Annotated in this window: 53 protein-coding genes and 3 pseudogenes; 35 read left to right on the top strand and 21 right to left on the bottom strand. The window is 57.2% G+C overall.

From position 1 onward, the window contains the following. A pseudogene (locus EKK30_RS17180) lies at nt 1–203 on the bottom strand (hypothetical protein); the annotation flags it as partial. Here EKK30_RS17180 and EKK30_RS18195 point away from each other — a divergent pair. Next, entirely contained in the window at nt 120–497 is a 378-nt protein-coding gene (locus EKK30_RS18195) for a linear amide C-N hydrolase (RefSeq protein WP_366927365.1), read from the top strand. The pseudogene EKK30_RS17180 and the gene EKK30_RS18195 sit on opposite strands and share 84 nt — an antisense overlap. Before the next feature lie 376 nt (nt 498–873). Next, complete coding sequence (locus EKK30_RS17175) at nt 874–2490, top strand: HAD family hydrolase (protein ID WP_290986842.1); 1617 nt, start codon at nt 874–876, stop codon at nt 2488–2490. Between the two features lie 205 nt (nt 2491–2695). On the opposite strand, the gene EKK30_RS17170 is transcribed toward EKK30_RS17175, so the two are convergent. From EKK30_RS17170 to EKK30_RS17155, 4 genes are all read right to left on the bottom strand, one after another. Further along, entirely contained in the window at nt 2696–4177 is a 1482-nt protein-coding gene (locus tag EKK30_RS17170) for an arylsulfatase (protein ID WP_290986840.1), read from the bottom strand. Nucleotides 4178–4255: 78 nt separating this feature from the next. Next, nucleotides 4256–5857 carry an arylsulfatase gene (locus tag EKK30_RS17165; protein ID WP_290986838.1) on the bottom strand — a complete coding sequence of 534 codons (1602 nt, stop codon included), beginning with the start codon at nt 5855–5857 and terminating at the stop codon, nt 4256–4258. A gap of 25 nt (nt 5858–5882) precedes the next feature. Beyond that, nucleotides 5883–8243, bottom strand: a complete 2361-nt coding sequence (locus EKK30_RS17160) for an arylsulfatase (RefSeq protein WP_290986835.1) — start codon at nt 8241–8243, stop codon at nt 5883–5885. Between the two features lie 68 nt (nt 8244–8311). Next, nucleotides 8312–8488 carry a hypothetical protein gene (locus tag EKK30_RS17155; RefSeq protein ID WP_290986834.1) on the bottom strand — a complete coding sequence of 59 codons (177 nt, stop codon included), beginning with the start codon at nt 8486–8488 and terminating at the stop codon, nt 8312–8314. 1033 nt (nt 8489–9521) lie between these two features. Between EKK30_RS17155 and EKK30_RS17150 the strand changes: the two genes are divergently transcribed. Further along, entirely contained in the window at nt 9522–10487 is a 966-nt protein-coding gene (locus EKK30_RS17150) for a transporter (protein ID WP_290986833.1), read from the top strand. Nucleotides 10488–10593: 106 nt separating this feature from the next. Here EKK30_RS17150 and EKK30_RS17145 read toward each other — a convergent pair whose 3' ends face one another. Further along, a complete protein-coding gene (locus EKK30_RS17145; protein ID WP_290986832.1) occupies nt 10594–11655 on the bottom strand; it encodes a hypothetical protein in 1062 nt (353 codons plus the stop codon). A 1175-nt stretch (nt 11656–12830) separates the two neighbouring features. Here EKK30_RS17145 and EKK30_RS17140 point away from each other — a divergent pair. Then, nucleotides 12831–12917: pseudogene (locus tag EKK30_RS17140) on the top strand (AraC family transcriptional regulator); the annotation flags it as partial. Nucleotides 12918–14079: 1162 nt separating this feature from the next. Next, a complete protein-coding gene (locus EKK30_RS17135) occupies nt 14080–14940 on the top strand; it encodes a DMT family transporter (protein ID WP_366927362.1) in 861 nt (286 codons plus the stop codon). Nucleotides 14941–15351: 411 nt separating this feature from the next. Here the strand turns inward: EKK30_RS17135 and EKK30_RS17130 are convergent, their stop codons facing one another. Then, nucleotides 15352–16446, bottom strand: coding sequence for a nickel/cobalt efflux transporter (locus EKK30_RS17130; protein WP_290986829.1), 1095 nt, complete (start codon nt 16444–16446; stop codon nt 15352–15354). Between the two features lie 113 nt (nt 16447–16559). Continuing rightward, nucleotides 16560–16832 carry a metal/formaldehyde-sensitive transcriptional repressor gene (locus tag EKK30_RS17125; protein ID WP_290986828.1) on the bottom strand — a complete coding sequence of 91 codons (273 nt, stop codon included), beginning with the start codon at nt 16830–16832 and terminating at the stop codon, nt 16560–16562. Nucleotides 16833–17074: 242 nt separating this feature from the next. Here EKK30_RS17125 and EKK30_RS17120 point away from each other — a divergent pair, with 242 nt between their 5' ends. The 6 genes from EKK30_RS17120 to EKK30_RS17095 all read left to right on the top strand — a co-directional run bounded on the left by EKK30_RS17120 (nt 17075) and on the right by EKK30_RS17095 (nt 22434). Then, a complete protein-coding gene (locus tag EKK30_RS17120; RefSeq protein ID WP_290986827.1) occupies nt 17075–17740 on the top strand; it encodes a Crp/Fnr family transcriptional regulator in 666 nt (221 codons plus the stop codon). Between the two features lie 146 nt (nt 17741–17886). Then, the gene (locus EKK30_RS17115; RefSeq protein WP_366927361.1) at nt 17887–18078 is read left to right on the top strand and encodes a DUF2892 domain-containing protein; all 192 of its coding nucleotides are present in this window, start codon (nt 17887–17889) and stop codon (nt 18076–18078) included. Nucleotides 18079–18185: 107 nt separating this feature from the next. After that, entirely contained in the window at nt 18186–19079 is an 894-nt protein-coding gene (locus EKK30_RS17110) for an MBL fold metallo-hydrolase (protein ID WP_290986825.1), read from the top strand. A gap of 31 nt (nt 19080–19110) precedes the next feature. Continuing rightward, nucleotides 19111–20778, top strand: coding sequence for a bifunctional protein tyrosine phosphatase family protein/NAD(P)/FAD-dependent oxidoreductase (locus EKK30_RS17105; protein WP_290986823.1), 1668 nt, complete (start codon nt 19111–19113; stop codon nt 20776–20778). Next, complete coding sequence (locus tag EKK30_RS17100; RefSeq protein WP_290986897.1) at nt 20778–21569, top strand: sulfite exporter TauE/SafE family protein; 792 nt, start codon at nt 20778–20780, stop codon at nt 21567–21569. Before EKK30_RS17105 ends, EKK30_RS17100 begins: the two co-directional genes overlap by 1 nt. A gap of 64 nt (nt 21570–21633) precedes the next feature. Continuing rightward, the gene (locus EKK30_RS17095; protein ID WP_290986821.1) at nt 21634–22434 is read left to right on the top strand and encodes a pentapeptide repeat-containing protein; all 801 of its coding nucleotides are present in this window, start codon (nt 21634–21636) and stop codon (nt 22432–22434) included. A 65-nt stretch (nt 22435–22499) separates the two neighbouring features. Here the strand turns inward: EKK30_RS17095 and EKK30_RS17090 are convergent, their stop codons facing one another. Then, nucleotides 22500–23342 (bottom strand): sterol desaturase family protein, encoded by an 843-nt coding sequence (locus tag EKK30_RS17090; protein WP_290986819.1) that lies wholly within the window; start codon nt 23340–23342, stop codon nt 22500–22502. Between the two features lie 923 nt (nt 23343–24265). Here EKK30_RS17090 and EKK30_RS17085 point away from each other — a divergent pair. Both EKK30_RS17085 and EKK30_RS17080 read left to right on the top strand, forming a co-directional pair. Then, nucleotides 24266–24967 (top strand): response regulator, encoded by a 702-nt coding sequence (locus EKK30_RS17085; protein ID WP_290986816.1) that lies wholly within the window; start codon nt 24266–24268, stop codon nt 24965–24967. A 2-nt stretch (nt 24968–24969) separates the two neighbouring features. Next, the gene (locus tag EKK30_RS17080) at nt 24970–26310 is read left to right on the top strand and encodes an ATP-binding protein (protein WP_290986815.1); all 1341 of its coding nucleotides are present in this window, start codon (nt 24970–24972) and stop codon (nt 26308–26310) included. Nucleotides 26311–26680: 370 nt separating this feature from the next. On the opposite strand, the gene EKK30_RS17075 is transcribed toward EKK30_RS17080, so the two are convergent. The 3 genes from EKK30_RS17075 to EKK30_RS17065 all read right to left on the bottom strand — a co-directional run bounded on the left by EKK30_RS17075 (nt 26681) and on the right by EKK30_RS17065 (nt 28028). Continuing rightward, a complete protein-coding gene (locus tag EKK30_RS17075; protein ID WP_290986813.1) occupies nt 26681–26848 on the bottom strand; it encodes a hypothetical protein in 168 nt (55 codons plus the stop codon). 20 nt (nt 26849–26868) lie between these two features. Then, complete coding sequence (locus EKK30_RS17070; RefSeq protein WP_290986812.1) at nt 26869–27216, bottom strand: tyrosine-type recombinase/integrase; 348 nt, start codon at nt 27214–27216, stop codon at nt 26869–26871. Nucleotides 27217–27719: 503 nt separating this feature from the next. Further along, nucleotides 27720–28028 (bottom strand): glycosyl hydrolase family 5, encoded by a 309-nt coding sequence (locus EKK30_RS17065; protein WP_290986811.1) that lies wholly within the window; start codon nt 28026–28028, stop codon nt 27720–27722. A gap of 544 nt (nt 28029–28572) precedes the next feature. On the opposite strand from EKK30_RS17065, the gene EKK30_RS17060 reads away from it, so the two are divergent. From EKK30_RS17060 to EKK30_RS16975, 18 genes are all read left to right on the top strand, one after another. Further along, nucleotides 28573–30027: a sigma-54 dependent transcriptional regulator gene (locus EKK30_RS17060; protein ID WP_290986809.1), complete on the top strand. Its 1455-nt coding sequence runs from the start codon at nt 28573–28575 to the stop codon at nt 30025–30027. Nucleotides 30028–30472: 445 nt separating this feature from the next. After that, complete coding sequence (locus EKK30_RS17055; RefSeq protein ID WP_290986807.1) at nt 30473–31435, top strand: hydrogenase; 963 nt, start codon at nt 30473–30475, stop codon at nt 31433–31435. A 50-nt stretch (nt 31436–31485) separates the two neighbouring features. Beyond that, on the top strand, nt 31486–33084 hold the full coding sequence (locus tag EKK30_RS17050; RefSeq protein WP_290986806.1) for a nickel-dependent hydrogenase large subunit: 1599 nt from the start codon (nt 31486–31488) through the stop codon (nt 33082–33084). Between the two features lie 94 nt (nt 33085–33178). Continuing rightward, nucleotides 33179–33496: a hypothetical protein gene (locus tag EKK30_RS17045; protein WP_290986804.1), complete on the top strand. Its 318-nt coding sequence runs from the start codon at nt 33179–33181 to the stop codon at nt 33494–33496. A 27-nt stretch (nt 33497–33523) separates the two neighbouring features. Then, nucleotides 33524–33853, top strand: a complete 330-nt coding sequence (locus EKK30_RS17040; protein WP_290986802.1) for a hypothetical protein — start codon at nt 33524–33526, stop codon at nt 33851–33853. Nucleotide 33854: 1 nt separating this feature from the next. Continuing rightward, nucleotides 33855–34346 (top strand): hydrogenase maturation protease, encoded by a 492-nt coding sequence (locus tag EKK30_RS17035; RefSeq protein ID WP_290986801.1) that lies wholly within the window; start codon nt 33855–33857, stop codon nt 34344–34346. Further along, nucleotides 34343–34681 (top strand): hypothetical protein, encoded by a 339-nt coding sequence (locus EKK30_RS17030; protein WP_290986800.1) that lies wholly within the window; start codon nt 34343–34345, stop codon nt 34679–34681. The genes EKK30_RS17035 and EKK30_RS17030 overlap by 4 nt, the downstream gene beginning before the upstream one ends. 95 nt (nt 34682–34776) lie before the next feature. Continuing rightward, entirely contained in the window at nt 34777–35787 is a 1011-nt protein-coding gene (locus EKK30_RS17025) for a hypothetical protein (protein WP_290986799.1), read from the top strand. A 32-nt stretch (nt 35788–35819) separates the two neighbouring features. After that, a complete protein-coding gene (locus EKK30_RS17020; RefSeq protein WP_290986797.1) occupies nt 35820–36029 on the top strand; it encodes a hypothetical protein in 210 nt (69 codons plus the stop codon). A 7-nt stretch (nt 36030–36036) separates the two neighbouring features. Continuing rightward, a complete protein-coding gene (locus tag EKK30_RS17015) occupies nt 36037–36264 on the top strand; it encodes a hypothetical protein (protein WP_290986795.1) in 228 nt (75 codons plus the stop codon). A 5-nt stretch (nt 36265–36269) separates the two neighbouring features. Continuing rightward, nucleotides 36270–37142 (top strand): NifU family protein, encoded by an 873-nt coding sequence (locus tag EKK30_RS17010; protein ID WP_290986794.1) that lies wholly within the window; start codon nt 36270–36272, stop codon nt 37140–37142. A gap of 2 nt (nt 37143–37144) precedes the next feature. After that, nucleotides 37145–38332 carry an NHL repeat-containing protein gene (locus EKK30_RS17005; protein WP_290986792.1) on the top strand — a complete coding sequence of 396 codons (1188 nt, stop codon included), beginning with the start codon at nt 37145–37147 and terminating at the stop codon, nt 38330–38332. After that, entirely contained in the window at nt 38329–40785 is a 2457-nt protein-coding gene (gene hypF / locus EKK30_RS17000) for a carbamoyltransferase HypF (protein ID WP_290986790.1), read from the top strand. The genes EKK30_RS17005 and hypF overlap by 4 nt, the downstream gene beginning before the upstream one ends. After that, complete coding sequence (locus EKK30_RS16995) at nt 40755–41036, top strand: HypC/HybG/HupF family hydrogenase formation chaperone (protein ID WP_290986789.1); 282 nt, start codon at nt 40755–40757, stop codon at nt 41034–41036. Before hypF ends, EKK30_RS16995 begins: the two co-directional genes overlap by 31 nt. A gap of 33 nt (nt 41037–41069) precedes the next feature. Continuing rightward, nucleotides 41070–42200 (top strand): hydrogenase formation protein HypD, encoded by a 1131-nt coding sequence (gene hypD / locus EKK30_RS16990; protein ID WP_290986788.1) that lies wholly within the window; start codon nt 41070–41072, stop codon nt 42198–42200. Continuing rightward, nucleotides 42197–43267 (top strand): hydrogenase expression/formation protein HypE, encoded by a 1071-nt coding sequence (hypE, locus tag EKK30_RS16985; RefSeq protein ID WP_290986787.1) that lies wholly within the window; start codon nt 42197–42199, stop codon nt 43265–43267. The genes hypD and hypE overlap by 4 nt, the downstream gene beginning before the upstream one ends. 32 nt (nt 43268–43299) lie before the next feature. Continuing rightward, a complete protein-coding gene (locus tag EKK30_RS16980; RefSeq protein ID WP_290986786.1) occupies nt 43300–43905 on the top strand; it encodes a HupE/UreJ family protein in 606 nt (201 codons plus the stop codon). 60 nt (nt 43906–43965) lie between these two features. Beyond that, entirely contained in the window at nt 43966–44304 is a 339-nt protein-coding gene (locus EKK30_RS16975; RefSeq protein ID WP_290986785.1) for a hydrogenase maturation nickel metallochaperone HypA, read from the top strand. Here the strand turns inward: EKK30_RS16975 and EKK30_RS18190 are convergent. Continuing rightward, on the bottom strand, nt 44301–44519 hold the full coding sequence (locus tag EKK30_RS18190; protein WP_366927366.1) for a hypothetical protein: 219 nt from the start codon (nt 44517–44519) through the stop codon (nt 44301–44303). The two genes, EKK30_RS16975 and EKK30_RS18190, sit on opposite strands and share 4 nt — an antisense overlap. A gap of 33 nt (nt 44520–44552) precedes the next feature. Here EKK30_RS18190 and hypB point away from each other — a divergent pair, with 33 nt between their 5' ends. Next, complete coding sequence (gene hypB / locus EKK30_RS16970; RefSeq protein ID WP_366927364.1) at nt 44553–45248, top strand: hydrogenase nickel incorporation protein HypB; 696 nt, start codon at nt 44553–44555, stop codon at nt 45246–45248. Nucleotides 45249–46092: 844 nt separating this feature from the next. Here the strand turns inward: hypB and EKK30_RS16965 are convergent. The 7 genes and pseudogenes from EKK30_RS16965 to EKK30_RS16935 form a co-directional block, all read right to left on the bottom strand. Then, nucleotides 46093–48147, bottom strand: a pseudogene (locus tag EKK30_RS16965) (catalase); the annotation flags it as partial. A 315-nt stretch (nt 48148–48462) separates the two neighbouring features. After that, nucleotides 48463–48966 (bottom strand): ferritin-like domain-containing protein, encoded by a 504-nt coding sequence (locus tag EKK30_RS16960; protein WP_290986781.1) that lies wholly within the window; start codon nt 48964–48966, stop codon nt 48463–48465. Nucleotides 48967–49132: 166 nt separating this feature from the next. Further along, on the bottom strand, nt 49133–49396 hold the full coding sequence (locus EKK30_RS16955) for a hypothetical protein (RefSeq protein ID WP_290986780.1): 264 nt from the start codon (nt 49394–49396) through the stop codon (nt 49133–49135). Between the two features lie 50 nt (nt 49397–49446). Next, the gene (locus tag EKK30_RS16950; protein WP_290986779.1) at nt 49447–49647 is read right to left on the bottom strand and encodes a KGG domain-containing protein; all 201 of its coding nucleotides are present in this window, start codon (nt 49645–49647) and stop codon (nt 49447–49449) included. A gap of 247 nt (nt 49648–49894) precedes the next feature. Beyond that, a complete protein-coding gene (locus EKK30_RS16945; RefSeq protein WP_290986777.1) occupies nt 49895–50083 on the bottom strand; it encodes a hypothetical protein in 189 nt (62 codons plus the stop codon). Nucleotides 50084–50099: 16 nt separating this feature from the next. Further along, nucleotides 50100–50345, bottom strand: coding sequence for a hypothetical protein (locus tag EKK30_RS16940; RefSeq protein ID WP_290986776.1), 246 nt, complete (start codon nt 50343–50345; stop codon nt 50100–50102). A 95-nt stretch (nt 50346–50440) separates the two neighbouring features. Continuing rightward, the gene (locus tag EKK30_RS16935; RefSeq protein WP_290986774.1) at nt 50441–50725 is read right to left on the bottom strand and encodes a hypothetical protein; all 285 of its coding nucleotides are present in this window, start codon (nt 50723–50725) and stop codon (nt 50441–50443) included. Between the two features lie 140 nt (nt 50726–50865). Here EKK30_RS16935 and EKK30_RS16930 point away from each other — a divergent pair, with 140 nt between their 5' ends. Then, nucleotides 50866–51126 carry a hypothetical protein gene (locus EKK30_RS16930; RefSeq protein WP_290986772.1) on the top strand — a complete coding sequence of 87 codons (261 nt, stop codon included), beginning with the start codon at nt 50866–50868 and terminating at the stop codon, nt 51124–51126. Between the two features lie 43 nt (nt 51127–51169). Here EKK30_RS16930 and EKK30_RS16925 read toward each other — a convergent pair whose 3' ends face one another. Then, entirely contained in the window at nt 51170–51676 is a 507-nt protein-coding gene (locus EKK30_RS16925; protein WP_290986769.1) for a DUF4142 domain-containing protein, read from the bottom strand. Between the two features lie 143 nt (nt 51677–51819). On the opposite strand from EKK30_RS16925, the gene EKK30_RS16920 reads away from it, so the two are divergent. Both EKK30_RS16920 and EKK30_RS16915 read left to right on the top strand, forming a co-directional pair. After that, nucleotides 51820–52056 carry a hypothetical protein gene (locus EKK30_RS16920; RefSeq protein ID WP_290986768.1) on the top strand — a complete coding sequence of 79 codons (237 nt, stop codon included), beginning with the start codon at nt 51820–51822 and terminating at the stop codon, nt 52054–52056. 228 nt (nt 52057–52284) lie between these two features. Beyond that, a partial coding sequence (locus tag EKK30_RS16915; RefSeq protein ID WP_290986895.1) for a chromate transporter occupies nt 52285–52492 on the top strand: 208 nt, incomplete at its 3' end.

Here is a 52492-nt window from a genome sequence, read left to right as displayed (position 1 = left end):
ACAATTGAGACGCGAATGTTGAAGGCGCGGACCTCGTGATCCAGCGACTCCGAATAGCCTTCCAGCGCATGTTTGGTCGCAGAATAATAAGCAGAGAGGATGCAACTGGCGACAGCGCCATCATTGAATACGTCGCCGGCGGGAAGAAGACGGTTTATCACAGCCGCGAATATCGCATCATGACGAACGACCCATCCTACCACCAGCAGCTCGCCTACCGTGCCACGTTCAACTTTGATAACGCGACGCGCCAAACCCCCATTCCCGGCAACACGGACGCGAAGGATCGCTTCATACGGGCCGATTACTATCGCGAGTGGCTCCCGGAGCCAAAGAACACGCGAGAGGCCATTGCCGCCATCCTTGCGATCGTCCGCAACGTCTCTGTCCCGTTCGGTGCGCCGAACAGGCCCCGGGAAGCCTCTATAATACTCAGTTCGCACGGCCATCGACCTCACGAACCACGCCTATTATTTCGAGCTGACGACCAGCCCTAACGTCATTTGGATGGAACTCTCCAAATTCGATCTGATGCCTGCGGCGCCGTCCTCATTCTCGCCCCGACGACATCAACCTGACAGGCGACGTGACGAAAAACTTCGAGCCCCGCAAAGTGATCTTCTAAAAGTGGTGTTTCTAGTGCATTGGGGGGAGGTGGGACGCGGCCGCCGGCATCCACCGCCAACTTTGATGCTTCTGATTCCGACACGACGCTGACGAAAGGTGTTCGCTTTCCCAAGTCCAGAATGTCAGGCTGGCTGTCGTTTTGAACGAGTAGACTTGGGACCGTCCTTTTGTAGCGGTCCCTTGCAGCGCTGCCAGATTGCGGAAGGGCGAAGAGGAGACGATCTTCGTCGCAGGCTAAGGAAGATCATGAAACGATTGCTCATAGAGTCGCTGCTTTTCCTGCTCGCGCTCACCAGCGCCGCCTGCGCCGCCGACCCGCTTCCATCTTGGAACGACACCGCGCCGAAGGCAGCTATCAAAGCATTCGTTGAAAGGGTTACTCAGGAAGGTTCGGCTGATTTTGTGCCGCCCGCCGAGCGCATCGCCGTCTTTGACAACGATGGTACGTTGTGGCCCGAAAATCCTGTACCGTTTCAAATGGCGTACGTCTTTGATGAGCTGAAGCGCCGCTCGCCGAACGAGCCCAAGCTGGCTGCCGATCCCATGGTGCAGGCGGCCCTTGCGGGCGACATAGGCAAACTCCTCGCAGGCGAGCATCACGACGGCCTGCTACGTATCGTGGCGCTCACTCATGCCGGTATTACGACCGACGACTTCCGCGCTCGGGTGGAGGCGTGGCTTGCCTCTGCTAAACACCCGCGCTTCGGCAGGCCCTACGATCAGCTCACCTATCAGCCGATGCAGGAACTCCTGCGTTACCTGCGGGCGAATGGCTTCAAGACATTCATCGTCTCGGGTGGCGGCGCGGATTTCATGCGCGTCTGGTCGGAGCGCGTTTACGGCATTCCGCCCGATCAGGTCGTCGGCTCCACGGGGCGCACGGTGTTCGAACTGCGCGACAGTGGACCCGTGCTAGTAAAAACGCTGGACTACTTGTTCGTCGACGACAAGACAGGCAAGCCGGTGGGAATTTGGGAATTTATCGGCCGCCGCCCCATCGCCTGTTTTGGTAACAGCGATGGCGACCAAGCCATGCTGGAATACACCACCATCAACAACCCGCGCCCGAGCTTCGGCCTCATCGTCCACCACACTGACAGCGAGCGGGAATACGCCTATGACGTCAATCCAAAGAGCAGCGGCAAGCTTGTCGAAGCTCTGAAGGAAGCGCCGCAGCGCGGCTGGACCATTGTCGACATGAAGAACGACTGGAATACGGTCTTTGCTTCTGACGATTCGTCGGTCACGGCCATCGACATCTTGCTGGAACCGGATGCAACGATGCTTCAACATGCCGAAGCCAACAACACCCGGCTCCTCCAGATTTACCCGCAAGGATTCGCTCTGGATGCCGCGCACCGTCCGCACATTACGATGCTTCAGTGCTTCGTCCGCACTGCGGACTTGGACAAATTATATGCTGCCGTGGAAAAGGTACTCTCGACCTCCAACGTGAACACGATGAAACTGGAGGCGTTCAAATTCTACTATGCTCCCACCGGCGCGACTGGCGTCGCCGGCATCAGAGCGAAGCCAACGCCGGTAATATTGAAACTACAGGCCGAGATCATTGACGCAGCGAAGCCGTTTATGCTGCAAACCGGCCCCATTGGCGCATTTACCGCGTCGCACGCGGATTCCGCTATCGATGCAGCCATTATCGATTATGTGTCAACGTTCGTACCGAAATTGTCTGGAGAGAACTTCAATCCGCATGTCAGCACGGGCGTCGCCCCGCGCACTTACCTCGATAAGATGATAGCCGAACCGTTCCAACCGTTCACGTTCTCGCCAGCTGGCGCGGCCGTATACCAGTTAGGCGCGTTTGGCACGGCTGCAAAGAAGCTCAAGCAATGGAATTGAAGCTTGTGGCTTGGCTATAAGCCGCCGGCATCGAAAGTATGCGTGCCAACGCTAGCTGCTTGGCCTCACTCGCGGGCTACTGCCGTGTGTCGCCACTCGACTGGGGCAGGTCACCGTCACTTCCGTACGTCGGACAGACCCCGAACTTCAAGTCACGCTCTTTTTCTAATGCTGCCCTTGGACCCCAAGCGTCCACGAAAGGCCTTCACTTACTGTCTGGAAGCCTCATCTTTTCTTTGGGTAGCCCGCTATCGTCGATATCAAAGTCAGGGTCTAGGATTGTTTTCCCCTGGACGCCGACAAATGCAGGCTGCGCTTTGATCCACAAGCTGGGCTTCTGCTGCTTGGCATAGGCAAGGAGCCGAGCATCGAGATCACGGACGATCTCGGGGTTCTGGTCTGCTACGTTAGTCGTCTCCCCGGGGTCTGTGGCGATATTAAACAACAAAGTCTTACCCGGCAGAAGAGCAATTCTGAGAAGTTTCCAGTCGCCTTTGCGGACGGCCCCTCGGAATGCTTCAACGTTGATCAGAATGTCCTCATTCGGGGACGGCACTCCGTCGGAAAGAGTTTGCCACATGTCCTTTCCATCAAAGGGATGATCGGCGCTGCCTTTGCCGCCCGCGAGCGCCAGCAGCGTCGGCATCACGTCGACCATGTGCAGCGGCTCGCTGACAACACGAGGTTTGAGCTTGGCTGGCCAATTGACGAATGCGGGTACGCGCACTCCGCCTTCGCGGAGGCTCCCTTTGCCGCCGCTGAACGGGGCGTTGGAGGCCGGCGCTTTCTCACCTTGCCCGATGCCACCCTCCTCCGTTCTCCTCTCCTCGTTGCTTTTAGCTCCTTGCGCGAAGAGACCACTCGTTGCTCCGCCATTATCGCTGGCGAAAAGGATGATCGTGTTGTCGCGCAATCCCTTCCTGTCGAGTTCGGCCACAACTCGTCCGACCTGCGTATCAAGAACGGTGATCATAGCCATGTAGGTTCGTCGGAGTTTGTCAGGCACGTTCTTGTATTGATCGATGACGCTCTGAGGCGCCTGATACGGCGCGTGAGGCGCCAAAGAGGCGAAATAGAGAAAGAACGGCGCCTTGCCGTCCTGTTGATCGATAAGTTTGACGGCATCGTCTCCAATAAGGTCCGTGTAGTAGCCGTGCTCTTTCAGGAACGTGCCGTTTCGTTGCCAGTCGATCAGGCCGCCACGCTCGCGGGTAAAATATTCAACTTCTCCGACGACGTTGCCGTAGAAATAGTCGAAGCCCCGGTTCTGCGGCCAGTATTTCCTATCGGCATGTCCGAGGTGCCACTTTCCGACCATGAGAGTCTTGTAGCCGGCATCCTTCAAAGCTTGCGGCAACGTGCGCTCGTCCATTGGCAATCCGTAGGTGTGACTGGGAAAGATAACCAACGTTTGCAGGCCATAGCGCATGGGATAGCGGCCAGTCATGAGCGCTGCACGTGACGGGGTACAGACCGGCTCGCCATAATACGACTCCAGTCGAACTCCTTCATTGGCGAGCTTGTCGATATTGGGGGTTTTAACTTCGCCGCCTCGGTAGCCAAGGTCAGCGTTGCCGAGATCGTCCGCCATGATGAAGATGATGTTCGGTCGGCTCTCTTGCGCATTGACCGGCGCAGTGAATAGAAGCCCCGAAACGGCCGCCAATGTAATGAGCCTAAAATTCATTGCGGAGATCTCCAACCGACTGCACGCGTTAGAGATGGCTGGGCGCTTTCGGTCGAAGCGCCCTCGCCAATAGAAGGTTTACTTTTCGATCGGTGTTTCCTTCAGCTTTGCAAAGACTTCATCCATGTTGAAGCTCGCCGACTTCTGCCGTTGGGGAAAGTCCTTAAACGTCGACAGGAATTGTCCCACGTAGCCCTGCGCTGGCACTAACGCGAATGCATGGTCCAGCAGCCAATCGTAGTAGGTATTAGAGGTAATGTCGGCGCGTTCGTAGGGATCCGTTCTAAGATTGAAGATTTTTGGAACGCGAAGGTTGGTAAATGGCTCCGCCCAAACGCGCAACGTACCTGGTGCGCGTTGCTCCATGAAGACAAACTTCCAGTTATCGTATCGAAGGCCCGTCAACTGCTGATCGTCGTTGACGTACAAGAACGACTCTCTCGGACTCTTCGCGGTCTGTCCCGATAAGTACGGCACCAGATTGTCGCCGTCGAGATGAACCTTGTACGTCATATCGCCGACTTTGTATCCAGTGATTAGCTTGTCCTTGACCTGCGTGTCGCCAGCGATAGCTAGGATTGTCGGTAGCATGTCGAGGTGCGCGGCGAGGTCGTTGGACACTTCTCCCGGCTTGATCTTGCCTGGCCACCGGCACATCGCCGGGATTCGATAGGCGCCTTCCCAATTCGAATTTTTCTCGTTGCGGAACGGCGTCATTGCGGCGTCGGGCCAACTGTTGATGTGCGGGCCATTGTCGGTCGAGTACATCACGAACGTATTGTCGGCGATGCCTAGATCATCCAACGCCTTCAGGATCTGTCCGACGTTCCTATCGTGGTCGATCATCGTATCGTGATAGGGACTTTGCCAACGCCCAGCCTGTCCGACGCTCTCGGGCTTGGTGTGAGTACGGAAGTGCATGTGGGTGGTGTTGATCCAAACGAAGAACGGTTTGCCCGCGTTCTTTTGGCGCTGCATGAAGTCTACGGCGCGATTGGTGATGTCGTCATCGATCGTTACCATCCGCGCCCGCGTCAAGGGGCCGGTATCGACACAGACTTGCTTGCCGACCTTGCCGAAACGAGGATCGACTGTTTCGTCGTCCTTATCGGACGCTTTGCAGTCCATGACTCCGCGCGGACCGAACCTCGCTCGAAACTGCGGGTCCGTCGGGTAGTCGGGTAATTCAGGTTCTTCCTCAGCGTTGAGGTGATAGAGGTTGCCGTAGAATTCATCGAAGCCATGCACGGTTGGCAGAAATTCGTTGCGATCGCCGAGGTGATTTTTTCCGAATTGGCCAGTCGCGTAGCCAAGCGGCTTGAGCAATTCGGCGATCGTCGGATCTTCTTTCTGAAGCCCCAGTGTGGCGCCCGGCAAGCCCACCTTGGTCATGCCCGTTCGCAGGCCAGATTGTCCGGTGATGAAAGAAGCGCGGCCGGCGGTGCAACTCTGTTCGCCGTAGTAATCGGTGAAGATGACGCCCTCTTTCGCGACGCGATCGATGTTGGGCGTCTTGAAACCCATCAACCCGTGCGAGTAGGCGCTGATGTCTGAAATTCCGATATCATCGCCCCAGATTATAACGACGTTGGGTTTCGGAGATTGAGCGTGTGCAGGCGCCGCTAATGAAAGACCTACAATGGCAAGCGCGGGTAAGCCTAGAAGTCCTCTGATATCCATATTGTTTACTCCATGCGACCCTTACTTATTGAAGCTCAACGTGAACGCGGTTGATCGTGCCATTGAATGGAAATGGCCGTTTATCGAAATATTTGAGAGAAACAGGCGATCCGAGATCGACGCCTACGTCGAACGTTTCGCTGGCGGTGAATGCGGCAGGAACGGTGCGCTTGACGTCGGCGCGCGCGACCTCATGTCCATCAACATTTAGAACAACGAGTGCAGGCGCTCCCGGCTTGGCGATGCTGGTGCCGACTTCGATCCGGTGTTTGCCGGGGGATAGCTTTTGCGCGGAGCGCGCGGTGTACCGCTCGATTATCATCATGTTGTATTCGTAGACGAGGTGGCCGTCGTCCATGTAGAGCGTGAGGCCGCCGCTCGCGCCGCCGAGAGCATAGAGAACGCCGGACGCATTCTCACCGAATACAGCGTCGATCGTGACGCGATTGCTTTCTCGACCTACGCCAGGAGCGGCAAACTCGGGCATCCGCGTCGTCGTCGCATCGAAATCCCAGCTCCTATAGGGTGTCTTTGCCCGATCTTCGGGATGAATGCGCAGCCAAATTCCCGCGCCGATGGGGAATGCATTGTTAGTCTCTGCTTCCTTTAGAAACAAAGACTTCATCTCGCTTAAGCGCTGCGGTTCCTTGCCGGCGAGATCTTCTGCCTGCGAAAAATCGGAATTGAGCTTGTAGAGCTCCCACTTGTCTTTTGCTGAATCCCAGGCTGCGAGACCTGGCGAAATGGTGAGCCACGGCGTCAACGGGCCGAACGTCGAAGCAAACCAACCGTCGTGGTAGATGCCGCGACTGCCGTTATTATCAAAATATTGTGTAACCTTGCGAGTCGGCGCCGTTGCGTCGGCGAATGTATACACCATGCTGACGCCATCGATCGGGTCTTGCTGGAAACCATCGACGACTCTTGGCGGCTTGATACCCAGGATGTCATAAATCGTGGGCACAATGTCATTGACGTGGTGAAATTGGGAGCGCGGCGTCTTATCCGGCTTGATGCGGGCGGGCCATGAAATAGCCATGGGATTCCGAGTGCCGCCGAAGTGCGACGCAATCAACTTCGTGTATTTAAATGGTGTATCGCCCGCCCACGCCCAGCCGGCGTGATACATGTTATCCATCTTCGGGCCACCGAGGGCGTCTAAACCACCCAATTGGTTCATTGCATCGATTTGCTGCTCTATGGTGTTCGGAATCTGGTTCTGCGCCAACAGCTCGCTGATGCTGCCGTTTTGTCCCTCGGCACTCGCACCATTGTCCCCGAAAATATAGAAGACGATCGTGTTGTCCCGGATATTTAGGCGATCCAATTCGTCGATGACTTTGCCGGCCTGAACATCAATGTGCTCCACAAAGCCTGCGAATACTTCCATCAACCGCCGTTGGAACGCGCGCTGATTTTCCGGAACGCTGTTCCACGCCGCCATCGTCTCGGGACGTGGCGTCAACTTGGTATCTGCGGGAATCCAGCCAAGTTGCTTTTGTCGCTCGAATGTACGCTCGCGGAGCGCATCCCATCCGTCATCGAATTGACCTTTGTATTTGTCAGCCCATTCTTTGAAGATGTGGTGGGGACCGTGCGCTGCGCCTGGAGCCCAGTACATGAGGAACGGTTTATCGGGCGAATACGCACGTTGCTTGCGCATCCACGTGATCGCTTTATCCGCCAAGTCCTCGCTCAGATGATACTTCTCAACCTGCGGGGGCTCGATCGGATTGAAATTCTCGAAGAGACGCGGCTCCCATTGCGAAGTTTCGCCCGCCAAGAAGCCATAGAAGTAGTCAAAGCCGATGCCTTCACCGGTCGGCCATAGCGTGAACGGTCCCATCGGCGTGGTTTCGGTGGCGGGTGTGTTGTGCCACTTGCCGAGGGCCGCAGTTTTGTAGCCGTAATCACCAAGGACTTTGGCGATGCTCGCCGATGTTCTTGGAATAACGCCCGTATAGCCGTCCCAATCGACGGCACGTTCGGCGATGGTTCCCGAACCCACGCGCTGGTGATTACGCCCTGTCAAAAGAGCGGCGCGCGTTGGCGAGCAGATCGAAGTCGTGTGAAAAGCGTTGTAGCTGATGCCGTCGTTTGCAATCCGAGAGAGCGTCGGCGTATGGATTGGTCCGCCATATGTATCAGGAAGTCCGAAGCCGACGTCGTCCAATAGTATGATCAGGATATTCGGTGCGTCTTTAGGTAGGTGGTCCTGCTCTACCCGCCTCTGATGTTTGGAATCTTGGAGCCTCGGGGCCGCAATGCTCGCTGATGGTGTCGGCGGGAACGGCAGTACGGATCCGTCGTTCGAAGCTGCCTTCGCAGAGCATGTGAACAGCAAAATTGGGGTCAGGACGACGATGCTCTTTACATAAAAGGCCACTGCCAAGCGCCGCGAACTCGGTGCTTTTCGCTCAGGCAATCTCGACCTGAGCTGCCCTGTCAAAGCAATCAACTGCAGGTCCAGACGTAACCGATGGGCGTGAGCAACCAGCACGCACCGACACCATAGTCGTACCAGCGGCCATGCCAGTATCGCCGCCCTGTGCCGTACCAGACGCCGCCATGGTAACGATGGCCGACTACAAGACTATTCGTCCCGACATGCACGTTCTTATTGACACGCACGTTTCTGTCGACATGGACATTTCTGTTAACACGCGCATTTCTGCCAACGTGTGCATTGGTTCGGCCATGCACATGAGCCGCGTACGCCGACAAAGGTGACAGCAATCCAGCAGATAGCCCACATATTATTGTTATTTTTTTAGCATACGCTCCGCTCCCGGTATGGACGCAACACGAAGGACGATTTCGTGGCGCGCGTCTGCCAAGTACGTCAGCATACTGATAAATCACGAGTGTTGATCTAGAACAAGCGGCGATTGCTTGCCTGGATAGAATTCAGCAATTGCCAGGTCATTGCCGGAAAGTCGCTTCGCAATGCGATTTCAACGCTGGGCCCATCTCGCCGATTGGCCAAGATCGTTTGGAACCATGAGCGCGTAACCCAGTCAATATCCGCCGCAAGGTCTGGAATGGGTTACAAAAAGACTGGGCTCAGACCGCCTCAACGTCCGTTTCTGAACCGAAAGTAGGAATCGGCTAACACGCGCAGAGTTCCGCTCCGTGTTAGGCTCAAATGTCGGCAAGTGGGATCAAACGGACATTTCGCAAGAGTAGCTTTGGAGAGAAAGCATTCGTCCACCGCTCGATCTCATTGCGGATCATTCCGGTGCGATGTGCGTCAGCTGCTCTCACGAAAGCGGACAATGATGGTTTGTCGACTGAGGGCCATCAAGTGACGTGTTCCATCGGATTTCTTCGCTCGAATGATACCTCCGCCGCAGACTGGAATTCTTAGCGCTGTCGGACACTGATCGCGTTTGATCGCTCCCTCCTAAACGGCCTTTTCATCGCCCGCTGAAAGACCGGAGCCTGTCAGTGGCACCCGACGATTGAACGGCTCTGACGTGTCATCTGCCTACTGAGATAGATCAGAGAATCACGTTCACATGCCCCGATGTATCTCGGGGAACACGTTATTTCACGTCAACATCCGTTAGCCTAAGAGTTGGAGTCGTTTGGTTCCCAAATCGTGAGCGCAGCTTTCGGAGTTCAAAATCAACAGATGTGGGTCCCGTCAGCGAGCTGAATAGCTATGAAACAAACAACGGCATTTTTGTTGGCGGGCCTCACTTTACAGTTCGTTGCGGGCTCACAAGAGACGCAAGCAGCAGAGGGAGGATTGGGTTTCTATCTTCTGGGCTCAAAGACAAGCCTTGCAGGCTTTGTTCCGCCGCCCGGAACCTACGTTGCGGACTACAACTACTTTTACAGCGGCAGCGCCCCAATCAATTTCAATATCGGTGGCGTTGATGTCACCGGTGGCGTTGACGCGAACGCATACATCAAATTGTTTACCGGGCTCTGGACCGCGCCCGACAAGGTACTGAGTGGCAACATCGCCTTCAGCGTTTCGGTCCCGATCGGCTGGAAAGATGTCTCGGCTGGCGCGGCCGTGGATGTGTTGGGCCACGTTTTACAGCCAAAATTCGAGGATGATGGCGCTCATATCGGCGATCCTGTCCTAGGGGCGTCGTTAGGATGGCACGAGGGCAGCTGGCACTGGAGTGTCGGTACGCTCCTCAATGTCCCGGTTGGATACTGGAAGAAGGGAGATGTCACCAACATCGGCTTCAATCGTTGGGCAGGAGATCTGACCGGTGCCGTCACCTACCTCGATATGAAGACCGGTATCGAATTGTCTAGCGCTGCTGGGTTCACGTTCAACGGTACGAACGAAGCTACCGACTACACAACCGGCACGGAGTTCCATCTTGAGGGCGCTGCAATGCAGCACTTCTCGAAGACGCTCTCCTTCGGTCTCCAAGGCTACTACTACCAGCAAGTGACGGGGGACAGTGGCCCCGGAACGAAGTTCCTCGGTGATTTTAAAGGCAGAGTCGTTGCGCTCGGTCCCGCGCTGGATTTCTCGTTCGCATTGGGCAAGACCCCGGTCAGCGGCAATGTGAAATACTTTCACGAATTCGCCGTTGAAAACCGTCTCGAAGGTGATGCTGGCTACCTGAATTTCACGATCCCGCTCTCCGGCGGGGGACACTGAGCCGCTTACTGTGCTTCTTCAAAGACGCGTCAGCAATGGTTGCACGGCCGCATAGATTGCCGTGTCAAAGTTGATAAACTCCACACAAGTGCGGGGTTTGTTACCGTCATTTCGGTGGCAGCTTCACGCTCGCAAGGTCTGTTCCCACGATGACATCTCCGGTAAAGCCACCATCTTGGGCAGCCTTCTTGTAATCCTGCGCTGTTAGCGGTCCGCCTTGAACCTTCACGGTCCCTTGCATCGTGGCACCGATAGGCGGCGCTAGATGAGTGAGCATAAGGTACTTGGCTCCGTCTCTTTGCGCCATTGCGCCAAGATCAGTGGCGTTGCTTTGGCGGTAGTAGACCGGTGGCGGCGTGGTGGCGCCTCTCTCTGGAGAGAGAACGGGATGAATAGTCGTGTTCACGATGACGTCTGCGCCCTTTGCCAGCTTTTCGAATTCGTCCGATGTTGACGTCTTGCGCGGCGGTTCCTGAACGTCGTTAGAAGAGTCTCCACCGATCGCGATGCTGCCCGCCGGCGTGTCGACGCGGAAGGCCACATACCCTGGGATGTGAGTTGTTCGGACCGCGCTGACCTTCACGTCACCCGACGTCCACACGGCCTGAGAATCGTCCTTGGGATCGAACGTAATGACATTCAACCCTGCGACGGGTCCGGCCGCATCGATTAGACCTTTCATTTCGGCGTTGCGGTAGGCGGTTTCACCTGACTGCTCATAGGCGTCGTTGATGTGCGCGACGAATTTGCTGCAGCTCAAAGCGAACCCCAGCTGCGTTTTTGCATCCGTGCTGCAGACGACGTCGAGTTTTTGATGACCGCCAAAAATCCAGCGCATCTGAACGATATCGGAAAATCCTTCCATATGGTCGGAGTGCATGTGGGTAAAGAAGACAGCGTTGAGCTGCGAAGCTTGGACACCCACTTGCGATAGCCGCATAAGCGTGCCGCGCCCGGCGTCGAATTGCATCAGGACGGACCGACAGTCGTTGGCGTCGTCGCCATACCGTACCAGCGTCCCGGGCCCAGCGAGGCCGTTAAAAGGCGGTGGGCCGCTTGTGCCGGTCAAAGTGACCACAAGACAGGGCGCGGCTTGCGTACCATACGCAGCGGGTAGCCCTCCCAAAATCGCGAGCAGGTAAGCAGTTATGCGCATGAGCTTAGTCATGGACTTGGCCTCTTCGAGCTTTCATGTTTGCAGGCATTCTCACAAACGAAGAGCTGCAGCGTGCGAGCAAATAACAGAATGCAAACAGAGAGGTGTAATTCATGCGGATCGCACGTGACGTGTCTTGATCGTCCCGGCAACCGTCTTTGGGTCGTGCGATGTCCGAGCGCATCGCACGCGTTTTCCTGCAGGTCGCAGCTATTCTGGTGCGACCTCAGAAACAGACCCAAACGTAATAACCATCAGGGGTCATTCGCCAGCATGAGCCAACGCCGTAGGCCCACCACCGGCCGTGCCAGTAACGCCGACCGTGTCCGTAATATACGCCACCGTAGTACGACGGCCGACAACCACGTTTCGGCTTACGTTTACGTTTCGGTGAACGTTGACATTACGATTGACTCCAACATTCCTGTTCACATGAACGTTTCCGCTGCGGTGGACAGCTTGGCCGCGGTGTCCGCCGCCTCCGCGCCGCGCGTCGGCCTGGGACAATGCTGCAGCGACTCCGAAGATTAGAGCTGCTCCGAATACGAGGGCGCGGTTAATGGGCTGTTTCATAGCTTCACCTCTCTTCTTTTTATTATGGCTCTTTCGAGATAGGACGCCGACGGATACGGCGGTTTAGAGCAGCCATCTCTACCGGGAAGTTGGGCTCCGTTTCAGTCCCAGTAGCCTTTTGATCAACGTCTCCCGCGCCGAGTCTTTTTTAGGACAATCCCTGCACGGATCGGATTTGAGCAACCTATGTTGACACAATGGACCGGCATCATCGCAAGCTATGCTGAGAACAGCGGCTTGCAACGCGTCATTCCAAACGCGGCAATCGCCTGCTAACTGGCTCGCCAATGGATCGATGATCTTGGGCGAATTCATACTCATCTTCCTTTGTTGAACTCGGCATCAAGCCGGGAGAAGCTTGACGACGCTTGGGCATTGCTTCGATAAGTCCGAAGTCTCGCCGCCGGGATCAACGAGAGCAACCCAACGCCAACCAGAAGGGAACCGGACGGCTCAACTATCAGCAGTGCAGTTCATTGAACTCGATGACGCACGTCAAACGTCTCACTTCTGTGAGATTCAAAAAGCACGAGAGCCCGACTTCAACGACTATGTGGCTGCACCGGCCATCGTTTCGAATTATAATCCAATATTCGGGGGTAAGGACGAATTAGAGCGGGCGGAGCCCTGCGTCGCCGGCCGATTATAGCGTGGACCTCTGTGTTGGGACCGATCAACCGATCGAGGCGAACGGCGAGCAGGTTATTGGTTTAGGCGACACGTTTCGCAACAAGAGATGATCCAACATGGGTGTACCCGCTGAAAGCCGATTGCGCGGAGGTGGCATGAAGCCCAAGGCGATGTTGTTCGCGAGCGCGGTCGAGACTACTTTCGCCGGGTTACTTAAGCAGAATATGTGCGAGTGCTAAGTTTTTGCTCGAGTAACGGCCAACACTGCTAACGGCACACCGATTAAATTCGCGGGTTGTGCCGCTTGCGCCACTTTCGTGTACCGACTGGGCGCGCGTGATACGCCCGGAGAATCGTGTCCTGCAAAAAGCAAAGCGGTCTTAGCATTCGCTATTTACGCCAGTGGGCACGCAGCATAGCTGATGAGAGTTCTAGTCTTGGAGAACTCTCATGAAATCCTATTCGGACCAAATCGACGATCGCTATTACAGTATCCTGGAAGAAGAATTCGATTTGGCCTCTGAACTCCAGCGGTTAGGCGATGCAAGAAATACGCGCTTGCCGATACGCTCCGGGTGTTCATGGCCGCTTTGACGGCCTTGCCACCTCGCTGGAGTGAAGCAATCGCCTTTGGTACAGAACTCGCTGATATTGCGTATGACGGCAGCGAACGGGAATTTGAGCCCTTCCGCAATGCGCTCATTCGAGCGCTGTCGCTTCTGATGTTTTGGGCACACCAACGATCGCTGCACGACTTCCGCTTCCTCGGCTGTTCGACCGTACGGTGCAAAGTCGCGTTAGCGAGCGATGGAATGGTGGGCCCAATTATGGACCAATGACGGGCAGCTCAGGCGAAGGCGAGAACGCTAAAGTCATGATTGGCGCGCCGGGCAGGATGAAAGTGCGAACACTTATGTGATTGAAGTGGCGTACTAACTTCTCGGGCTCATCCCAGAAGCAGTCTTCGGCGTTCAGTAGTCAATCAGAGGCGTTCCTGATGACATCAATAACCGCGTTTGACCCACTGGAGACATTTCGGTCGCCCCAGAAGCCACAACGGACCGTCTTTTAACGCTAGCTTTCCCCCTGAAATCGAGCAGGAACTCCTCCATCCAGCGAGCGAGCACACCAGTACACTTCGGGGCAAAATCCAAATCCAGGTCGTCTTTGGGATGGTGTCAAATTGCTGCTTGAGCAAATTGGACCGAGACAAACCGCGTATCACCCGAGGACATGATGGCGAGCAGGACCTATGGGATTATTCTCGTCACCTTGTCGGCTCTTTTTTGGAGCACGGCAGGGCCGTTCGTCCGGATGGCCAATCTTGAATCTTGGACACTGATTGGTTGGCGATCCTTGTTCGCCTTTCTAACGCTGGCAGGCGTCGCGGCTTACCAACACCGGACCCGCTTGCCGATAGCCGTATTGGACATGGGGTCTGCGGGTATTGTGGCGGTTGCAATCTCAGTTCTGTCCACGATCGCCTACATCTTCGCGTTGAACTTGACGACTGTTGCCAACGTCATGATTGTCTATGCGACGTTGCCATTCATCGCCGCGCTTATCAGTTATGTCTGGATCGAGGAACGGGTCACGTTGCGCTTGCTCGGCGCAGGGCTTGCGGCCCTTACCGGCATTTTCATCATGGCTGGAGCGGCGGCGACCGCGCACGATGTCGTCGGCATCTTCTGGGCCTTCGTTATGACGGCGACTTTCGCGGCTCAGATTGTGCACACCAAGGTTCATCCCAAGCTTGACTTGAACGTAGCGATGGCTTTGGCGGCGGGGGCTTGCGGTTTGATTGCGATTCCCTTCATGGAGCCCGGACTTCCGCCGCCAGAGTCACTTCTGGCCTGCGCACTGTATGGTGGATTGACGTCTGGTTTTGCCTATGTACTAGCCCTCAACGGCGGTCGCTACATTGCCGCAGGCGAAGCTGGGTTTATCCAAATGCTCGACGTCGTGCTCGGCCCGCTTCTGGTGTGGATATTCTTCGGAGAACAACCCGGCGTGACCGTTTTGGCTGGGGGTGCTATCGTGCTGATCGCGGTTTTTTGGTATCTCGTGCCCACCGTTCGCATGCCGGCTGCGTAGGTTCACGAGCGTAGTAACTGCAGTACAGACGGATCGTTGAATTTTTGGTTTTGACCTCGCTTTTTTGCCTAGCATAGCCGTAAGATTCCATTAGCAGACACTGACCGTGCTGGTCCGGCGGCGCGCATGCGCGTCTATAGACACGTCTGCTTTTGTATGAAGAGTGGAAGGAAATTCGGCCATGCGAGCGCTAGCATATAATCCAAAGCTAACATTGGCGGTTCCGCCGTTAGGTAATCACTGAAACTCAGCTAAGCAGAGGAACCCGACATCTGCATCACGTGCGCTGAGCAGTCTGGCGGTCGCATCACAACCATGTGGCCGGGGCCGCCCATCATGCCTTGAGTCTCGTAGCCTGTTCCGGGCGTTTGGGGCTGTTGGAACGTGCAAGCAACGCAAGAACAAGTAAGCCTAAAAATGGGTCACTCCGATTCCCCTCGCGCCGAGATATGCCGTGTATAGACCCACCAGAAAGATCAGCACGCTGGAAAAGTAGGGAGCACGGCGCGCGACTTCCCCCAATCCTGACCAACGCTTGGAGGCGTGCTGGACGCTCAATGCGGCTGCTGCCCCTACAGCCACCATTGTCGCCGCCAACCCGATGCTAAAGCATAGAACCAATGCCAAACCCAGTGTGAACTTCTTCAGCTGCAGGCACAGCAAGAGCACCGTTATCGAGGCGGGGCAGGGGATCAGTCCACCGGTCAGGCCGAACATGACAATCTGCCCGGTCGTCGCATGCTGATTGGCGAAACGCCGGCGGATGTCCTCGGCATGCTCACGCTCATGAGCATCCGCATACTCCCCATCGCTTACGTCGAGGCCGTCGCTATCAGCTTGATGGTGGTCGTGCTCATGAAACTCAACGACATAGCTGTGCGCATGATTGCCATGGCTCAACCTGAGAGTTGCATTGAACTCATGCGGTTCAGGGATCTCTTCAATGGATTCAAGGTAATCCCCTCGCGAAATGAATTTGAAAATCTGCTGGGCGCCATCGTTCCTTTTGGTTTCGACCGTGAGGTCGGCCGCCACAATCTCAGTGCCGGAGAGGAAACGGATGCGCCAGCGAGGCGGGACACCGTTCTCGAACACTTCGAGACTCAGCACGCCGTGGCCCGTGTTTATCTCCCGTACCTCCTCGCCGTGATGATGACTGTGGGCCACGACCTCGCGACGGGTGCGCCACACCATCCATAGCGCCACACCGATGATCAGCATTGCGGAGACCAGCTGCAGGTAAGGCTCGGTCGCTTCGGTATTAAATTTCGCACCAAAATGAAGCCCAGCCAGCGCGATCGCCCACACCACGGCTGTGTGGGACAGGGTGGCCGCCAGTCCGAGCAGCACGGCCTGGCCAACGGTGCCGCGAATCGCAACGATAAAAGCCGCCATCATCGTCTTGGAGTGTCCAGGCTCGAGGCCATGAAGCGCGCCAAGGAGGATCGCGCTCGGGATGAATAGCCAAGCGTTGCCGGATTGGAGGAGAGAGGAGAAATCGGTCATCACTTTGACAGACGTTTTAAGCCTAACCCATCAAAACACCCCTGCGCCAGGGCGGGGGACAGCTCGTCAATGGGCAAACGTTGGGTTTTGCGTCGACTTCACGGCAAATACTTTCACTTCAGATACGACCTCACGACGTCGATGAGTTCATCGGCACCCGCCGAGCGCTCCTCGTTGTTCTTGGCCGCGACGACATGATTTCGAATGTGGTCTTCGATCAGCTCGACGGTTAATCCGTTGAAAGCACCACGGACGGAAGCGACGAGTTGCAGAATGTCTGCACAGCCGACCTCAGCTTCCAGGCCCCGTTCAATCGCTTCGATCTGACCCTTTAGACGCCGCACCCGGGCCATGAGCCTCGATTTTTCCTTGATCATGTGCGCCATCACCGCGTCTCCCGACAATAATATAGGGCGGTACCCTATATCCACCGGGCAGGCTCGTCACGATTTTTGCGGGCCGCGGCAGTCCACACGTTGTCCAGCCACGGTGATGCGAACTCCGATTGGAAAGCGGGCATCACCAACGCGTGCGAAGCTGTAGCTCTGCTTTCGGCTAAAATGTCTGCAAGTTGGCGCGGGCCCTACGTCGTGCTAGTGCACTCCGGCTGGCGCTGAGAGTGCATCACATGACCACTGCGGACTGGATCTCTGCGTTCCCTGGACTCAACAAGCTCGACCCTGAGATCACCAAATCGCTCATCGAGGCCAGCAAGGTGGTGCATCTCCCGGCAGGCACGCGGATCTTCGGACCTGGTCAGGCGCCTCAAGCCTATCTGCTCGTCACGGCAGGACGTGTTCGAATCCAGCAAACATCCGACAGCGGACGGGAGATCGTGCTCTATCGCGTGTCGCCCGGCGAGAGCTGCGCGCTGACGACGGCGTGTCTGATGGGTTTTGAGGACTATCAGGCCGAAGGGATCGCCGAAACCGACGTCGAAGCCGTCACGATTCCGCGCGCGACGTTTGACGATCTCATCACTAGATCGCCGGAATTCAGAAAATTCGTTTTCACTGCGTTCGGCGTTCGCATCACCAATCTTTGTCGCGTGATCGAAGATATCGCATTTTCGCGCATCGATGTCCGTCTGGCGCAGCGTCTGCTCGAACTTGGCGGCGATCGGGGACGTATCGAATTCACGCATCAGCAGATGGCGTCAGAGCTCGGCACCGCGCGGGAAGTCATCAGCCGTCAGCTCAACGAGTTTCAGCGCCGCGGATGGATCGCAACGTCGCGCGGCATTATCGATATCAAACAGCCGCAAGCGTTGAGACAGCTCGCGGCCGCCCCTTAGATAAAGCTGCCCATCTGCGGCGATCAATACTCTTTCGCGCCACAATAACAAAAAAATTTCCTCTTTTAGTAATGTGACTTGGTCACATACTTCTACGCTGCCGGCGCATAGTAGTATTCCAATCCACAAGGGAGGAGGCGCCGATAATGACGAACATGGGATCATTCGACCGTTACGCCCGGATCTTGCTGGGCGTCGTGCTGCTTAGCCTTGTTTTCGTGGGGCCGAAGTCGCTTTGGGGGCTGGTGGGTCTTGTGCCGCTGCTCACGGGCCTTGCCGGATTTTGCCCGGCCTATCGCGTCGCCGGGGTCGACACTTGTCGGCACCAGGGCAAGTAACAGACGAGCGTCGGCATGCTTTTTGTCTTCGTTTTTCCGAGCGAAGTCGTCGGCGATCTCGGCGACGGGTGGGCCCGCTCGGTCAGACCTTACTCAGGAGACCTCAGATGACCGCAATTCCCCATCCCGTCGATCTCAGTATCAAACCCGAGGTCACCGGCTTCTTCGACGAGCAGACCAATACGGTCAGCTACGTGGTCAAGGACCCCAAGTCGCCGTCATGCGCCATCATCGACAGCGTCATGGACATCGACTACGCGGCGGGCCGCATCAGCTATGAATCGGCAGATAGGATCATCGCGTTCGTGAAAGAGCGCGGGCTGAAAGTCGAGTGGCTCATCGAAACGCACGCGCATGCCGATCATTTGTCGGCCGCGCCCTACATTCAAGGGAAGCTCGGCGGCAAACTCGGTATCGGCGAAAACATCACGATCGTGCAGTCGGTGTTCGGCAAGATCTTCAATGAGGGCACCGAGTTTCAACGCGACGGCAGCCAGTTCGACCGGCTTTTCAAAGACGGCGATACCTACAACATCGGTACCGTGACAGCGTTCGCCATGTTGACGCCGGGTCATACGCCCGCTTGCATGACGCACGTCATCGGAGATGCGGCCTTCGTTGGCGATACGCTCTTCATGCCCGACGGCGGTACGGCACGCGCGGACTTTCCAGGCGGCGACGCGCGCGTTCTTTACAAATCGATCAGGCGCGTCCTCGAACTGCCGCGCGAAACGCGTCTCTTCATGTGCCACGACTACGCTCCGAACGGGCGGGAGATCAAATGGGAGACGACCGTGGGCGAAGAACGCGCGAGCAATATTCACGTGCGCGACGGTATGAGCGAGGACGCGTTTGCGAATATGCGCCAGGAGCGCGACGCGACACTTGGACTTCCGAGACTCATCATTCCATCAATTCAAGTCAACATCCGAGGCGGCAACCTCCCCGAGCCCGATGCTGCGGGCAACCGCCACCTCAAAGTGCCGATCAATCAGCTTTGATTTTGAAATCACCAGCTTTCGCGGAGGGCCGATGCAGCCGAAACAACTGACGCCTGAACTGTCCGTCATGGGGCAATTGAGCGTCTCCGATATTGCCGATGTCAAGGCGTGCGGTTTCGCGTCCATCATCTGCAACCGTCCCGACGGCGAAGGATCGGATCAGCCTTTGTTCGCCGAGGTCGAAAAGGCGGCCAAGGCGGCAGGCATCGAATCGATCTACATTCCCGTGTCGTCAGGGATGGTGACAGACGAGCAGGCGGTGCAATTCGCGAAGGCGCTGGCCCAGCTGCCAAAGCCCGTTCTTGCCTATTGCCGGAGCGGCACGCGCTCCACCACGCTCTGGGCACTCGCGCGCGCAGGCCATCAACCGATCAACGAGATCGTCGCCTCGGCCGCTGCCGCGGGTTACGATTTGTCCGGCGTCGCCAAGCGCCTCGCCAAGGCTGGAGTGATCGCGACCGACAAGCCGGCTGCCAGCCATGAAATCGTGATCGTCGGCGGAGGTGCTGCGGGTGCGGCCGTAGCAGCGAGCCTGCTGCGCCGGAATAGCAAACTGGACATTGCCGTGATCGATCCGGCGGATACGCACTATTATCAACCCGGATGGACGATGGTCGGCGGTGGCATCTTCCAGGCTCCTTCTACGGCGAAACCCTTGGGTGCTGTGCTTCCGCGCCATGTCACCTGGATCAAAGCGGCGGTTGCCGGCTTCAACCCTGACCACAACGCGGTGATTGTCGAAGGCTGCCGCGCGATCCGCTACCGCCATTTGATCGTTTGCCCGGGCATCAAGCTCAACTGGACTGCTATCGAAGGCCTGCCGGAGACGCTCGGCAAGAACGGCGTTACGTCGAACTACCGCTACGATCTCGCACCTTATACCTGGGAACTCGTCCGCTCGATGAAATCCGGACGAGCTCTGTTCACTCAGCCGCCGATGCCGATCAAGTGCGCAGGCGCGCCGCAAAAAGCCATGTATCTCTCAGCCGACCACTGGCGTCGTTCAGGGACACTCGACAATATCGACATCGAATTCTACAGCGCCGGCGGCGTTTTGTTTGGCGTGCCAGATTATGTGCCTGCGCTCATGGAGTATGTGCGTGCCTACGATGTGGCGTTGAAGTTTTCGCTTAACCTCGTGGCGATCGACGGTCATGCGAAGGTTGCGTACTTCAATAGGAGTGGACCTGACGGGAGTTCCGACACGATCAAGTCAAACTTCGATATGATCCACATCGCGCCGCCGCAGATTGCGCCGGACATCATTCGCAATAGTCCGCTGAGCGACAGCGCAGGCTGGATTGACGTCGATCCGTCAACCTTGCGGCACAAGCGTTACGCCAACATCTATGGCCTGGGCGACGCGACGAACACTCCAAACGCGAAGACCGCGGCGGCAGCTCGAAAGCAAGCGCCCGTCGTTGCTGAAAATATCCTCTACGACATGGGCGAGCGCGCCGTGCAATGCGAGTACGACGGATATGGATCGTGCCCGCTCACGGTTGAACGAGGCAAGATCGTTCTCGCTGAGTTCACATACGGGGGCAAAGTCGCGCCGTCGTTCCCGTCTTTCATCGTCGATGGCACCAAGCCTTCCCGCGCCGCGTGGATACTGAAGGAGCGCATTCTTCCACCGATCTATTGGAAAGCCATGCTGAAGGGCCGCGAGTGGCTCGCGAAACCCAAGGTCATGGCGTGATGTTCGCACATGATGCGCTGGCAACGTTCTCCGGTTCGATTGTCGGGTTTGTGCTTGGCCTAATAGGTGGCGGCGGCTCTATCCTTGCGGTTCCATTGCTCGTGTATCTTGTCGGCGTCCAGTCGCCCCATGTCGCAATAGGCACGAGCGCCGTCGCAGTTGCGCTCAGTGCGCTGGCGTCGCTTGCGGGACACGCGCGCGAGCATCACGTCAAATGGCGTTGTGCCGTTGTCTTTGCCTGCGCCGGCGTCGCGGGTGCCATCCTCGGCTCCTCGCTCGGCAAGGCATTTGACGGTCAGAAATTGCTGCTCTTGTTCGGCATGCTGATGATCGTGATCGCAGGGCGCATGTATTGGAAGCGGAGCGGCGACGGCAACGCCGCTGTCAGGTTGAGTGCGTCGACAGCGCCCAATCTCTTGCCATACCTGCTTCTGTACGGCGTTGGCGTCGGCGCCTTATCCGGATTTTTCGGGATCGGCGGAGGGTTCCTCGTGGTGCCCGGACTTATGGCGGCCACCGGCATGCCGATGATTTACGCCATCGGTTCATCGCTCGTCTCTGTGGCCGCGTTCGGCCTAACGACGGCGGGCAACTACGCCGTATCAGGAATGGTCGACTGGGTGCTTGTCGGCTACTTCATTTGCGGCGGCATCGCTGGCAGCTTTTTTGGCCGGCTTGCAGGACGATATCTTTCCGGCGAAAAGCAACTGCTTTCTCAGGTCTTCGCAACGATCGTCTTGCTTGCCGGTCTTTTCGTAGTCGTTCGCGCCTTGCCGGAGGTCGCCGGCTAATTTCCGCGACCCCTGTAACGGGTATTGGCTTTCACGCGAATAGCGATCACGGGAGGAACCAAGAATGAAAGAAAAGTCACTGATCGTGGTCATAATCGCCGTTGCGGCGGCCCTTCTTGCATTGCCGGCCCGAGCTCAAAGCATGATGGATCAGGTCGATTTTTCTTCCGACGCCTACTCCAAGGCTGAGATGAGTCGGGATGAGATTGTCGCTGCGATCTCGAAGCTCAAAGTCGGCGAAAAACTCGATCTTTCAGGGAAAGCTCTCAATGGGCTCGATCTGTCTGGTATCGACCTCCGCCGGACGAACCTGCAGGCGGCCCGCCTCATGCGCGCCAATCTTTCCAATGCCAACCTAGAAGGCGTGAACCTTGACTCTGCGTGGTCGCTGAATTCAACTTGGAAAGGTGCCAATCTTAAGGGCGCCGGCATGTTTCAGACCCAGCTTCAAGGTGCAAACCTCGACGGTGCCAATCTGTCAGGTGCGCACATCGCGGGTGATTTTTCGAAAGCTAGCCTCAAGAACGCGATTTTCGATGGTGCCGACCTTTCGCCCAATGAGAGCAACCAATCGATGGGTCTGATGCGGGGCACATTCCGCAACACAGCACTCGACGGAGCCTCTTTCAAGAACGCCAAAATGCGCCGGTCACTGATAGAGTTTTCGTCCCTTCGCGGGGCTGATCTTACGGGCGCCGATTTGACAAACGCGGAACTCGGAGGTTCCAATTTCGACGGTGCGAATCTTTCCGGCGCCGACGTGAATGGCGCCGACTTCACGTCAGCTGGCACTGCCGAGATCAAGAACCTCAATGAGGCGAAAAACTTAGCCCAGGCGAAAGGGCTGCCTGCAAATTTGCGGTGACGGCGCAAGAGCTCGCGACGAGCGATCCGAGTGCGTATGTACGGCGCTAAAATAGCAGCGGAAGCTCACGGCGATCCAAAGAGGACACTAAGCTTCCGTCGCAGCGATGGCGCACGTCGGAAGTCTTGCCAAAGGAAACGCCATTCCGAGAGAGCTATGCGGAATGGATTGTTACTTGGCTCTCGGCCCTTGAGGCCAAACTTCAGAGGCTCGGTTTCAGGTGCCTTCGCAAACGTTCCGAACATTCGGTCGAACACAATGAGTATCGAACCATAGTTCTTATCGAGGCAGCTTTCATTAGAAGCGTGATGTACGCGGTGATGCGTCGGCGTGTTCAGTATCCATTCAAGTGGTCCGAGCCCGATCGGAAAAGCCGTATGCAAAAAGAACTGGTAGATGAGGCCTAGCCCTAGGACGAGGCCGATTGAAACCGGATGAAAGCCCACGAAAGCAAGTGGGACGAAAAACAGAAATGCGCCGCTCATTGTACCCGTCCAACCCAATCTTACGGCTGCGGACAAATTAAAGCGCGTCGCGGAATGGTGAACTGCATGGGTGGCCCAGAACCAGCGTATCCGATGCGAGGCGCGATGGAACCAATAGTAGAAAAACTCAACGCCAATGAAGAGAACGATCCAGCTCCATACGGTATTCAGCGGAATATCGAACAGCCGGCGCTGATAACTAACGTATAGGGGGATTGCGACGATACTTCCCGTCAGGATGCGGGTCGTGAGGTCGCCGACAGCAACGCCTATGGACGCTACTGTCTCTTTTGCATCGTGATCGTCTCGGTGAAGGGCCAGCTTCACGTAGATTAATTCAACCGCAATGAAGACGAGCGCGATGGGAAAAAATGCAAAGAGCGGTTTGGGCGTGCTGCTCAGAAATGCCGGCAGATCAGGCATCAAAGTATCTCGCTTAAGTGAAATGCCAAAGTTCAGCTACGCTCAGCGAGGTTCTCGGGCGGCCGCGACGGATTGGATCGCTAAATCGATCGCCGAACGACATTCTGCGCTAACTCTGTCCGCGTTCGCAGCCAGACAACGAAGTATGCGGCCGCCTCCGGGAAAGATGCCTCCGCACAGTCTGAAACGGTCGTCGCTGCACGCCGATACGGCGGCGCGCGCAGCCGGATTATGGACAATCGCGTCGATTTCCGCCTGGGTCAGATTGGGCGGCGGCACCGAGTGAGCGAGTGCAACGTTCGACGTTGCCGCCAACGCGGCAAATGTCATCAAGGCAGCAAGGATTGTAGGGCGCATGGCGTACTCTTTTTGCGAAAATGGTAGTCGGGCGGGCGGCCGAGCGCCCCGCGCGCTCAGCCTTGCCCCTTTGCAATAATCTCAGTAGCGAGACACGCTGCTGTCGCGCGTCACGGCGCCACCGTATGGTCCATTAATTGTCGCGGAATGATTGCACGTCCCTCCGGAGCAGCTCGTGCTGCCGTTGCGCGTCGCAGTCAGTCCGCGAGGCCCTGTGAAACTCTGTGATGAGCTGCACGAACCATTGGCGCAGGAACCGGATCCCGAAGAATGCCAGCTATTGCCGCGAGGGCCGCTGCCGCCCCCGGAACGCTGCCAGCCAGCTTCGGCGACCGAAGCGCCCGCAACCATCAGTGCGGCGGCGACGCAAAATTGCGCAGCCAACCTCTTTTTCAGGAACATGGGGTCGTCTCCTTGTATTTCGTCACAGCCCCTGTTGGCGTGACGATCAGGAGATTGGCGGCAGGTCGTATCGGTGGTGTTTCAAGAACGGCGTTAATCTTTACGTTTTGTAACAGGTCCTCGAAGGGCTTGCGCCGGAGGCATGGCTTCCGTCACATCCTGTCATGACGAAACGACCTCATATCCTCATCATCGAGGACGATCCGGAAATTCGATCCCTCGTCCAAGATTACCTCCAAAAGCACGGTTTTCGCGCTGAAATGGGGGACGGTGGAGCGGCGCTCGATCGGCATCTGTCGGTCTTTGGCGAACCCGACCTTATTGTGCTCGACATCATGCTTCCCGGCGAGGATGGACTGTCGATCTGCCGGCGGCTGCGAGCGTCATCGCGCGTGCCCATCCTCATGCTGACGGCACGGGGTGAAGACATTGACCGCATCATCGGACTTGAGATCGGCGCCGATGATTATCTTCCTAAGCCGTTCAACCCGCGCGAGCTCACCGCGCGCATTCGAGCTATCCTGCGCCGAAATGAGCCCCGTCCCGTCGCGAAGAAGCGTCTCAAGCTTCGCGATTTCGTTGTCGATTTAGAAGCTCGGTCGGTCATCGACGCGGAAGGCAGTGTCGTTGAACTGACGAGTGCGGAATTTGATCTGCTAGAATGTTTCCTGACACGGCCGGGCCGGGTTCTATCTCGCGAGCAGTTGATGGACTGGACGCGTGGGCGGCGTTCGGAACCCTTCGACCGCACGATCGACGTCCAACTCAGCCGTCTGCGCAAAAAGATTGATCAAAGCGAACCGCCACTATTCAAAACCATGCGTAATGCCGGCTACATCCTCACAGCGCGCGTCGAGGAGGCCTGAACGTGCTGTCGCGCCTCGGTTTTGCCGGACGTATCTCCTCTATTCTCCTACTTGCCCTGCTAGCTCTTTGGGCGCTCGGCGCTGCTCTCAGCTACGTCACACGAGCGCCGCTCGTCCCAGCTCCGAGCCCTTTCCCTCTTCCGCACCAAATCGCAGCGATTGTTGAACTCCTCGAAAAGGGCGATGCCGAACAGAGGAAGATCATTCTGAGTGCGGTAAACACCGACACACTGCAGGTTACGCTATCCGAAATGGCCCCGGAGGCAACGCCGGGACAACGCCGCCTCAAGGGTATCGAATGGCTCGTCGGGCAATACGTCAATGCCCTAGGACCGCGTGAGTTGATCGCGACGATTCCGTCGGGTAATTTTGCGGGAACTCTGCCTGACAGTCCGATTGGACGTCTTTCTGGGTCGATCCGCATCGGCGTAGCCCTTAACGGTGGCGGATACGTCATCTTCCAGCCTCGCGGTGAGATATCGCGCCGTCTTTTCGGCGTGCCCCCTGGATATTGGCTCGGCTTCCTTGGCGCGCTCGTCGGTATTGCGGCCTTGTTTGCAGTTTGGCGGGAGGCCCAACCGCTCAGGGAGCTATCGCGCGCCGTCTCGCGCTTCTCGGGCGATGGCAATCCGCTTCTGATTGTCCCGCGTGGCGCGCCGGAGTTGAAACGGCTTATCGATGAAACCAATCGCATGCAGGAGCGGATCGCGACGCTGCTCAAAGGACGAACCATCTTACTGGGCGCGGTCTCGCACGATCTCAAGACCTACATCACGCGGCTGAAGCTGCGCGCGGAGATGATCTCAGACCCGGATCAGCAGGCGCGCGCCGTGGGCGATCTCGACGAGATGACCATTCTGATTGAAGATGCGCTCGCCGTCGCGCGCGGCGGATCGGAACAAGATCGAGCTAGCATCGTCGATCTCACCGAACTTTTTTATCTGCTCCGCACCGATCACCCGAGTATAGAGCTTTCTATGCCAGATGCGCCGTTGATCCTGACGGGTAGCCCGGTTGCACTTCGGCGTCTATTTACGAACCTCATCGACAACGCCCTACGTTATGGCGGTAAATCACCAAAGGTTACGGCGGACGCGAGGGGCGACCGGGTGCGGATCACGATCGATGATGACGGGCCCGGAATACCTCCGGCCGAGCGCGCCCTCGTGTTCGAGCCCTTTTATCGACGCGAGCACTCACGGAGTCGCGAAACAGGTGGGACGGGTCTTGGACTCGCCATCGCAAAGCAAATCGTCGATTTGCACAGCGGCGCGATCATTATGGCCGATTCCCCTAAAGGGGGATTGCGCGTCGTCGTCGAGTTGCCCTCAGGAATTGACTGAAACGTCGGCGTCGATATCCAAACGCTAATGTCAGCGAAATGCGCGACTGAGTTGAGTCCAAATGCTAAAATGCCTTCAACTTGTATCTTGCGGCCAAGTTGAGCAGTCCGCTGGCCTCAATAAGCTAACCTGGCCGTCGATGGTTTCCGCTTTTGCCAGCCAACTTCTGCTATTGAGATAAAGCAGCCTGCCGCGCCGTCGCAACGCCGAGATAGCCGCAAGTTACGCCGGAGCGCATTGTCGGTGATTTATGGAACCCCCAGCGGAACCCCACATAAATCAAGAATAATCGGAAATTGGCCGACCAATTGATTTAGCTGACGCGCCAGTAAGGATTCGAACTTACGACCCCCCGATTCGTAGTCTGGCGTCAGGCTAAGATCGGTTCGAGATGATTGTTCCACTTGGTCAGTGCTTCCCGCTTTTCATTGTCGTAGGTGTATTGGTCATATACGCGACCCGTCACCGTGCCACGCCGGACGCTTACATGATTTAGCACCAGCGACACGATAAATGGACTTACTCCCAAGCTCGCCATTCCAGTCGCGCCTGTTCGCCTCAAATCGTGGATGCGGAAATTATCAATCCCGAGCGCGTTGCGAGACCGCTCCAAGGCTTTTGTGGGCGCGTGAGCGTCGATCCTCTCTTTTTTGGATCGGTAAAGCTAGGGAACAGCCAGTGTTCATTGCCATTGCTCAGCTGGATGGCGTTCTTGATCAGTTTCACCGCCAGCGGTGTCAACGGCACTCGATTGGAATGACCGTTTTTCGTTCGAGCCCCCGGAACAATCCATACGGGTGAGTCACCGTCGATACTGAGTTCCGACTTCGCGATTCCAGCGACTTCGCCGATACGCTGGGCCGTCACCAGAGCTAGCTGAATGATCAACGCGGTCGCGCGCGTCATCTTCAACTCGCCGTTCATAACTACACGATCGCCCGTCTGGCATCCCTTTGTGAGCTTGCGACGTGCTGTGGGCGTGGCTTCGAGCGAGCTCCATAAACGACGAAGCTCGACGGCTTCAAGCTCCCGCTCGCGAACCTTCTCTCGCTTTATCGGTGGGAGACAGGCCTGCGGTGGGATCCGTTTGGACGATGTCTCTGCTCAGCGCCCAAGGGCGACGCAAGAGCGAAGACTGCGAAGCGCTCGCGTGTCGTTGGTTCAAATCCAGCCCCCGCAACCAACTGATTTGTAACGATTTATAGCCGAGATAGATCCTGCCAGATTTGGCCGCGAATTTTGCCTTTTGTTGGCAAATACCAACGCCTAAAACCGCACGATTTTGAGCTTTTGTGGTTCCACCCAAATCACCGGCAACGTTGTCAGGCGATTGGGGAGACGAACCATGGCGCGAGGCCAGGAAGTTGGAGCTTCCCAGCCTCAAAGTTGAATGCAAATATTTGACGCGTTTAGCAGCCGTGGCGCCATAGGCACCGGCGGAAACCTGGTCCACCCCAACCCCAACGATCCGCGCAGATATGGCGCCACCTATAGCAACGGCCATATCCGTAGCCTGGTCCGCCATAGAAGCCGTACCCATAGCCGTATCCAGGACCGTACCAGGGGCCATGCCAACGGCGATAGTAGTATGCCTTCTGCACCAGCGGCTGACCGCTCGATACCGTCACGGAAGCCACATCACCGACGCTTGGCGCGGCCATTGCTGAAGTGGACAAGACGCTCGCAAGCGCAACTAACCCGAACACGATTTTTTTCATTGAAGTCTCTCCAATCAAACTCCGATGGAAGCGACTGAATAAATCGAAAAATAGGTCATCGTTTGCGCTTACGAGAATTTATAGAAGCTGAATGCTCGTTCAGTTCCACCGGTGCCCTGTCGCTTCCGGCGGCGCATCCATCGCTGTCTAAAAACTCGCCGGTTGCGATCAATCCGCTCTCTTACGCAGGAGCGGACTTTGCGGCTTCCTCTGCGACAACCCTCTTATCGGGCAAAGCTTCTATTCAGGCTTGATTGCTCGATAACGGGATCGCCTAGCCACGCATGCAGGCGGGCCCAGTCTGTTTGGTGGAGCGCATGGCCGCCGATCAATTGAATTTCGGCGCGATAGTTTCGATCCGGTTCTCTCTCAGACCAACCCCAGCCTATGGGTCCTTCCGAGCGCTCGAGCTGATCGCATCACGCGATTTTCCATCTCGTCCCCATCCTTACGGATCACTACGGAGGACGGTCACCCGACTCATTGTGCATTTGGGCGGCCGACGCTATTGATTACTTAGCTGACAAAATGAAAAGCTAGTTTCATGGACCGGGACTACACAATCTTGATCGTGGCGCGCGATGCGGGCGCCTGGACCGAGCTCGCAGAGGTTCTAGCTGATCGCAACGGCTATCGCGTGCTCTTTGCGACTACCGGTTCGGATGCCCAGCAGCTCATCAGGGACGTCCACATTGACTTGGTGGTTGCCGAAGAGGGAACAAAGGATTTTGATGGCTGCGCCTTTCTTTCCAATTTGCGCATCTCCCATCCCGACATCGTTCGTGTCCTCGTGCTTGCCCAAGCCGCAAGCCGCCAATCGAAGGCGTTTAAGGAAGCCTCGGTCTATCAGTACGTCCGCAAACCTCTTGAGGTCGAGCAGATCGCACTCATCGTCAAGCGGGGGCTGGAAAGCAGAGAACTCGCTCGTCGCCATCGGCTAATATCGCGCGAGTTCAAGATGAGCGAGGACAGTATGACCTCTCAGCAACCGCATGACTTGCGTTTGATCCGCGAGGGGCAGCAGTTTGAAAAGCTCGTCTACGTCAGCGAGAAGATGGCAACGATCTGCGCGATGGCGAAGACGGCTGCGAGAACGGACCTGCCGATCCTCATTCTAGGCGAAACAGGAACGGGCAAAGAGCTCCTCGCGCGGGCGATCCATTATAACTCGCCACGCAAATCGAGCCCGCTTCTGATGCAGAACTGCGGTGGTATGAACGATGACCTGTTGCAGTCGGAACTCTTCGGGCATAAGCGCGGCGCCTTCACCGGCGCCATTTCCGATCGCCTGGGCCTCTTTCGCGCCGCCGACGGCGGTACAGTCTTTCTTGATGAGATTTCCGAGGTCTCGCCATCATTTCAGGTTTCGCTGCTGCGCTTCTTGCAGGAAGGGGAAGTGAAGCCTTTGGGTTCGGACCGGACAACGCACTCGAACGTGCGCATCATCGCCGCCTCGAACCGGTCGCTCTCGGAGTTGGTGGCCGCGCGCGAATACCGTCGCGATCTTTATTACCGCTTAAAAGGAATAGAGTTCGAGGTCCCGGCTCTCCGCGATCGCGTCGCCGATATTCCGGCGCTCGCTGAGTTTTTCGCGGCGAAGCACAGCGAAAGCATGGGCCGCAAGATTCTCGGTCTCTCGGCAAATTTATTGGAAAAGCTCTCGCATTACGACTTCCCCGGCAACGTGCGCGAATTGGAGAACGAGATCCGGCGCCTTGTCGCGCTGACCGGTGACGGCGAATACCTTACGACGCGACATCTGTCGCCGAACATTCAGGACGCCCCCCGCCGCGGTTCCGCGAACCGGGATCGAGGATTTGTACCCGATGGCAAGACGCTGAAAGACCAGGTCGAGAGCCTCGAGCGGCATTTGGTGGAGCAGACGTTGAAGCGTTATCGGTGGAACCAAAGCAGGGCTGCTGAGGAACTCGGTTTATCCCGGGTAGGACTTTCGAATAAGATCCGGCGTTACCGCCTCAACGAGGAAAACGCGTCATGATGAGTGGGGGGGCTGGCGACAATAAAAACGGCCCGGCAGAGATCGTTTCATTTCCTTATTCGCGGGTCAGGCCGAACCCGACGTCCGATTTGGAGCGCGCGACGTTTGGAACGCTCGCGCGGGAAATCGGCCTTCCCATCGAGCAGACGACGGGACACTGGTGCAGCTACTGTCGGAAAATATGGTTCGGCTACTTGCTTGAAGTTGCGTGCCCCACATGCGGCAGCCGCCAAGGCTGACTTGGCGCGCGGTTTAGCAAAGCAAGTTTGCGGCTGCTTAGATACTTTACAGCGTCGTTCACGCTCTCGGCTCGCGAGATTCTTCCGACGCAGCGCGGGAAGATTTTGAAATCGCGAGGCATTCAAAATTTTTTTTGGACTGGCCTGCTTCTTGCTCCCCTTAACGATGAAGGCGAATTCAATCGCCGGGCTCAGGGGAGGATTAAATGGCCAATCTTTTGTGGCTCCAGGGCGGCGCATGTTCTGGCAATACGATGTCGTTTCTCAATGCCGAGGAGCCGAGTGCGTGCGATCTCGTCACTGATTTCGGCATCAATGTTCTCTGGCATCCGTCTCTCGGAATGGAGCTCGGAGAAAATCTCCAGAAGCTGATGCGCGCGCTCGTGAGCGGGCAGGTGCCTCTCGACATCTTTGTTTTCGAAGGAAGCGTCGTCAAAGCTCCGAACGGAACCGGAGAATGGAACCGCTTCGCCGGGCGCCCGATGATGGATTGGGTACGCGAGCTTGCCAATGTCGCTTCCTTCACCGTCGCCGTCGGAGATTGCGCCACGTGGGGCGGCATTCCGGCGACAGCGCCGAACCCATCTGAGAGCGTTGGCCTGCAATTTTTGAAGCGCGGACACGGCGGCTTTCTCGGTAAAGATTACAAATCGAAAGCCGGGCTTCCCGTCATCAACATCCCAGGCTGCCCGGCCCATCCAGACTGGATCACGCAGATCGTCGTCGCCGTTGCCACCGGCCGTGGCGGCGATCTCACGCTCGATGAATTCCAGCGGCCGAAAACGTTCTTTCAGAGCTTTACGCAAACAGGCTGCACTCGGAACATGCACTTCGCCTACAAGGTTTCCGCAACGGAATTCGGTCAGCGCAAGGGATGCCTGTTCTACGACCTTGGCTGCCGCGGACCGATGACGCATTCGCCGTGCAACCGCATTCTCTGGAATCGCCAATCGTCCAAGACCCGCGCTGGTATGCCATGCATGGGCTGCACCGAGCCGGAATTCCCCTTTTATGACCTCGCGCCCGGCACCGTCTTTAAAACCCAGACAGTGATGGGCGTCCCGAGAGACATGCCGCTAGGCGTCGACAAGACCGGCTACGTGAAGCTGACTGCGGCCGCGAAGGCGGCGTCTCCGAAATGGGCCGAAGAAGACATCTTCGTCGTTTGATCCAACCAATAAACATTTCGATCAGATCCTCGTAGGGAGCGAGTCAATCAATGTCAGCAGCAGTTCAAACCCTGGACATTTCGCCGGTCGGACGAGTCGAGGGCGACCTTGACGTTCGCGTCGATATCCAGGACGGCGTTGTCGTCAATGCCTGGACCAACGCCGAATTATTCCGCGGTTTTGAAGTCATCCTACGCGACAAGGACCCGCAAGCGGGGCTCGTGGTTACGCCGCGCGCCTGCGGTATCTGTGGCGCTTCCCATCTTTCGTGTGCCGCTTGGGCGCTCGATACGGCTTGGAAAACTGAGGTGCCGAGGAACGCCATCCTCGCCCGCAATCTCGGGCAAATCGTGGAAACGATCCAGAGCCAGCCACGCCACCACTACGGCCTCTTCATGATCGACTACACCAACAAGAATTATTCAAAGTCGCCGTTCTTTGAGGAAGCGGTAAAGCGCTGGGCGCCATTCACAGGCAAGAATTATGAGGTCGGCGTCACAATATCGGGGCGGCCGGTAGAAATTTATGCGCTGCTTGGCGGCCAGTGGCCGCATTCGAGCTACATGGTCCCCGGCGGCGTCATGTGCGCACCGACGTTGACGGACGTGACCCGTGCCTGGTCGATCCTCGAGCATTTCCGCCGCAATTGGCTTGAACCAATCTGGTTGGGCTGCACGCTCGAGCGTTACGAGCAGATCCGTTCCTACGACGATTTTATGGCTTGGCTCGATGAGCGCCCGGAGCACGCGAACTCCGATCTCGGTCTATTCTGGCGCATGTCGATGGACATTGGCCTCGACAAATACGGGCGCGGCCACCACAAATACATCTCGTGGGGATATCTGCCGCACGAAGATCGCTACAACAAGCCAACGATCGAAGGCCGCAACGCTGCGGTCATCATGAAGAGCGGTGTGTTTGACGGCGCAACAAACACACATAAGCTGATGGATCAGCAGTATACGCGCGAGGATCTGCGCCACGCTTGGTATGACGAACCGCAGCCGGTTCATCCTTTCGACCGCACCACGAAGCCGGTACAGAAAAATGTCATCGACCACGATGGCAAGTACTCGTGGGCCTCGGCCGTCATGCACCTTCAGGACGGCCGTCTCGAAGCTGGCCCGCTGTCGCGACAGTTGATCGCCGGCGGCAAGCATGGCGAGAGCTGGCAGCATTACGACCCGCTTGTGCTTGACATGTACCAGAAGATGGGTGGAGCCAGCATCGTGCTTCGCCATTTCGCACGCATGCACGAAGCGGTGAAGCTCTATCGTGAAGCGGAGCGCATCCTGCGCGAATTAAAACTTAAGGATCAGTGGTACATCAAGCCGACCGAAAAGGACGGCCGCGGCTGGGGCGCCACTGAAGCGGCGCGCGGGGCACTTTGCCACTGGATCGACGTGCAGGGCGGCAAGATCAAGAATTATCAAATCATCGCACCGACCACTTGGAATGTCGGTCCACGAACGGGGGACGGGATCCGCGGGCCCATCGAGGAAGCCCTGATCGGGACGCCGATAACCGATCCGCACGATCCGGTCGAGGTCGGGCATGTCTGCCGATCATACGATAGCTGTCTCGTTTGCACGGTGCATGCATATGATGCGAAATCCGGGGAGCAGCTCGCTCGCTTCCGTACAGCCTGATAAGGCGTGGCGTACTTCCGAAGTACCGGTCAGAGAGGGGAGCCTTTCGTCTGGTACGTCGGGGACGGCGCGCGTCTGGCATCAAGGTGGAAGAATGAGCGCGAACGGAAAAGACGAGGCTGTGCTTAAAACCATTTCCGACATGATGGCGGCAGGTCTCGAGACGCAAACAGAACCGTTTCCGGAAACCGAGAAGGAGTTCGGCGCGATTCTGACCGAACTTCGTCATCTTGATTCGGAAGATCTAAAGTCGAAGCTCGTAATCAGCGGCTTCGTCAATCATCCCTATGGACCCGACCAGCAGCGATGCCTCGAGTGCATGTATTATCTCGTGCATCGGAAATGGTGCGACCTGCCGGAGCTTTCGGTCCCCGTCGAGCCGGACTGGTGGTGCCGGTTGTGGAGGATCTGAGAGCAGAGAGATAACCGAGGTGGTGCCGTGGCGATAACTCTCGAAACGACGAACGACGAGCAGCGGCGGGAAGAAATCCGATCGCTTCTCCGTTCGGGCCTTGAAACCGAGGTCTTTCCCCGTGCCGATACCCATGATGAGGTGCAGGCTATCATCATGCGGCTGAGATCTGCCGGCGACGACCTCAAGGCCAAGCTCGTGATCGCCGGGTTTACGGATCACACGATTGAGCACGGCGGCATCGATCAACCGTGCGAAACCTGCATGTACTATCTCGTACACCGCAAATATTGCGAGCTGCCGGAGCTCGATTGCCCGGTTGAGCCCGAATGGTCGTGCCGGCTCTGGCGGATTTGACATGATCGCGGTGATTGGTTGCGGTAACGCCAACAGGAAGGATGATGCCGTAGGCATCGAGGTTATTCGCTTGCTCCGCCGCCGCGACGATATTCGCACCCGGGCGGACGTTCGTCTCCTCGATGCGGGCACCGACGGAATGAGCGTGATGTACGCGGCGCGCGGCTGTGACGCGCTTATTATTGTCGACAGCTCGAGAACGGCTTCCGAGCCTGGATCAATTTTTGAAGTTCCGGGCGAACACCTCGAATCGCAGCACTCCCCGTCGCTCAATCTTCACGATTTTCGCTGGGACCATGCGCTTTTTGCCGGGCGGAAGCTCTACCGCGATCAGTTTCCCGCCGATGTGACCGTCTTCTTGATCGAGGCGGGCGATCTCAGCCTTGGGATCGGTCTTTCGCCCGAAATCGACGCCGCGGCGGCAATCGTTGCGGATCGCGTCGCGGCGCGACTGGCTTCCTTCGCGCCCTCGGACGCTGTCGGTGACGCATGACCGGGACCGCAGTACTTGTCATTCGCCGCGGTGCCCTTCACTTTAGTCGCGAGATTTACGAGCGCTTTTTCAACTCTCTCGACACCGTCGTTCTTCTTCGCGACGGCGACGATCTGGTCATGCTCCCGGTGCTGAACCGCGCCGCTGGGGGTTACATCATCAAAGTAAGCACGAGCGCGGGCGGCCGTGTCGTCACCGCCGCTGATTTCTTCCGCGACAACGGCATCGAAGACTCCGTTGAAATTACGCTGCTGGCAGCATGGGACAAGGATCGCGCAGCACTCATCGCAGGCCAAGCGTTCGGCTGCCAACTAGGTTTGCAAACTGAAATGTGAATAGACGCTCCTGACCGCACGCAGAATAGTGATGTTCCAAGCGGCATAGCCGTAATCAAGAGCTCGCAAGAGCCGAAACGGTTGGGAGGATGTGCGTGGCGATCGGTGCGCAAGAGCAGGTGCGGGCCGCCTTGGCTGCAGCGGATGCCGATGCCGCCGCGCCTGAAGAGCGTGCCGAGATGCTGATGGAAATCGCACTCGGTCTCCAGATCAGGCCGCAATCCACCGATGACCTTGCAGCAGCCGTCGAACTCTACAGTAAAGCCCAAGAAATTTGTCCGCCTACGCATGTGCTGCTGAATGCACGCATCGGCGCGCGAAAGGCGACCGCGCTTCAGTCTTTGCCCGAGAACGGCTCGGAATCACTGGAACGCGCGCGGGATGAGTTGCAATCAGCGATTCCTGCCATTCGGGAGCAGGGAACCGCGGAAGAGCTTGCAGAAGCCGAAATGAATCTCGGTCTCGTTTTGCAAAGTCTCGCAGGCCAGGGAAAGTCTCGGATCACCGACGCCATTTCCGCTTATCAGAGGTCTCTCCGGACCTTCGATCGTGTGGCGTTTCCGAAAGAATATGCGATCCTACAAAACAACCTCGCGGCGGCTTTTCTTTCAATCCCATTCACCGACGAACGCTCGAAAATGCGCGAGGCGCTCGCCGTACAAGCATTCGAAGAAGGCTTGAGGGTCGTAAGCTTGATCGATCACCCTTCCGAATATGCGATGCTTCAGAACAATCTCGGAAACGCACTCCAATACGCGTCCTCCAGCCACGTCTTGGAGAACAATCTTCGCGCCATCGAAGCCTACGATGAAGCACTGAAGGTTCGAGATCGTAAATCAACGCCGCTCGAATACGCCAACACGATATCCAACAAAGCCAACTGCCTCTGGAATCTTCCAGATGACGCCGGCGACCCAACATCAGGCAATCGTCAAAACGTCTCGGCCGCGCGGAATTTGTACCTTGAGGCTAGAGAAATATTTGTCGCCGCAGGCGAGCACGGCAAAGCCCGGATCGTCGCCGAGGCGCTCGATCAGATCGATCGCGAGATGCTCGCCTATGCGACGCCCAGCGTATCTCAGCGACAGATGCTCGAAGCCGACTGACCAATAAGAAGTACGCGAAGGAGACGAGATCAATGATTGGAAATATCCCGATAGAAGCCGCCGTTCTCGCTCTCGTCGTCGGATTCGTCTCATCGCTCGCCGGCGGCGCTTTTGGCGGCGTGCTGACGGGCGGCAAGGCTCTTGGAACCGAACTGGCGGCTTACATGGGCTCGTTCTACGGCGTCGTCGCTGGAACAGCAGGCGTTCTCATCGGCATCATCGTTTCCGCTTTCATTGGGTAAGACCAGAATGTTTGAGATGGTTCGAAATGCGATTGGGCTCTTCTTCCGTGGCCAGCTTTTTGCTGAGCCCACGCGAGCCTACATGCAACTTGCAATCGGAATTATCTTCGCTGCGCTCTGCTTCGTCCTGGCGGCGAGAGTGGCCGGCCTTCCCTATTGGGCATCAGCGGCAGTTGCGGGCTTCCTGGGCGGCGCGCTGCAGCCGCGTCTCTTTCGCGATCTTAGATATCGGTAATTGTCATGGCAGCAGTCGAGGCCGTCGAGATCAAAAGCGGTATCGTCGACTTCGTCGGTGATATCGAGCGTTTGGAGATGATCTTCGAAGGCTGGGATGAAGCTCCACGTGCCGCCGCGACTGCCTATGGCCGTGCCATCGAAGCTTTGAATGCCGAAGCGCTCCGCCGTCTCGTGACCGCGTTAAAGCGGGATCCTGCGGCCCTTAAGGCAATGAAGACGGCAGTTGCCGACGATGTCGTCTACAGCGTCTTACGCCGCCACAACATCATCAAGCCGAGCCTCACGGAGCGCGTTGAATCGGCGCTTGAAAGCATTCGACCGATGCTCGCCTCTCACGGTGGCGACGTCGAATTGATCAGCGTCGCGCCGCCGTCGATTGAAGTTCGCTTCGTCGGCTCTTGCGACGGCTGTCCCGCCTCGGCGCTGACGTTTCACGCCGGCGTTAAGAAGGCTGTTGAAGACGCCTGCCCGGAAATAACTGAGATCCTGCAGGTTAAGTCCTCGGCGAACGGGAACGCCGAGGCCGGAAGTCTGCGATTCGTCAGTCCATTTGCAAACGTCTCGGGCGGGACTTGGCACTACGCGGCGCGTCTCTCCGAAATTCCGGAAGGCGGTGTGACGTCCCAGATCATCGAGGGCGAGCGAATTCTACTCTCTCGCCGCGGCTCGATCGTGACGTGCTTCGAAAACGCGTGCGCGCATTTGGGTCTGGCGTTGGACGGCGGCGAGATTGCAGACGGTATCATCACCTGCCCATTCCATCACTTTCAGTATGACCTCATGACCGGCGAATGCTTGACCGCGCCCACCGTTCAGCTTCGCCCGCACGCCGTTCGCGTGATCGGAGCCCGAGTTGAGGTGAGGCTGGCGGGATGATCATGCGCGTGTCCCTTGCACCGGTAAAGCTGCGCCCTTCCTTGGACGGCCAAGCTCCGGCATTTCTGGCATCCGAAGGCGCGAGGGTCATTCTAGGGAATGCTTCGAACCTCGACGGCCTCGTCAATCCGATTGCCCCTTCGCCGTCGACGCTGTTTGGCCCGCGCGGGGCGGCGCTCGCGTCCGAAGAAGGTCCGCTCTTCGTCTCCGATACCGGCCATCACCGTTTGATGATCTGGAACAAAGCGCCTGCTCACGATGGAGCACCGGCCGACATGCTGATCGGCCAGCCGGATTTCGAAAGTGAAGGCCGCAACGCGAAGGGCGACCCTGGACCCGCGACGCTCAACGTGCCGACGGGCGTATCCGTGAGTGGCGATGTGCTCGCCGTCGCTGATGCCTGGAACCACCGCGTTTTGCTCTGGATTGGAATGCCCACGCGCTCCAATCAACCGGCAGACGTGGTGATCGGCCAACGCGATTTCGATGGCATTCTTGCAAACCGCGGTGAGGCCTCTGCCGCAGCCGACACGTTGAACTGGTGCTACGGCGTGACCATCGACCAAGGCGCACTTTGGGTAGCCGATACCGGTAATCGCCGCGTCTTGAAATGGAATCGCATCCCGACCGGCAATGGAACACCGGCCGATCTGGTGCTCGGAGAAACGGACTTTATCTCACGCGACGGCAATGCCGGCCGAGCGGTCGCCGACATCGGCATGACATGGCCTCACGCTGTTACGGTCGTCGATGACCGCCTGCTTGTGGCCGACGCCGGGAATAATCGCATCATGGTCTGGAACGAGCTTCCGGCAAAAAATGGATCGCCCTGCACGTTCGTGCTGGGTCAAAAATCATTCTCGGGAATAGACCATAACATCGGCGCTTATTATCCGACGGCGGCGACGCTCAACATGCCTTACGGCGTTGCTTGCCTTGGCGACCGAATCGTCATCGCGGATACAGCGAATTCTCGCATCGTCGCACATGAACGGGGCGACCTTCACATGTTCGCCAGCGCCGGCTACCTGGGCGGCCAGCCGGCATTTTCGGACAAAGGCGATAACAGGTGGCGCTCTGCCCGGCGCGATAGTCTGTGTTGGCCTTACGGAATCGCGGCTTGCGGCCGAACGCTGATCGTCGCCGACAGCGGCAACAACCGCGTTCTTCTTTGGAACGCTGCATCATGAACATCGCCCCCCGTATCGATGTAGGATCAGCAGTCGAGAGCGTCGAGATTCGAGTACGTGGCCGCGTGCAAGGCGTGGGCTTCCGTCCGTTCGTCTGGAGAACCGCACGCGAAATTGGACTCTCGGGATACGTACGCAACGACGCTGAGGGAGTTCTTATTCGCGTACGTGGTGAACACCCAGCCATCGAAGCGCTTCTCCGCCAAATTCGGATGGGCGCGCCATCGCTTGCTTCGATCCAATCCGTCGAGCATCAGCGCTTCTTGGGGGAATTGCCCGCTACCTTCGAAATCGCGGAAAGCACGTTAGGCAGGAGCAACACCGAGATTGCGCCTGACGCCGCACTCTGCGCGGATTGTGAGCGGGAAATCTTCGATCCATTTTCGCGCCGTTACCGATACCCTTTCACGACGTGCACCAATTGCGGTCCACGACTCTCTATCGTTCGGTCCGTCCCTTACGATCGGCTGACGACGAGTATGGCAGCCTTTGATCTCTGTTCCGATTGCGCAGCCGAATACGGCGATCCCCGGGACCGCAGGTTCCACGCTGAAGCAACTGCATGCCATGTTTGTGGCCCGAAAGCCCGCCTCTTCCGTTTTGACGGTAAGCCATTCAACTTCGACCAAGCCTCAATGCTCGATGAGGTCGACGCTGCTTTGGGACTTATCCAGAAGGGAGAGATTGTCGCCATCAAGGGGCTAGGCGGCTATCAGCTCGCCTGCGACGCCACGCGCGTCGACGCGGTAGAGAGCCTCCGGGAACGGAAACATCGCGACCGCAAGCCGTTTGCGCTCATGGCGCGCGACCTCGAGGTTATCAGACGCTATGTGACCGTAACGGCTGAAGATGAAGCGGTTCTAAAGAGTGCTTGTGCACCAATCGTCTTGTTGGACGCGTCTGGCAGCGCGCCCCTTCCGGAGGTCATCGCGCCCGGGCTACGCACGCTCGGATTCATGCTTCCCAACACGCCGTTGCATGCGCTTCTCCTTCGGCGCATGTCTCGCCCGGTCGTGATGACCTCTGGAAACTGTTCCGATGCCCCGCAAGTGATCGACGATGTCGCCGCTCAAGAAGAGCTCTCAGGCATTGCGACGTACGTTCTTGCCCATGACAGGGACATACTGAACCGAGTGGATGACTCCGTTGTTCAGAATTCCGCGGGGAAGACGAGAGTTCTGCGTCGTTCGCGGGGTTACGCGCCGGCCGCCATCGGGCTGCCACGAGGCTTCGAGCAAGCGCCTGAACTCTTCGCCGCCGGCGGGGATTTGAAAAACACATTCTGCATCGTCAAATCCGGAAGCGCAGTTTTGTCCCAGCACATCGGCGACCTAGTCGACGCGCGGACGTTTGATGATTACACCAGGTCGATAAACCTTTACCGGGACATGACCGACGTGGCGCCGACTGCCATCGTCTGCGATCGCCATCCCGGATATAGCAGCAAGAGCCACGCAGAAAGCATGTGCCGCAGTCTCGGCGTGCCGCTCATCGAGGTTCAACACCATCACGCTCACGTCGCAAGCTGCCTCGTTGAGAACGGTTGGCCGTTAGATGGCGGTCGCGTGCTCGGCATCTCGCTCGACGGCCTCGGCTACGGTGCGGACGGGGGAATCTGGGGCGGCGAATTTTTGCTTGCGGACTATCGGCACTTTGAACGCCTGGGGACGTTCAAGCCCGTTGCTATGATCGGAGGCGACGCGGCCTCGCGCGAGCCTTGGCGCAATCTCTACGCTCATCTAACGGCCGAAATGGGCTGGTCGTTCTTGGCGATGAACTTTGCGGATCTTGAGATCTTCCATCTGCTCGAAAGTAAGCCGCGTGAGATAATCGAATCTATGCTGCAGGCCGGCGTCAATTCACCGAAAGCCTCGTCTTGCGGGCGTTTGTTCGACGCTGCCGCCGCAGCTATGGGCCTGTGCTTCGAACGGCAAGGCTACGAGGGGGAAGCGGCCGCCATGCTCGAAGCCGCCGTCGATCGTGAGGCGCTTTGGAATGAAGATGAAGCGCTCGCTTACCCATTCACCATCCCGAACCTCAAGGGGTCGCGGCTCCCCTATGTAGAACCGCTCGCAGCATGGAACGCCATCCTTGGCGATCTCATTCTGAAAACGCCCGTCGGTATCATGGCGGCACGTTTCCATCGGGGATTGGCTCGCGTCATATCCGCGATGTGCGAGAAGCTCGTAGCGCGCGACAGCGAAGCAGGGCCGCGCTTCGACACCGTCGCTCTGTCTGGTGGCTGCTTCCACAACCGTGTTCTACTCGAGCAGGTTACCGCCCGTCTGGAATCGATGGATTTCAAAGTTCTCACCCAAGCCAACGTGCCGTCGGGAGACGGAGGACTATCGCTCGGTCAGGCGGCGATCGCAGCCGCCCAACTCATAGAATGCAAGAACAAGAAAGCCGGAGGATCGACGCCATGTGTCTCGGCATTCCAGGACGCATCGTAAAGATTGACGATGCGGATAAGAAACTGGCGACCGTGGACGTCAGCGGCATCAAGCGCCAAGTGAACGTCGCGTGCATCGTCGACGAGGCGAACCCGGTCAGCTCCTGCGTCGGCGCCTGGGTCCTTATCCACGTCGGATTTGCCATGAGTCGCATCGATGAGGCTGAAGCAGCCGAAACGCTGAAAATCCTACGCGAACTCGGCGAAGCCCAAGCCGAGATGGAGGCGATGCGCTCTTCAGGACTGCGATAGCAAGATAACAAATACACTGCCGGGAGAGTCGGGATGAAGTACGTCGATGAATTTCGCGATCGCGACAGGGCCAAATCATTGGTCAAGGAAATAGCGGCGCTCGTCAGCGAGATCGATATCGCTAAGGACCGACCCATCGCGATCATGGAGGTCTGTGGCGGCCACACGCATTCCATTTTCCGCTACGGCATCGAAGGCATGCTGCCTAAGGAAATCGAGCTTGTTCATGGACCGGGTTGTCCCGTTTGCGTGCTGCCGATGGGGCGCATTGACGATTGCGTCGCGGTCGCCGAGCAGCCGAATGTTATCTGCACAACCTTCGGAGATGCCATGCGCGTTCCTGGCTCGCGCAAGAGCCTGTTGCAGGCCAAGGCCAGCGGTGCCGATATCCGCATGGTCTATTCGCCGATGGACGCACTTGCCTTAGCCCGCAAGAATCCAAATCGTGAGGTCGTGTTCTTCGGCATCGGCTTTGAAACGACGATGCCCTCGACGGCTTTGACGATCCTGCAAGCGGAGGCAGAGGGCGTCACGAACTTTTCAGTGTTCTGCAATCACATCACGATCGTGCCAACGATTAAAGCAATCCTCGACGATCCCGACATGCAGATCGACGGTTTCCTCGGGCCGGGCCACGTTTCGATGGTAATCGGAACAAACCCCTACGAATTCGTCGCCCATTACTACAATCGGCCGATGGTCGTCGCTGGATTCGAGCCGCTCGACGTTTTGCAGTCGATCTGGATGGTCCTGAAGCAGATCAAGGACGGCCGCGCCGAGATCGAAAACCAATATACGCGCATCGTTCCGGAAGAGGGAAATGCGCAAGCACTCGATGCCGTCTACAAGGTCTACGAGTTGCGCGAATTCTTTGAATGGAGAGGCCTCGGCTCCATCGAGCACTCCGGCGTGCGCATTCGCGACGCCTATGCGCAATACGATGCCGAACGAAAATTCGCCATGCCCCATCTGAAAGTCGCCGATCCACACGCGTGCCAATGTGGTGGCGTCCTGAAGGGATTGATCAAGCCCTGGCAATGCCAAGTTTTCGGCACCGCATGCACGCCCGAGACGCCGCTCGGCGCGCTGATGGTATCTTCCGAAGGTGCCTGTGCTGCTTACTACCAATATGGCGGAATCAAAAAACAGGCGGTGGCATCATGAACGTCATCCCGATCAGCCGGGCAAAGCGAAGGCTGGGCACCGTCTCAGTACCGAACGTCACGCTGGCACATGGCGGTGGCGGCAAGGCGATGAAAGACCTCATCGATGATGTATTCATTTCGGTGTTCGACGGCGAAGGCGCCAGCGCACTTGAAGACCAAGCGCGTATAGACCTTCTTAGCTTGACCAAGCTTGGAGACCGCATCGCCTTCACGACCGATGCGTTCGTCGTGGACCCGCTCTTCTTTCCTGGCGGTGACATCGGAAAGCTTGCGATCTGCGGCACCATCAATGATCTGGCGGTTGGCGGCGCCAAGCCGCTCTACATCTCCTGCGCGGCCATCATCGAGGAAGGCGTTTCCGTCGATCTTCTGCGAAAAATTGCCCGCTCGATGGCCGAGACGGCGCGAGCCGCCGGCGTTAGGATCGTCACCGGCGATACGAAGGTCGTCCATAAAGGTGCCTGCGATAAGGTATTCCTGACGACGACCGGCATAGGCGTTATCGCCGAATGCATCTCCCTCGGCGTCGATCGTGCAAGGCCCGGCGACGTCGTCCTCGTCAACGGCCTTCTTGGCGATCACGGGGCCGCTATCCTAGGCGCCCGAGGGGACATGGCGCTCGATAGCCCAATCGTGAGTGATTGCGCATCGCTTCATGGTTTGATTGCAGACCTTCTCAAAGCTGCGCCAAACACCCGCGCGATCCGCGACGCGACGCGCGGCGGCATCGCAACTGTGCTGAACGAGATTGCTGATGCGTCTGGTGTCTCAATCTCAGTCGACGAGGAGCACACACCGATACGGCCTGAGGTGAAGGGATTTTGTGAGATCCTGGGACTAGACCCGCTTTATATCGCCAATGAAGGCAAGCTCGTTGCGGTCGTTCCGCCCGAGGAGGCCGATGCCGCACTTCGGGCTCTGCGTTCCGACCCATTGGGACAGGATGCTGAGATCATCGGTGAAGTGGGTCGAGGGGAGCCCGGTCGTGTCACGATGCGCACGGTATTCGGCGGCGTGCGCATCGTCGACATGCTGGTCGGCGAGCAGCTTCCAAGAATTTGTTGATGTCTAAAGAAACCTCTATCGGGAGAAATGCCATGCTAAGGAAATTGCCACTGCTCGCAGGCGCCATGATCCTTATGACCGCCGGACCTGCGTTCGCACACGTCGGGGTGGGACCCGTCGATACTTTCAGCCGCGGCTTCATGCATCCGCTGAGCGGCATTGATCATGTGCTGGCCATGGTTGCCGTAGGCTTGTTTGCCGTGAACCTCGGCGGCGCTGCAATCTGGCTTGTCCCTTCGGCCTTCGTCGGCACGATGATCTTTGGCGGTGCGCTCGGCTATTGCGGCTGGCCGTTGCCCATGGTCGAAGAAGGTATCGGCATTTCCGTTGTCGCCATGGGATTGGCCATTGCTCTCGGCGTCAGGCTGCCAACGATTGCCGCGATGGCGCTCGTAGGCATCTTTGCTGTCTTTCACGGCCACGCGCACGGCTCAGAGGGGATCGGTCTGGGCATCAGCTTTCTTCCTTATGCCGCGGGTTTCGTTTGCGCGACCGCGCTTCTCCACATAACCGGTATCGCTCTCGGGCTGAGCCTCGACCGACTTGGAGAAACTCCCGCGACGATCCTGAAGAGATGTGCGGGCACGGCCGGAGCTATCGCTGGCGTGTCTATTCTCGCGGGGTGGCTCGCTACCTGAGTTTCGAAGGGCGGCGCAGCCTAAATCCGTAGCTGCGCCGTCAAACAGGAGTGGCTGGCAATGCACGAACTCAGCATCACGCGAAATATCGTGGCAATCGTATCCGAAGCTGCCCGGGGCCGCCGCGTTCGTGCCGTTACACTCGAAGTTGGAGCGCTTTCCGGCGTTATGGCTGACGCCATCGCCTTCTGCTTCGGTGTGATTTCCGCTGAAACGCCGGTGGACGGTGCCCGCCTCGATATTCGTGCAGTAGAGGGGCGCGGGCGCTGTCGTTCGTGCGGCTCGGAGTTTGTCGCGCCCTCGCTCTATTCGCCGTGCCCTTGCGGCAGTCGCGAAGTCGACCTGATCGGCGGCGAAGAGCTCAATATCAAATCGATGGAATTGGAGGAGGCGGCCTAATGTGCACCACATGCGGTTGCAGCACCGGAGCCAAAACGACGCTGACCAATCTGGAAACGGGAAAAACAAGCCCGCTGCGCGACGACACGCCCGCTCATATTCATCATCACGATCACCATCATGAGCATGTCCATTCCGATGGGAAGGGGCACAGCCATGGGCACGATCATCACGACCACGATCACGACCATGATCACCCCCACGACCACACGCATGAGCATCCAAAACACAGGTCCAGTTCGGCTTCGATCGTCGAACTCGAGGCGCGGGTGTTGGAGAAGAATGACAGGCTCGCGGACGTCAATCGTGCCTGGTTTGCGGGAAGAGAGATTCTCGCGCTCAACATCGTAAGCTCGCCAGGGTCGGGCAAGACGACGTTATTGGAACGGACGATCCTGGATTTGAAATCGAGGAACGATCTTTTTGTTCTTGAGGGCGATCAGGCGACGTCCGCCGACGGAGAGCGTATTCGTTCTGCAGGCGCGCCCTGCGTTCAGATCAATACCGGTACGGGATGCCATCTCGAGGCCGATATGGTCGCCCGCGGCATTGAAGAACTTCGTCCAACTTTCGGTTCGGTCGTGCTGATCGAGAACGTCGGCAATCTCGTCTGCCCTGCTCTCTTCGACCTTGGGGAGCGATCAAAAATTGCAATTCTCTCGGTGACCGAGGGCGAGGACAAACCGCTGAAGTATCCTCACATGTTTCGCGCAGCTGACGTCGTATTACTGAACAAGATCGACCTGCTGCCTCACCTGGAATTCGACCTCAAAAAAGCGATTGCGAACCTTGGGGCTGTAAATACGCGAGCGACGATCATCTGCCTGTCGGCCCGTACGGGTGAAGGTCTTGACCTATGGTACGCATGGCTTCGCGCGCAAAATGAAGCAGTCAAACGCAATCAGGAAATAGCTCGTGCAGAGACCGCCGACTCGCGGAGTTAAGAGGCATCAGTTCTAATTTCCATCGGATGATCGAGGGTTCGGTTCGCCGCGAACGTGGGGAGTTTGGAGTGCCCGATCCCAATCAGCAGCCCTAGGCAATACGGAACGCCGCGCCGGGGAGTATTACGAGCGTTGGCCCAAAATTCTCGGACGCGACTGGATTGTCCGGACATCTTTCCGTGCTGCGCATATCGAAAGCCGCGAAACGCTACCTGACCGCGAGCTTCCTCCAGTGATCATATGGAGCAAATTTACGGCTCCATATCCGGAGTTCCGGATTAGGGCGCCTCTATCGTGGCGAGCCAATATCCTGAATGATCTCAGCGCGTGGCATGTTTGGTCTTTGATGGCCAAATAAGCACCAGCCCATTAGACCGGTGGCGAAGACAAAGCCGATAACGCCGAGAGTGATGAAACCTTCCTCGTGCAAATGCTTTGTACTGCTTGCGTGCTGCTGTACGCTCATTTACCTCGCCCCACTCGCGTCAAGGAACATAGCTCCGCAACCAGCTGATCAACCCATTGGCTGAGAGCTTAGCGACGCTACCCAAATTTTTGATCGACGAGAGAACCCCCGTTGGTCGGCCCTTTCGTTAGCCGCAATTCGAACATAGACGTGCCGCGGTCGCAACACACGATTTATTTCAATTTTTCAGGGCTTGACGACGTCCGCATTTGGCCGGGTGCCACGTGCGTCCCTGCTGACGGCACCAACCGATCATACGGGCTGAAGCAAGTGCCCGGCAACGCGATGCCAACATGGGAAGCTCGCCAGCCCTAGCTGATGAACTCGCATCTTATCTTGACACGTCAAATGGAAGATCAAGTTATTGAGCGCGTTTGCTCATGCATCAAGGTCCACCTTCAACTCGCGATCCCACACGCGGAGCTTGGCGCAAGCCTCTAGGAATTGCTTGACGTTTGTTGCTGATCCGAGCTCGAAGCAACCATCATCAAAATCTTCTTCCGTAAAGCCGCACTTCTCGAACAACGGTTTTGTCTCTGCTGTAAAAGCTATGAATTTGCAATGGGCGTATGCATCACGAACGAAGTCTTGCGTGGGCGCATCCTTGAGCAAAGCACCAAGTTCATCCACGCCAACCAGGATCGCGACGGCGTCGTAAAGAACCGACGGCCCGCCGTCGATCTTTTGCTTCGCCGTCACTGCTGTTCCGTCAGACAGCGTCACCCCAGAGATCTTCGGCGCGATGATCTCATAGACCGCTCCCGCTTTCTCGACTGCTTTCACAAGTGCATTGAAAATCTTCGCATCCGCACCTGACGTCGCGAGGATCCCCAGCTTGCGCCCCTCGAAGCTTTCAGGCCCGCGCGCAATAATGCTCAAGGCGTCAGAGGTTTTGACATCGATCGGCTTCTTAGCTGGCACCGCTGGATCGGGAAGCTCCATGCCGAGCCCTTCTCCCACCTTTTCGCCGAGCGCTGCGTCAAGAGTTAGAAGATGGGCCACCATCCGTTCACGAATGTGCGGGTGCTCCACCTTGCTAAGCTCAAAGACGAGCGCGTCGACGATATGCTTTTGTTCCGGCGCTGTTTGGCTACGAAAGAACATGCGCGCCTGGCTATAGTGATCTGCAAAGCTATCGGGGCGAAGACGCTCTTTGGTCCCGGTGATAGGTTCCGCGAAACTGCGGAATCCGAGTTCCGGCGTTTCCCGTGGTCCGCCTTCTGCACCCAAGCTATTTGGTTCGTAGTTGGCGCGCCCTTTTGGATTGTGCATCGCCATGTGACCATCCTGCTGAAAGTGCGCGAACGGACAGCGCGGCGCGTTGATAGGTATGTGAGTGAAATTCGGGCTCCCCAAGCGCTTCAACTGAGTGTCGAGGTAGGAAAAATTGCGCCCCTGAAGAAGCGGATCGTTGCTGAAATCAATTCCTGGCGGAATGTTCTGCGTGCAGAACGCCACCTGCTCGGTTTCTGCAAAGAAATTATCGACAACCCGGTCCAGAACCAGGCGGCCAACGACTTGGACGGGTAGCACTTCCTCGGGAATGAGTTTGGTGGGGTCTAGAACGTCGAATTCGAACTTCTCGGCGAAAGTCTCGTCGAATAGCTGCACGCCAAGCTCCCATTCGGGAAAGTTGCCGCTGGTGATGGCATCCCACAGGTCGCGACGATGGAAGTCTGGGTCGGCGCCGTTGATCTTCACGGCCTCGTTCCACATGACGGATTGCATGCCGAGCTTCGGCTTCCAATGAAACTTCACGAACGTGGAACGGCCGTTCGTATCGAGGAAGCGGAACGTGTGGACACCGAATCCCTCCATGAACCGGAATGATCGCGGAATCGCCCTGTCTGACATGACCCACATGATCATATGCATGCTCTCTGGCGTGAGCGAAATAAAATCCCAGAAGGTATCGTGTGCAGATTGGGCTTGCGGGAAACCGCGATCAGGCTCGGGCTTCACTGCATGAATGATATCGGGAAATTTAATTGCGTCTTGAATGAAGAATACAGGAATGTTGTTTCCAACGAGATCCCAGTTCCCCTGTTTGGTATAAAGCTTCACGGCAAAGCCGCGAACGTCGCGCGCAAGATCGAAAGAGCCCTTGCTCCCGGCGACCGTTGAGAAGCGCACGAAAGCTTCCGTCTTCTCTCCCACTCTTTGGAAGATATCCGCTCGCGTGACATCCGCCAGCGACTTGGTTAGTTCGAAGTAACCGTGCGCTCCGTAGCCTCGAGCATGAACGACACGCTCCGGAATCCGCTCGTGGTCGAAATGAAATATCTTCTCTCGAAAATGAAAGTCCTCGAGAAGCGTCGGGCCACGCGTGCCAGCTTTCAGAGAGTTCTGATCGTCGGCGACTGGAATGCCCTGCTGGGTCGTGAGATGCACATCGGTGTCCGTGGACTGCTGATGAACCTCGCCTCCATGGCCGGTGTCAGTTTCGAAGCTGCTTGTCGGATTGGAAGGACCTAGAGGATTGAACGGTCCCTTCGAAGCAGTGCCACGTGATGAATTGTTTTTTCTTGCTGTCGCCATCTGCGCCTCCAAAGAACGTGGCAATTTCGAAACGTCGCTCCAAAGGGCGCAACGGTTCCGTCGGTGATCCGTTCCGAGAGGTGCGCAATCCGATGCGCGGTGGGCCGCCGCGATGTCAAAATTGGATATCTTGAAAAGGCATGAAAAAGGGCGACGCAGTTTGCGCCGCCCTTAATTGATCTACTCAATCTACAGTATCATCTACTCGGACTAAGCTGCTTTTCGATTGAGGCTGCGCTCGGCCAATGAGGTTAGTTTCTCATCCGTTGCCTTTTCCTCTTCGAGGTTTTGACGCAGCAGGGCGGCGCAGTCCTTGCGTCCAAGAAGCTCAGCCCAGGCAACCAGCGTGCCGTACCGCGTAATCTCGTAATGCTCGACTGCTTGGCTTGCCGCGATCAGTGCAGCGTCAAGCACATTCTTGTCGGCGACCTCTCCCGCCACTTCGTTAGCTTCTTCGATGATGCCATCGATTGCAGGACAGGTTACACCCGAGACCTCGACGCCATGCAGCTGAAACACCTTTTCAAGGCGCTGAACTTGGCCTTGAGTCTCCTTGAAGTGTTTCTCGAACCCTTGCTTGAGTGTCGGGTCCGTTGCTCTGTCGATCATCGTCGGCAACGCCTTCAGTATCTGATTTTCTGCGTAGTAGATGTCGCGAAGGGTATGAACGAAGAGATCGTCGAAAGTTTTAATGTCCTTTGAAAACAGGCCCATTTGGTCCTCCTTTTTCTGAAACCGCTTGCTCTGTGGGTATGAAGGATCAACCGCACCGGCCGGTTTCTGTTCCCCTTCGTTGGCCCGCAGTCGAAGACCGAGCACCATGGAAAAAATGAAGCTGGCGCGGTGTTGATCCATCACGGACTAACAAGCCCTCACAATCTCACTGGCTTGTACCGAACGGCTCGATAGATCTGGCCGGCCAAATGAAATATCCGTCGGATCGCAAACCGCGAAGAACGGGCTCGGGATCTATGTCCACCTGCAAAGGCTCTTGCACACCGACCGTCACCTCACCTTCGCGCACCCACTGACCACGAAGAAGAGGCAAATTCGCCCCCTCCCTGTCGCGCGAGATAGCCTTCACTGGTTCTTCGGTATTGGCAAAGAGGTACGCCTTGGTGGCGTCATCAGGAAGTTTGCTCATTTCCGCTCAGACAAGGAGGGGTGGTTCGGAATAAACCACCCCGAGGCGTATTACCGGTTCTTATGACTTTGCTTTCCAGCTTCCGCGTGCTGCTCGCGAGAGCCTCCGCGCTGTTCGGACGACGACGACCCGCCTTGCTGACCGCCATGCTCATGACTTTGATCCTGCTGGCTGCCGTGCGAGTGCTGGCCACCTTTTTTGCCGGCCTCCGAAGCCTTTTGCGGATCGTCTTTGAAGTTATTTCCGGCCATTGGACTCTCCTCTGTGCTAAACGGAACAATCCAACGACTCCGAAACGCAGTGAGAGTTGCGGTTGCGCAAGATTAATTTTCACGGTGAGCGTCTAACGACCGCGGACCGAAACTGAGGTGGCGTTTGGCTGAACTCGCCTCGCCGCGCGAATGGAGCTCTGCACAACGCGAAGTTGGTTCTAACGGAGGTTTATCTCGCCGAAGCCAGCAACCCGCATAATGGAAGGAATGGAGCAATTCGCTGATTTCATCGATTGCTCTCTTTGGTCACGCCGTCTAGCACCACGGGATTTTGCGATGGCGCGTCGCCGGTGCCGATCCTTTTGACCGGATCTCCCACCACTGTCGGCGGCTTGGCAAAGTGGGTTCCGAAATATGCCGCTAAGGATCCAGCGGCCGCAAGAGTGACGACGAAGGCGGAAATATAAAAAACCATTGTTCGTGCTTGTGGATTATTCAGCGGTGTCATTTCTTGGCCCCGGGTTGCGAGACGGCGCGGTGTAAAGTGAACCGCCCGCATTTTTGGTATCTGAAACGGAGTCAACGCTGGCTCCGAGGAATGGCTTAGTCTTCATCTCATCTTCGACCGCGTGATAACCGAACACTGCCGCGCCTACGATGATGACGAGTACAATAAAGCCGCCTAGCCCTGAGCCCTTCTTGCGTCGCGCCGCAGCAGTGTGGCTTCGCTCAGTCATGCGCTCTTCCACGCTCCTGCAGTTGATCGTCCACACGTGTTTCACGGTCAGTGGCAAGGTCGCCGAAGGTGTCCGGCGACCCGCCATCAGGAAGATTATTGCTTCATCTTGTTGCCATTCGTCGAAAGGCTGCTGTCAGGTTTGGTGCTGTCCGACGCGCCTGGCATCTGCTGGTCCGATGCGCCTGAGGCGCCGGTGGACGACCCGCTGTTTCCCGTAGAATTGTAGGCCTTCTCATTCTTCGCCGCGGAATCCGTCGAAGGGTTCGAGCTTGCCGACGGCTTTCCGCCCGTTGAGTTGGGATTAGTGTTGGTGTCGGCCGCGAACGCCGGAGCAGCAAATAGTGCGATTGCGGCAGCGGTCGATATCAATGTTTTCACGCTCATATCTCCTTTGTGGTTATGTAAGACCAACTCTCCAGCTATGGGGGTGTTCCGCGGTTTCGCGCCAACAGCTCCTCGGAACTGTTTGTTCGAGCCTCGGGTTTCATCCGTGATCGAAACCACGGGAAAGACCCATAATGGCTGAACTCGTCGTACTCCAGGGCATGCGCCCAAACTTGACGGAAGAGCAGGATCGTCTCGTCAACAATCTGGAAGAGCTTTTGAGGAAGGCCCGAAACGGGGATATTCGCGGCATGGTTTACGCCACGGTCGGTGAAGACAGGGCCATAACGTTGGGGGTGCTCAATGCGCAAGACGTCGGGCTGCACGAACACATTGGCTTGTCGCAAATGCTGAATAGCTGGTTGCTGACCGCCGCCGATGAAGTCACTGCATAAGGAAACGCCTACGCCTGAATATCAGCCGAAGGCGTTTCTTCTCTTACGACTTCGGCACTTGCTTACGAAGGCTCTCGACCATCATAAGATGATGTTCGAGCACGGGAAGAGTTTTGGTGGCGAACGCCTTGAGCGCAGGTGTCGGCCCATTGGCGGAGTAGTCCTTGAAAAGAGTGACCGCCTCTTGGTGAGCAGAAAGCTGCTCGTCAACGTATGCAGTGTCAAACCCCTTCTCGGTCGTGAAGACACGAAGCTTTGCGTATTTCGCCGTGTGCGTCACGTCTAGCGAGTCGGAAGGTGGTTCGATCTTCGCTTCCGCTAGTGCTGCCCTGAAATCCTGGCCAGCCGTTGTGTGATCGGTGATCATCTGCTGAGCGAAAGATTTCACGTCCGCAGCCTGACCATACTTCAAGGCGAGCTGGCTTGTGTCGATTTCAAATTTGTTCGCGACAGCCACCTTGTCGATGAATGTTTTCGTGGCTGGCGGCACGTCATCCGCGAACACCGGCAGGGCGAAAAACAGCGACAGAACTATGAGCAAACTTCTCATGAGAATTCTCCATCATTGATTGATCGGGCAACCACTCGTGAGACGCGATAGTTCCTCGCTGCGCATGGAACAGCGCAACTTATTGTGCCGCTTTTCGTTCAATCGGCATGGCAACGCTCGAGACAAGAACCGTCCCAACCCTCATGGCCGCCATTTTAGCGTTTGTGTTGCCGTTGACGGGCGCAGCGCTGGCCGAGGACGTCAATCGGACGGGACAGAGCCAGCAGACGTCGGGCAGCGGCACACCGCATCCCGGCAATCCCGCGGAAGGCGATAAGCCGATCCTGCCTGGAGACCAGCCGGCAAAGCGGGGAACAGACCCGAGCAGCCAGGTCCATAATATCGATCCGTCCAAGCTCACTGGGAAGAAGAAGGACTGATCAGCTTCGTCGCCGTCTGCATTCGGTTCTTGTCGCATGATCAGCCAAGAACGGCCTCCCCGAACCGGCCAAGCAAAGGCGTCTGCTTATTTGTGTCCGCAGTAGGGCTGCCAAACTCTAGAGGCGAGGGATTGGAAGCCCTTAGGGTGGCGTGTATAGCTGGCGCAACTTGCGCCTGGGGACGCCGCGGATTTGACTATCGAAAGCAAAGGTAACGATGATCCGGCTGTGCGCGGAGCGGGAACGGGCGATCATCGTGGAAGCTCGCTCGAGGTGTTTCGCGTCTTTCTGAAGCTCGGCCTCTCGTCTTTTGGAGGGCCTATCGCGCATCTCGGCTACTATCGCAATGAACTGGTGCTGCGGCGGCGCTGGATCGACGAAGAAAGCTATGCTGATCTGGTCGCTCTCTGCCAGTTTCTTCCCGGTCCGGCATCGA

Origin of the sequence: Hyphomicrobium sp. (genome assembly GCF_003987855.1) — a bacterium.
In the GTDB taxonomy this organism is placed as follows: Bacteria; Pseudomonadota; Alphaproteobacteria; order Rhizobiales; family Hyphomicrobiaceae; genus Hyphomicrobium_B.
The sequence above is the reverse complement of the archived record's forward strand: the minus strand, read 5'-3'. Positions and strand labels throughout refer to the sequence as shown.

Bases quoted from the DNA above. Each gene is read 5' to 3' on its own strand.
- EKK30_RS17175 (WP_290986842.1), top strand. From the start codon at position 874: ATGAAACGATTGCTCATAGAGTCGCTGCTTTTCCTGCTCGCGCTCACC.
- EKK30_RS17170 (WP_290986840.1), bottom strand. From the start codon at position 4,177: ATGAATTTTAGGCTCATTACATTGGCGGCCGTTTCGGGGCTTCTATTC.
- EKK30_RS17165 (WP_290986838.1), bottom strand. From the start codon at position 5,857: ATGGATATCAGAGGACTTCTAGGCTTACCCGCGCTTGCCATTGTAGGT.
- EKK30_RS17150 (WP_290986833.1), top strand. From the start codon at position 9,522: ATGAAACAAACAACGGCATTTTTGTTGGCGGGCCTCACTTTACAGTTC.
- EKK30_RS17145 (WP_290986832.1), bottom strand. From the start codon at position 11,655: ATGACTAAGCTCATGCGCATAACTGCTTACCTGCTCGCGATTTTGGGA.
- EKK30_RS17135 (WP_366927362.1), top strand. From the start codon at position 14,080: ATGATGGCGAGCAGGACCTATGGGATTATTCTCGTCACCTTGTCGGCT.
- EKK30_RS17130 (WP_290986829.1), bottom strand. From the start codon at position 16,446: ATGACCGATTTCTCCTCTCTCCTCCAATCCGGCAACGCTTGGCTATTC.
- EKK30_RS17125 (WP_290986828.1), bottom strand. From the start codon at position 16,832: ATGGCGCACATGATCAAGGAAAAATCGAGGCTCATGGCCCGGGTGCGG.
- EKK30_RS17120 (WP_290986827.1), top strand. From the start codon at position 17,075: ATGACCACTGCGGACTGGATCTCTGCGTTCCCTGGACTCAACAAGCTC.
- EKK30_RS17115 (WP_366927361.1), top strand. From the start codon at position 17,887: ATGACGAACATGGGATCATTCGACCGTTACGCCCGGATCTTGCTGGGC.
- EKK30_RS17110 (WP_290986825.1), top strand. From the start codon at position 18,186: ATGACCGCAATTCCCCATCCCGTCGATCTCAGTATCAAACCCGAGGTC.
- EKK30_RS17105 (WP_290986823.1), top strand. From the start codon at position 19,111: ATGCAGCCGAAACAACTGACGCCTGAACTGTCCGTCATGGGGCAATTG.
- EKK30_RS17100 (WP_290986897.1), top strand. From the start codon at position 20,778: ATGTTCGCACATGATGCGCTGGCAACGTTCTCCGGTTCGATTGTCGGG.
- EKK30_RS17095 (WP_290986821.1), top strand. From the start codon at position 21,634: ATGAAAGAAAAGTCACTGATCGTGGTCATAATCGCCGTTGCGGCGGCC.
- EKK30_RS17090 (WP_290986819.1), bottom strand. From the start codon at position 23,342: ATGCCTGATCTGCCGGCATTTCTGAGCAGCACGCCCAAACCGCTCTTT.
- EKK30_RS17085 (WP_290986816.1), top strand. From the start codon at position 24,266: ATGACGAAACGACCTCATATCCTCATCATCGAGGACGATCCGGAAATT.
- EKK30_RS17075 (WP_290986813.1), bottom strand. From the start codon at position 26,848: ATGGCGAGCTTGGGAGTAAGTCCATTTATCGTGTCGCTGGTGCTAAAT.
- EKK30_RS17070 (WP_290986812.1), bottom strand. From the start codon at position 27,216: ATGACGCGCGCGACCGCGTTGATCATTCAGCTAGCTCTGGTGACGGCC.
- EKK30_RS17065 (WP_290986811.1), bottom strand. From the start codon at position 28,028: ATGAAAAAAATCGTGTTCGGGTTAGTTGCGCTTGCGAGCGTCTTGTCC.
- EKK30_RS17060 (WP_290986809.1), top strand. From the start codon at position 28,573: ATGGACCGGGACTACACAATCTTGATCGTGGCGCGCGATGCGGGCGCC.
- EKK30_RS17055 (WP_290986807.1), top strand. From the start codon at position 30,473: ATGGCCAATCTTTTGTGGCTCCAGGGCGGCGCATGTTCTGGCAATACG.
- EKK30_RS17050 (WP_290986806.1), top strand. From the start codon at position 31,486: ATGTCAGCAGCAGTTCAAACCCTGGACATTTCGCCGGTCGGACGAGTC.
- EKK30_RS17045 (WP_290986804.1), top strand. From the start codon at position 33,179: ATGAGCGCGAACGGAAAAGACGAGGCTGTGCTTAAAACCATTTCCGAC.
- EKK30_RS17035 (WP_290986801.1), top strand. From the start codon at position 33,855: ATGATCGCGGTGATTGGTTGCGGTAACGCCAACAGGAAGGATGATGCC.
- EKK30_RS17030 (WP_290986800.1), top strand. From the start codon at position 34,343: ATGACCGGGACCGCAGTACTTGTCATTCGCCGCGGTGCCCTTCACTTT.
- EKK30_RS17020 (WP_290986797.1), top strand. From the start codon at position 35,820: ATGATTGGAAATATCCCGATAGAAGCCGCCGTTCTCGCTCTCGTCGTC.
- EKK30_RS17015 (WP_290986795.1), top strand. From the start codon at position 36,037: ATGTTTGAGATGGTTCGAAATGCGATTGGGCTCTTCTTCCGTGGCCAG.
- EKK30_RS17010 (WP_290986794.1), top strand. From the start codon at position 36,270: ATGGCAGCAGTCGAGGCCGTCGAGATCAAAAGCGGTATCGTCGACTTC.
- EKK30_RS17005 (WP_290986792.1), top strand. From the start codon at position 37,145: ATGCGCGTGTCCCTTGCACCGGTAAAGCTGCGCCCTTCCTTGGACGGC.
- hypF (WP_290986790.1), top strand. From the start codon at position 38,329: ATGAACATCGCCCCCCGTATCGATGTAGGATCAGCAGTCGAGAGCGTC.
- EKK30_RS16995 (WP_290986789.1), top strand. From the start codon at position 40,755: ATGTGTCTCGGCATTCCAGGACGCATCGTAAAGATTGACGATGCGGAT.
- hypD (WP_290986788.1), top strand. From the start codon at position 41,070: ATGAAGTACGTCGATGAATTTCGCGATCGCGACAGGGCCAAATCATTG.
- hypE (WP_290986787.1), top strand. From the start codon at position 42,197: ATGAACGTCATCCCGATCAGCCGGGCAAAGCGAAGGCTGGGCACCGTC.
- EKK30_RS16980 (WP_290986786.1), top strand. From the start codon at position 43,300: ATGCTAAGGAAATTGCCACTGCTCGCAGGCGCCATGATCCTTATGACC.
- EKK30_RS16975 (WP_290986785.1), top strand. From the start codon at position 43,966: ATGCACGAACTCAGCATCACGCGAAATATCGTGGCAATCGTATCCGAA.
- EKK30_RS18190 (WP_366927366.1), bottom strand. From the start codon at position 44,519: ATGCGTGTGGTCGTGGGGGTGATCATGGTCGTGATCGTGGTCGTGATG.
- EKK30_RS16960 (WP_290986781.1), bottom strand. From the start codon at position 48,966: ATGGGCCTGTTTTCAAAGGACATTAAAACTTTCGACGATCTCTTCGTT.
- EKK30_RS16955 (WP_290986780.1), bottom strand. From the start codon at position 49,396: ATGAGCAAACTTCCTGATGACGCCACCAAGGCGTACCTCTTTGCCAAT.
- EKK30_RS16950 (WP_290986779.1), bottom strand. From the start codon at position 49,647: ATGGCCGGAAATAACTTCAAAGACGATCCGCAAAAGGCTTCGGAGGCC.
- EKK30_RS16945 (WP_290986777.1), bottom strand. From the start codon at position 50,083: ATGGTTTTTTATATTTCCGCCTTCGTCGTCACTCTTGCGGCCGCTGGA.
- EKK30_RS16940 (WP_290986776.1), bottom strand. From the start codon at position 50,345: ATGACTGAGCGAAGCCACACTGCTGCGGCGCGACGCAAGAAGGGCTCA.
- EKK30_RS16930 (WP_290986772.1), top strand. From the start codon at position 50,866: ATGGCTGAACTCGTCGTACTCCAGGGCATGCGCCCAAACTTGACGGAA.
- EKK30_RS16925 (WP_290986769.1), bottom strand. From the start codon at position 51,676: ATGAGAAGTTTGCTCATAGTTCTGTCGCTGTTTTTCGCCCTGCCGGTG.
- EKK30_RS16920 (WP_290986768.1), top strand. From the start codon at position 51,820: ATGGCCGCCATTTTAGCGTTTGTGTTGCCGTTGACGGGCGCAGCGCTG.